Genomic DNA, 57537 nt, shown 5'->3' with positions numbered 1-57537 from the left:
GGAAGCGCAAAACGCTCCAGTCGAATTGTCTGTTTTGTCAATATCAAAAGACCATGAGTAGACCACTCCAACAGACAAAGGATGTTCGGCAAATTGTTCTAATTTTTTTTCTAAATTCTGTGGCAGCCAAATATCATCTGCATCAAGGGGAGCGATAAATTGGCCTTTGGCATTTTGAATTCCCAAGTTTCGAGCGGATGCTACTCCCTGGTTTGCTTGTCTTAGCAGACGAACGCGACAGTCTCGCTCTGCATAAAACTGAACAATTGAAGGCGTCTCATCCTCAGAACCATCGTCTATTACGAGCACCTCAATATGAGTGTGTGTCTGTTTCAATGCAGATTGAAGCGTTTTGTCAATGAAGGCAGCGGCATTATAGGCCGGAATTATCACCGAGACTAAAGGTGATGTCGTAGATGAGGAGATGGCGTGCTCCTTGTTCTTTTCGATCACAGTTTTAACCCTGGATTGTATTCATACAAAGCATTTAGAGATGCCCACTCTTGCATAGTTAAAGCTGGGCATTATTTAAGCGTTTCAAATGCTCATGAGACAAAAAATTCTCAGTATGGACTACTCATGGCGTTTTTGGTGCCATTGCCAAGCATGCTGCATCATCGTGATCAAATCAGCGTACTGAGGCTGCCATCCTAGAATCTTCCTGGCCCGATCGCTGCTGCCCACTAGAGCTGGCGGATCTCCTGGGCGGCGATCGATCTCAACCACATTGAAAGTTTGACCAGTCACTTTTTCTGCGGCATCGATTACCTGCCGTACCGAAAAACCATCGCCATTGCCCAGGTTAAAGATATCGCTGTTACCACCCTTGAGTAGATATTCCAGACCTAGCACGTGGGCGCTGGCCAGGTCGGCTACGTGAATGTAGTCTCGAACGCAGGTACCGTCGGGTGTTGGGTAGTCAGTGCCGAAGATAGATAATGATTCTCGCTGACCCAGCGCTGTCAGTAGGGCTAGGGGAATAAGGTGGGTCTCGGGGTTGTGGTCTTCGCCCAGGCGACCTTCGGGGTCAGCACCCGCCGCATTGAAGTAGCGGAAGCAGACTGATCTAAAGTCGTAAGCTTTATCAAAGTCGCGCAACATGTGCTCGACCATCAGCTTGCTCTGACCGTAAGGGTTGATGGGAGCCTGGGGGTGGGTTTCGGGAATGGGTACCTGCTGGGGTACTCCGTAGGTGGCGCAGGTCGAGGAAAAGACTAGGCGTTTAACCGAGGCAGCTACCATCGCTTCTAACAGCGTCAGGGTGCCCATCACATTATTGCGGTAGTACTTGGCTGGGTTTTGGACCGACTCTCCAACGTAGGCGTAGGCAGCGAAGTGAATAACGGCGGCAATGGGGTAGGTTTGAAAGATCTGGTCGAGGAGGGTGCGATCGCAAATATCCCCTACTATCAGCTTCGCTTCCAAAGCGGACTCCACTACATCCTGGTGTCCATAGACCAAGTTATCTAGAACAATCACCCGGTAGCCAGCCTGCTCCAGGCAAAGAACTGTGTGGGAGCCAATGTAGCCCGCTCCCCCGGTTACTAGAATAATTGGCTGGCTAGAATTACTCACAACTTTCAGCTCCTAACAACTCAATAGCTTGAAGAAAGCCAATCAACGGATGACTTCGCTAAATCTTTTGAAGAGCTCGCAGAAGTTTAACTTCTACAAAAATTGCGCTCCCTAAATGTAAGATTGCGGTTCTCCTGTAGTAAGTTCCCTGTGGAAAGTTAATGTGAAATTCACATAAAGCTTCAGTACCGACGAAGCCTCTTACCAAGGAATTTACAAAACTTGTATTTGTTTAAAGTTTTTGCAAAGAATGTGGATTCCTTGGGCTGAATTTAAGATTGCCTGCTATCTGCTACATGATTAAGTGAGAATGGGATAGCCCAGAGCAACGCTTTCCTGCAGGAAAAGCATGGTGGGCACTAGGCTGGAGCAAAGCTAGTTCCTCAATCTCAAAATGCCTCTGATTACTGTCCGTTCGGAAGGGCTCTACTGCGAGGCCGGAAACTTTTTTATTGATCCCTGGCAGCCTGTAGAGACAGCCCTAATCACTCACGCCCACTCAGACCACGCCCGTTCTGGTTCAGAACGATATGTGGCTACCAGCATTTCTAAAGGAATCTTAAAGAAGCGGCTGGGGGAAAATCTAGCGCTGCAGGGCGTAACCTACGGCGAAAAGCTGAAGCTGGGCAACACCTGGGTCTCTTTTCATTCAGCGGGGCATGTGCTGGGGTCGGCTCAGATTCGGGTAGAGTTGGGCGACGAAGTTTGGGTTGTGTCGGGTGATTACAAGCGCTGCGCCGATCCGTCCTGCACGCCGTTTGAGGTAGTTCCCTGCAGCACCTTTATTACCGAGGCGACCTTTGGTCTACCCCTTTACCGCTGGGAATCCGGAACCGAAACAGCCCGACAAATCTATGAGTGGTGGCAGGGGGACCCTAGTCGGCCCTCTATCTTGTTTTGCTATGCCTTTGGCAAAGCTCAACGCGTTTTAAGCGAGTTAACCCAGTTCACTGACCGCCCCGTGTACGTTCACGGCGCGATTCAGACTCTGACCGAGGTTTACCGACAGGCCGGAGTCCGGATGCTGCCTACCATTCCAACTTCAGAAATGCCGCGCTCCCACAGTTACCAGGGAGACTTAGTGCTGTCGCCGCCTTCAGGCCACCGCTCTACTTGGATGAAGCGGTTTGAGCGGCCTCAGACAGCTTTTGCCTCTGGGTGGATGGCCGTGCGGGGAGCCCGTCGCCGCCGAGGCTACGAACGAGGCTTTGTGCTTTCTGACCATGCCGACTGGCCTAGCCTGATTCAGACCGTGAAGCAGACTGGAGCTAAGACTGTCTACGTGACCCACGGTCAAACTGAAATTCTCTCTCGCTACCTGCAGGAAGTTTGCCAGATCAATGCGCTACCGCTGGAAACGCTGTTTGAGGGAGAGGGGGATATTTAGCCTCTACTCCTCACCCTACTTCCCCAAAGCGATCTACAGGCCAAAACCGGAAGGTGGCCCGGCCAATAATGTTGTCTTGGGGTAAAACGCCCCAAACATGGGAGTCGTTACTATCGTTGCGGTTGTCTCCCATGACGAAGACATAGCCTTCCGGTACGGTAACAGGCAGCATTTCGTACTGGGGCGCTTCTAGCGTGTAGCTTTCGTCAAGGGCCTGACCATTGACTATGACTTGCCCTTGGCTCACCCTAATTGTCTGGCCTGGAGATCCGATCACTCGCTTGATGAAAGCTTGCCGGAAATCATATCCGAGAGCCGTTAGCTGAGGAGGTGGATTAAAAACCACGATATCGCCCCGCTGCGGTGAGTGCAGCCGATAAGACACTTTTTCCACAATCAGGCGATCACCAATGTGCAGCGTTGGCTCCATTGAGTTAGACGGGATAAAACGAGGTTCTGCAACAAAAACCCTCACCAGCAGCGCAATCACCAGCGCGATGACTAAAATTCGAAGATTTTCCTGTTGGCTGTCCCATAGCTGTCGCCAGCGAGACTTTTGAGGGGATGGGTCTACAGGGAGTACCGGAGAGGACGCAGGCCCATCGGATTTAGTCTTGGGAGACTGGGGATCAGAAACCATAACCACCTGAAAATCTGCCGTATCGCTTTTAAGCCAGCCTTTGAGGTCATCTAAAAGCGCGATTCATACTCTAACAGTAACCCAGAGTTTTCCCGGAAGTTTTCGTAGCTGGTGGTTCCCCGCAATAGGAACTGGTCGTTGATGCGGTAGCGCACATTAAACTGAGCCGGGGTAACGTTGGTAAAAACCTTCTGAACCGAGAGTGAAATGGTGGGAGAAAGAGCAAAGCCAACTTCTCCCCCAAAGTCCAGCGCCGTGCCGGTGCCTTGTCCCCCAGGCGGTGTGGTTGAAAATAGCCGTAGCTCTGTCAGGTTCAGAGCTGTACCCAAGAGGTCCTGAACGTTGTTGAGCAGCGCCGTTCCAGCCAGTGCGATAAGGCCCTGGAAGCCGTCTCCGGTGCCGCCCACACTGCCTAAAGTCGATTCCAGTGCGGTCAAGAAACCGCCACTGATGAGAGTGACGATCTCTCCCTCGGAACGGGTCGGTGTGCTGGTCAGCGTCACACCCCGGAGCTGGGCTACCTGACTGGCTGGACCGTCTACCTGGGCCCGAATCCGCACGGTTTCAATGCCACCCTGGTTCAACCCCAAGCGGTTGCCCTGAAAGTCTGGGACTTCGTTGCGAGGGAAGGGAGATGACTGCACCAAAGTAGTGCTACCCGAACTCGCAGGCACTGCTGTTTGTAGCGTCGCTCGTAGGTAGGGGTCTAGCCCTAGATTTGGCCGGAACTCGGCGTAGTTGTCGTCACCTGTCAGCCGAAAACTAGTGGTAACCAGGCTGATTCGGCCTGAGGGTAGACGAATTCGACCTTCAGGCCGAACGGCTGGGAAAATACCATTAATGGTCACTCCACCCTCAGCGGCCACGTCAACCACACCGCCAACTGCAATCCGAACGTTCTCAGCCAACAGCAGTTCTAGGTCGTCAAAGGCTGGTGGCGGCAGCTGGAAATTTCCCTGGGTCGTTCGGGTGGCTGTTGTTTGAGCTATCGTCGTTGCATCGGCCACAGTTGGGTCAGGCAGCGATAGCTGGCCCTCAGACAGCACTACAGGACCATTGATCAGTGTGCCAAATAGGAAGACGCTGCCGCCTACCTGAATGCGGCCATCTACCCGCCCATCGTAAATACCCTTGAAGTTCAGCCGAACATTTTGAGCATCTACGGTCAAAGGGACATCAGAAACGTCGACAGCCGTCGGAAACTCTACAGGCGTTAACTCGGCTCCCTCGATTGGGGCAGGGAAATTGCTGACGATTGGATTGAGTAGAGGGAGTGCTCCTCGGGCTATAACTTCACCCTGGCTAAACTGTCCGGCGAGCTGGTCAACAATGATTCGGTCCCCCTCGAAGCGCACTTGTCCGTTGAGGTTGGTCAGGGGTTCGGGCAAGATTTGAGCGCGTACTGTAGCCTCCTCAAAGGTGGCAAATCCAGCCAACGTCTGGATCTCGGGGACGGCTTGGCCGTCTCCCCATCTGCCCCGTACGGTTAGGTTGACGGTGCCTTGACCTGATTCCCAGGCGACCTCTCGATTAAACAAGTTCAGCAGCCCAATGCCCTCGTCCCGCACATTGATGTCGATGGCTAGGTCGGGAGAAAGCGCCTGCTGCTGGGCAAAGGGCAGACGGTAGGGCACACTGGCGACCAGAGTGAGGGGATCTTCGGGGTTGTCTACCACCAAGGCGCTCTCTAAGTTGAGGCGGGCATCTTGGTAGATAAACCGGGCCTGGGCAGACTGAACCGGGTTGTTGTTAATCGTGGCATCGGCGAGGGAAAGAACACCCCGCAGCTGAGGATTGGCCAGCGAACCGGTGAGGGCAGTATCTGCATTCAGCCGCCCTTCGATGCTGGGGGGTAGGCGTAAGGGCTGGCGAAGGCTGCTCAAGGGTACATTTTGAGCAATGGCGCTGAGAGTGCGAGGGGTTTGGTCTTGGGCGTTGAGGCCAATCTCGCCGCTTAGGGTGAGGGATGCTGGTGTGAGTTCCCCTTCGTTAGTAGCCACGTTAGACGCAAACCGTGCCGGGTCGAGTCTCAAAACGCCATCGGCATAGCGCCCTGTAGCGAGTATCTGATCTACTTGGTAGGTGTTTCCCCAAGTCCAGTTTTGTCCGGCTAGATCAAATCCAACCGTAAAGTCTGCAGGTAGAGAGCCTGAGATTGACAGGTTGCCTGAGAACTTACCCGCCAGTTCTTCCAGAGGCGGCAGGGGAGACGCTTCTTCTTGTGTGGCAATGATGTCCTCTAATTCCAGCAGCTCAGACAAGCGCCGCAGCTGCTCCCACAGAGGGGCGGTGGTATCGCCGGTGGGGCTGGTGGGCAGAGCGGTGGCAATTTCTTCAGGGGTATAGGCACGGAACCAGTCGGGCGATCGCAAGCCGCGCTCAAAGTCTGCTAGCTCGAAGAACTGCAGGGTTGTCAGGATGTCCTGAATTTCAGCATTTTGAGCCGTTACCTCGGCCACCAGCTGAGGTTCGCCTCTCTGGCTAAAGCGACCCGTTACTAGATACTCGCCCTCTTCAACTTGGAATCTGCCGCCAGTTAGCGCCAGAGTTTCGTCGGCATAGGCCAACTGACCTCGGAAACGATCCAGGCTGATGTAGCCCAGGCTCAGATTGCTGATGTCAACGTTGCCAGACAGGCTAGCTTGATCGAGATTACCTGTAACGGTGGCGGTTTGAACGGTGCCCCGCACGGTACCGAGCCCAGCTATACCGCCTGGCGGCAGGTTGAGAATATCCAAGGGAAACTGCTGTACGTCAGCCCGCAAGATGCTGTTTTCGACGCCGCCAAAGGCTACTGATTCTCCGGCTCGAATGTTAAAGGACAGATTGCGGTTGTCTGCGTAGGTCACCTGCAGGGTATCTTGTGTGCCCTGTAGGTTAATGTCGCCTCCCTGGGCTGTTGACCAGGCTACTGGGCCCGCCAGCAGCGGCTCAAATCTTAGGTTGCTAACCGCCAGATCTGCCAGACGGGCATCGCCTACCAGGTTTAAGTTAGCTAAGCTGCCGCTCAAGCGTCCGTCAAAGCTGGCTAGCCCGCTAACTGGCACCTGATTGGGCACAGGTAGAGCCGCTAGGTTAAACTCGCGCGCCTGTAGAGCTAGGTCTATGCTGCCGAGGGTGGGGGTGCCGGGACCCGTAAGCTGTGGTGTAACTGTCCCGCTAATCAGCAGACCAGCGCTGCGAGCTTCCTGAATCTGCAGCTGGCTGCCGCTCCAGGCGACTGTGCCGATGAGAGGTTCTTGCACTGCAGCGAGCTGGGGAAATCGGGGTGCTACGGTAGCTAAACCGTCGGATAGCTGCAGGTCGCCCTGACCGCGAATGCCTGCTAGCGTGAGGTTATTGAGGTCGCCAGAGAGGGCAAACTGCCCGCCAGCTGTTCCCTGGAGCGTTGGGGAGAACTGACCGAGCTGCACGTTGCTTCCCTGGACTGTGGCGTTCCAGGCACCGTTGCTGAGCTGGCCTTGACCGGTGACGCTGCCGCCTGCTAGAGCAAAGACTGCATCGCCCTCGCCGCGAATGCCTTCGGGGCTGAGATCGGCTAAGCTGCCCGCCAGCTGGAAGTCACCGCTGGCGGTGCCGGTGGCCTCTGGCAGAAACTGGTTGAGCTGCACGTCTCTAGCCTGGAAAGCCGTATTCCAGTTGCCGCCGCTCAGCGCTGCGGTGCCGATCAGAGTGCCACCTGTCAGGGCGACCACTGCATCACCTTGCCCCTGGATATTCTCTAAGCCGGGGGTACGCAGGTCGCCAGCCAGATCAAAGCTGCCAGAGACAACCCCATCTAGCCGGGGGGTGAAGCGACCTACCTGAATGCCCCTAGCCTGAAGTGAAGCGTTCCAAACTCTGTTGGCCAAGACGCCGTCGCCGCTGATGGTGCCGCCGCCTACCTGGACAAAGGTATCTGTGAAGCGTAGGGTGTTGCCTGCGATCGCAATATCGCCCCGAGCTGGATAGTCACCTGCCGGAGCGCGCCAGCTGGCTGCCCCCTGCAGGCGATCAATGGGGCCAGAAATACCAGCCTCTAAAAAGACTGGCCCTAGGGTAATCGCCTCGGGCAAACCATAGGGCCGACCCAGGGCATCTCCTGGCAGATCGCGCCCCTGGGCTGTTAGGGTCAAAATGCCGGTTTCGCCACGGGTATAGCGACCGCTGCCCACCAGCTCGCCGCCCTCTAGCGGAACGGCCCGGAAGCTGTCGATCACCAGGGCCTCAGGGCTAAAGGAAATATCTGCTCCTAGCGCCGCCAGCTGCACCCGGTCAAGGGTAGTCACCCCTTGGGAAGCCAGGTTGGCAGACACGTTTGGGTTGCCCAAGGGGCCAGTCAGGTTAAAGGTAGCGGCAAAAGCCCCTTCAACCGGCACCGGCGTTGTGAACTCAAACAGCTCGCTAATCTGGGCCACTGTGAAGGGGTTGACCCGGCCTGTCAGCGCATAGCCATCGATAAAGTCAACAAGACCCTGGGCCGTTGCCGTCACCTCACCGAAGCTAAAACTGGTGGGATCGAGCGCTAGGGAACGACCCTGAAAGCGACCCAGTCCAGTAATACTTTCGATCGGTAACGGTAGTCCCTTGACGACGACCGCCCCATCAGCCACACGACCCGTCCCAGTCACTAAGGGCCGCTCGTTGGGCAGCACATCGATCACTACATTACCGCTGACGTCGCCCTTGGTAATGGTGATAGGGGGCTTGTCTTCAAACAGAGAAAAGACAATGGCGGCAATTTCAGGCGCTTGGGCATCCTGTGCCCGAATATTGAGCCGCACCCGCCGATCAACGGTTGGATCGTACTCATCTTCAGCATCATTCTGCTCTTCATCAGTATTCTGCTCTTCATCAGTATTCTGCGTCTGGGCTAGGGCTGAGGGTAGCGCCCAGGCACGCCCCACCTGATCAAAGCGCTCAATCCATGAAGAGATCTGAACCAGCGGGCGGGGTAGATCGGGCGGCAACAGGCTAGTCTCCCCATCCTCAGGGGCCGGGGGCAGCAGTATGGAGCCTGCGATCGCAAGGCTGCCCCGCACTGCTGAATCGGCAGTAGCATCAAAATCAATCTGCTGAGCCTGCACCTCAGGTGCGCCTCCCCCCGCCCGAACCTCTACCTCAGGTGCAATAAAGTCAACGTCGGCCTGAACGTTCTGCAGCCTCACCGTGACCCTCGGCAGATCCGGTTCGCTGTAAGGTGTCAGGGTAAGCCTACTGTCTCGTAGCCCAATGGTTCCCGGTTTGACTTCAATGATAGGCTCTCGGTCCCGCTCTGGCTGCAGCGTCTCAAAGTCAACGTCAATCCACTCCAGCTCAGCATTCTGCTCAAAGTAGCCCTCAGCGTTCTCCAGCACCACGTCCAGATTAAGCTCTCGCCGCAGTAAATCCAGCAGGTTAAAGCGCACCTCAACCGATTCCAGGGCCAGCGAATCTGTCTCAGTAGGAATCGGGGGAATGCTAGAAGGGCCAATGCGAATTCCCGAAAAGGTCAGCCCTTCGATCTCGCCAACATTGACCGGGCGCTTTAACGCCTTAGACAGCTCAGCCGAGGCCCAAGGAGAAAACCGCTCATTCAAAAATATCCAGCCCCACCAGACGGCTCCCGCACCAGTCAAGACCAGCACTGAGCCAAGGGTAAGGCCAACTTTAATCAAGCGCCGCCGTCTCCGCCTAGTAGGGCGCTCTGGCTCAGACTGTTGGGGGTTCGTCATGAGAAGCTCAAACCACAGACCAGATCAATGGTAGTGAAATTTCTGCCGAGTGGTGGATAACAATTCATTTCTCAACTGTAATTTGTTACCTCTAATAAAAAACAGACGAGCGGGTTAGTGAAAGGTTCGCTGTTGACCTCACCGAGGTGCTTGAGTTTTGGTGTAGCCTTGACGACAAAGAGACACCTTCATCGCTGCGCCCCCGGAGAGAGCCTAAACGAATGCTTGTGTACGTGCTGTTGTTCAATGCCCGCACTGAAAACGAGGGCATTCACACCCTCAAGGTCGAAGATCGCAACATTGTCCTCATGTTTGAGGATGAGGATGACGCTACCCGCTTTGGCCTGATGTTAGAGGCCCAAGATTTTCCGCCCGCAACCGTGGAAAGCTTTGAATTTGACGAAATTCAGGAGTTTTGCCAAGAGGCAGGATACGAATGCAAGCAGGTGCCTCAAGGGGCTCTGGCCACGCCACCAGAAAGTAATGTAGATCAGACCGACTGGGATCCTGACAATCCGCCTGACGATGCACCCAATCTCCCCTCTGGTTCCGCCTCCCCTAGCGACGACGAAGCCAACTTACCCCAAAGCGAACTCGACCGGATCCGCCAGCAGCTAGAAAAGCTGCTCTAGCCGTTATGACCCAGTCTGACCTGATTGTTCTGGCTCGCCGGGGCAACGCCGACGCCATTGCCCAGCTGATCAGCAACTCCCTAGCTGCGCGGGGTATCACTGCCCAGGCCGCATGGCAGGGCGATTACCTAGAAATTTGGTTGCAGGGCGAGAACCTACCCCCAGCTAGTGTTTTGGTGCCCAACCTGCGCCAGGGTTTCGAGCGGCTGATAGTAAACCGCAATATTGCAGCGATTCGCCTCTACGCCTGCCGCCCCCACCAAAACCAGCCAGACTGGGTCGAAATCTTCAGCCTTAATCCCATCCTCGACCCCCTCTCCCCGAGCGAGCCCCGCTCAGAACCCTTAATCGATCCTCCCTCCGAACCTCTCCCAGAATCTATAACCGAACTTCCTCCAGAACTCCCGCCAAAACCTCTCCCTGAACCTCTTCCCGAACCCGCTTCCGAACTCACAACACTTCCCCCCTCAGCCCTCTTAATCGAGTCTCCTTCAGACTCTATAACTGAACTCCCGCCAAAACCTCTCTCCGAACCTCTCTCCGAACTCGTAACTACCCCCTCCCCAGAACCCACCCCCCCTCCGACTAACCCCCCCTCTCCACGCCCCTCCCTCCACCCCTCCACCCCTCCACCCCTCTCCCCTGCTCCCCCTCCCCCAGAGCCCTCCTACCTCTCCGACACCGCCCTAGTCATCCTGGCCCACCTAGCGCCTCTGTTAAGCTACTTAAGCTGGCTAGGCATCACCTGGATTGGCCTGCCCTTTCTTTGGACCAGCAGTTTTTTGCTGCCCTGGCGAATTGTGGCCCCCCTGGCCCTGTTGCTGGTTAAGGGCAAAACTTCCCGCTACCTCCGTCACAACGCTCAGGAAGCCCTTAACTTCCAGATCTCCTGCACGCTCTATTGGCTGGCCACCTTTGCTTTGATGTTTCTGCTGGTGGGCTTTTTGCTGGTGGTGCCGCTGGCCTTTTTTGAAGCGGTTTGCATTATTGTTGCTGCTGTCAAAGCTTCTGACGGCAAACGTTTCCGCTATCCTCTCAGCATTCGATTTGTCCGCTAATCCCCTATGATTGGGAACGGAAAATACACGGGAGCCGTGCTGTGAACCCTTCCTCCTCTGCCGATCCGACTGACCGGGGCCATCTTTTGACGGAACAGGCTAATCCCCACAGTCAAGGGCTTGACCAAATGAGCGCCTTGGAACTGGTGGATTTGTTCAATCGGGAGGATCAGCGCACGCTGGATGCGATCGCAACTGCTCGCGCTCCCCTAGCCGCCGCCATTGAACGCACTGCCGCAGCCCTGCGCCAAGGAGGGCGACTTTTCTACATTGGGGCAGGCACTAGCGGTCGCCTAGGCGTTTTAGATGCCTCGGAATGCCCTCCCACTTTCTGCACCCCGCCGGAGCTAGTGCAGGGCATTATTGCCGGTGGAGCCGGGGCCCTGGTTCGCAGCTCCGAAGGCTTAGAAGACATCGCTGAAGATGGAGCCGCTGCTCTGGCCGAACGTCAGGTGAATGAGCTAGATGTCGTCGTTGGCATTACCGCTGGCGGCACTACCCCCTATGTGCAAGGCGCTTTGGCTGCTGCTCGCCAGCGCGGAGCTACCACCATTTTTATCGCCTGCGTTCCGGCTGAGCAGGTGCCCATAGCGGTTGATGTCGATATCCGGCTGCTGGTTGGCCCGGAAATCGTTGCCGGATCGACTCGTCTCAAGGCGGGCACTGTCACTAAGATGGCTCTCAACATTCTCTCCACCGGAGCCATGATCCAGCTTGGCAAGGTCTATGGCAACCGCATGGTGGATGTTTCGGTGACCAACGTTAAACTGCGCGATCGCGCTCTGCGAATTCTTTGCGACCTGACTGAGCTAGACCGGGCTGAAGCTGCTGACCTGCTCCAGCGCAGCGGTCAGCGAGTCAAGCTGGCCCTCATGATGCACTGGAGTGGGTTGGAGGCCGAGGCCGCTGAGGCTAAGCTGGCTGCTAGTAATGGGCAGCTGCGGGAGGCTTTGAAGGGGTAGGAAGACATGGGCGAGGAGGATAGGAGATGTGGGAGTGGGAGACATGGAGAAGGAAGACCTCCCCTATCCTCTTTCCCTACCCATCTCCCCGCACCAGCCGCAAAAACACCTGGGTCAAATCGGCCTGGTCTCGCTGCACTTCTAAAATGGGGCAGGGGCGCAGGGCATCGAACAGGCGGTACAGGTCGTCAGCAGAGCAGGCGATGTGAATTTGACTGCCTTCGAGGCTGCCGTTGAGCGCTGCGATCGCAACTCTCTGCCGCTCGTCTAGTTCTCCCTCAAATTTAATCCGATAGGCCGAGCCAGAGAACTCACGGATGAGTTCTTGAGTGGGCTTTTCGGCAATCAAACGGCCTTGCCGCATAATCGCAACCCGGTTTGACAGCTCTTCGGCCACATCGAGCTGGTGGGTGGTTAGCAAGATAGCGCAGCCATCGGCGGCAATGCTGCGCACCAAGTCTTTTACGGCTTCTCCTGCTTCTACGTCTAGGCCCAAGGTGGGTTCATCTAGCAGCAGTAGCTGGGGCTGATGGATTAGGGCAACTGCGATCGCAAGCTTTTGCTGCATCCCCCGAGAAAGCTGCTGCACCGGGGTATGCTGCTTTTCGCCTAAGTCAAACCGAGCTAGCAGTTCTCGCCCCCGCCGCCGCGCCTCTCGCCCAGACATGCCCTTGAGTACCCCAAAATATTCTAGGTTTTCCTGGGCCGTTAAGCGCCAGTAGGTGTTGCGGTTGCCCTCTAGCACTGCGCCTACCCGCTTCAGAGCCATTGGCGTGCGATGGGGGTCTTCTCCCAAAATTCTGACCTGGCCTTCATCAGGCCGCACTAAACCCGCGATCATCTTAATCGTGGTCGTTTTACCGGCTCCATTAGGCCCTAAAAACGCTAAAATTTCGCCTGCTCGCAGGGCCAAAGAAACCCCGCTGACGGCCTCAAAGACATACTTTTTCTGGCGATACCGCTTGCTCAGATTTCGGGCATCGAGCACGATTTCGGGCTCGACCGCGGCTGCCAAAGACTGCCGCTCAAAGGAAGAGGGTGACGCTTCTGTGACCATGAATACTTGCTGACTGACGTTGGTGATCTTAACGCGCCAGTCAGCTTGTTTTCGACCGTCTAAGGGCAGTCCAATTGCTCAGTTAGGGTTCTACAAACACATCTACGGCCTGATAGCAAGAGTCTACCGAACAGGAATACATGATTATGTCTACGGTGTAGGGGCCGCTGACCTCAGGTGTAAAGGTCACCATTGGCGTTGGATCAACAGCATCGTCGTAGGTCAGCAGATTTCCCTCGGCGTCATAAAGCTCCAGGTCCAGGTCGAGACAGTCTTCGTCACAAGTGGCCATGACCAGGTAGGAAATGCCGGCCTCCAGGTAGTAGGTCGTAGAGTCGTAGGTGTCTCGCCCTAACAGGCTGACATAGGGATCGGCTACCGGCTCATAACCCATCCGGCTGGCCAAGTTCATCAGGCGGCTTTGCACCTGGCGAACGTAGTAGCCATCTTGCGCGACTCCGGCCAGGGGAAACAGTAAAACAGTGCCGCTAACCAGAGCCGCACAGGCTAGAGCGCGAACAGATAATCTCCGTCCTATCGAAGCAAATTGCATAGGGTACTCCCAGGAAATCCTTTGATTTCCTAAGCATGGCGTCGCCATTTAACCGGTAGCCACAGTGAAACTACCGAGCGCATTTTCTGCCTAAGAAACAGCTATGCAACGTAGTCAAACAGAGCATCTAGATAAATCCGGTTGACCTGGCGATCGTTCTGGCCATTTTGCATCAGAAACAGCGATAGGGCTGCACAAAACACTCGATGCTGGCTCCAGGTCGAACAGGTATCTAAGTAAACTTGGAGGGCTTCGTTAAGCTCTTCAGGAATTTCTACCAGCAGACTAACTCGGGACGTCATAAAATCTCCTCGCAACACAATCCGCTAAATTGACACCAAAAACTGCGCCGTTCAGCTTCTGTAGGTGCCCTAGGCCCAATGATGTTAGGGGCGTGGGCAGAGTTGATCAGAATGGCCGAGGCGCTGCTTTAGGTAGTCGCATCATTGTGCCTAGGGCACCCAAACCTGTCAATCTTGCAAAAATCATCAGATTTGTTAGCGGCTGAAACAGGGAACGAGAGAATCAGGGTTCTAGCTGTAGCTGTATTGAACTAAGCCATTCTTAGGCCTCTAAAACCCTAGAATTTCAGTTAATTTCTGAAATCCACAGAAGTCGCTGGGATCGCCAAAGTTCGTTTTTCCTCTGGGGAAAACAGCCCAATCTCTGGGGAGAATCTGGGGATTGCCTGGGGAAAAAACAACCCAATTAAAAAGTTTTGTAAAAGGTTTTTGCTTAGGCACTTTGACAAGCAAAATACCTCGATCTGAGGCCTTCAGGAATCCATTTGCGGATCTAAAGAGGTTGCTAGGATTTCGGCTGCAGGGTTTAAAGAGGGTCTTTGTGGAGTTTTTGCCAGCAGAATACTAAACTTTGCCGCTCGTTATAGTATAAATGTACTATAAGCGGGGGTGACTTTGAGAGGGCCCGTAGAAGGCTTATTGAAAGGGTGTTGGCAGACTATGGCTTTACCTCGGTTAATTTATAGGCTGGCTTTAGGGCTAATAGTTTTGTTCAGCCAGGGGTGCTGGAACAGGCCAGCAGCAGAAGCGCCTCGCAAGCTTAATCTCTATCAGAATTGGGCAGTGCGGCCAGGCGATGACGTGGTCGGCTACTCCGTGCGGGGCGGCCTCGGCGATATTGCGGTAGATGTGCGGGGCAAAGCCATCTATATGCCTTTTAATGGCCGAGTGCAGCCAGAAGAGGGCTTCGACTCCCAGTGCGTGATTTTGTCTAGCCCTGAAGTGCCTGCCTACCTGTTTCGGATCTGCGGCTTGAGAAAGCCCCAACTTGGGGAGCAGCGCCAGGGTGACTCGATTGGCTCGGGGGAAGTGGTGGCTTTTGCCACCCTGCGAAAACAGACTGACGGCACCTGGGCGATGGTTGAACCGGCGAAGGATCTGCTGGTGCGATTTTTGAGTAAATCTTAGGGGCAGGGGCGGGGAGCCGCTTAGCCTGAATATTGAGAGAGGATTCAGGGGGATGCGATCGCAGGCAAGTAACTAGACATTACCCGTCCGGCTCCCTTGATCTGCTGGTGGTAGGTCAGGCTCACCGGGTCAGTGAGGTCGCTAATTGAGTCTAGACCAATGCCGTTGCGGCCCTGGTCTTTGCCGGAGCTGTGAATGTAGCGCCCTTGGCCGAGATATAGGGCAACGTGAGTGGTGCGCTCGGCGGTGCCGAAGAAGATTAGATCGCCGGGCTGCAGGTTTGTCAGGGCAATTGGCTGAGTAAAGGCTTCCTGCTGGTAGGCATCTCGCGGCAGGCGAATGCCTGCTGCGGCAAAGGCAGTCTGCATCAGCCCTGAGCAGTCGTAATTAGGACCAATGGTGCCACCCCAAAGATATTGGTTGGGCTGGGCCATGGCTGCCTGGGTAAAGTCAATGACGGCTGGAAGCCTGGCTTGGATGGCTGCGCGAGTTAGGGGGGTAGGTTGGTAAGGGGTTGGAGCAGGCTGGAGGTGGGGGAGATCTGCGATCGCAAGCCAGCCCGGATAGTCGTCCTCACACAGACACACCTCAATCGCCGCCAACATTTCCTCAGGCTCCTGTGGAATGGCGATGGGCCGCAAATGCCGCCCTGCCGCTGCCTGCGTCACCAGACTTTCCTGCTGTGGCGATTTGTAGAGGTTAAGTGCTGTTTGACAGATAAACTCAGCAGGCGTTTCTAAAGAGGAGGCCAAAGCCTGTCGCAGGTCTGCCAGAGTCACCATAATGGCTGATCACCGCTGATAGGGATCGGCATTTTGGCCCTCCTTGCCGCCTGTGGCGCGCACGTTCACTACCCGTTTCAGCAAGTCAAACCAGAAGGTGGCTCCCATTGAAATCGCCAGAGCGCTGATCAGCCAGCCAAACAGCCGCCGGGGAATAAAGGGGATCGGCCAGTTTGCCTCGCCCAGCCGCTGCTGTTCTCGCACCACTGGCCCGTAGCCAATAGGAAAAGGTAGCTGGTTAAGACTTCCGTTAACGGCAATCTGTAAGCTTTCCAGTTCCTCCTTTAAATTCCCGGTGGCGGTGTTGTCAGTCGTCATTGCTGCCTGGGTGGCTGCCTGAGTAATGGTATTGCGGATGGCCGGATCGGTCGCTAGGCGAGTTGCAATATTAAAAGTGTCGGCATTCAAAGAGATTGCAATAGACAGGCCAATCAGCAGCCCTACAGCCTTAGCATTACGCTTATAGACCCCGGTAGCCCGCTCCATGCCTCGGTCAAACCACTTTTCCAGCTCTCGCCCAAACTCATCTACCCGATTTTCGGCTGCATCCGCTGTCGTCTCCACCTTGTTAGCAATGGTGATCATGGCCGACCGCAACGCTGGGGTAATCACCTGTCCTTTGACCTGATTGAGCAAGGCTCTGGCACGAGGGTTGCCTCGGCTAGCCAGAGCAGCAAATTCTTTGTAGCAAACGCTGCCGTCCTCAAAAATTCCGATCAGCTCTGCCATCGTGGGCTGCAGCTTTTTCAGCAAGACCAGCTTCTCTGTGGGGTTGTTGGCAACGCTGCGGTGAATATAGTCCAACCGGCGCAAAAAGGTTTCTGATAGGTGATGGTTTTCCGGCAACACCTGCCGGGCCACCTCAGAAAAGTCTTCTAGCTGAATCACTAGGCGGTCTATAGTTTCCGACAGCTGCACTCGCTTCTCATAAAAATCCGTCAGAATCTGATTGACCGTTTGCTCAAACTGCCTGAGGTCACTGTTGAGTAGAAATTCATTGGCGGTGCTAGCCCGCAGATCCTCTAAGACGTGGTTAACCGGCAGCAGCACCCGCTCCTCCACAAACTGCTTCAGCCGGGTTTCAATTAGAACCTGCCCTGCTGCCCCTAGCTGCAGCCGATCCATAATGCTATTGGCAAAAGCTTCAGACGGAATGTAGGAGGGGCCGCTGGTGCGATCGCCAAAAACATTGCGGGTGCCCGTCAGCGTCCGGTAGATGCGGCCAATTAGGTGGCAGATGCCCCGAAAACTGCGGGCAATCTTGCCTCTAGCCTCTTGGTTAAGCCCTTTGATCCAGGGGCTTTCATAGAGCGCATCGGCAAAATCGCGAGCTGCCGCCTCACTCTGCTCATCATTGCCCGCTAGCAGCACCTCGATGGAGCGCTTTAGGTGCTCGGCCCGCCACTGCAGCAGTGCCCCAATGATTTCCTGAATTTCACTAGCCAGCAGGCTGAGTATTAGATAGGTAAAAACTAGACCAAGGGCGAGATCGAGGATGAAAGGGAAATTCATAGTGAACCGGCATCTGTCCCTGACTTACGGAAAAAGCCTTACGAGCATCGAAAATATAGGCGATTCTATCGGATTAATCCATCACGCCCTTAAATAAACTTAATTGCCTGATGTCTCTTTATAATGAGAGCTTGTGAATTCTGACAGCACCCATCCGAACATGGCTTCTGACGCGAACCGTCCCTCTGATAGCAGCGGCTCTTCCCGCGACGAAATCCGCGCCATTCGTCTTCAGAAAGTAGAAGACCTGAAGCAGCTCGGCCTCAATCCCTACGCCTACCGCTGGGAGATCACCCACCACGCAGCAGAGCTGCAGGAGAAATACACTGATATTGTAGCTGGCCAAGAAGTCGAGACGGAGGTGTCTCTTGCCGGACGGATTTTGGCCCGGCGAGTGTTTGGCAAGCTGGCCTTTTTTACCCTGCAGGATGAAACGGGCCTCATTCAGCTGTATTTAGACAAGAAAGAGATCGCCTCCGGCATGGCTGAGACCGATGCGGATGCCTTTGAACACCTCAAATCCCTTACTGACGTCGGTGACATTATTGGCGTTAAGGGCATTATCAAGCGCACAGAAAAGGGCGAACTTTCAGTCAAGGTGCGGGAGTATGCGCTGCTGACCAAGTCGCTGCTGCCTTTGCCCGACAAGTGGCACGGCCTAACTGATGTGGCCAAGCGCTATCGTCAGCGCTACGTCGATCTGATCGTGAATCCGGAGGTGCGCGACACCTTTCGCAAGCGGGCGCTGATTACCGCCTCGATCCGCCGCTATCTCGATCAGCAGGGCTTTATCGAAATTGAGACCCCGGTTTTGCAGACCGAGGCAGGCGGCGCGGATGCCCGGCCCTTCATCACCTATCACAACACGCTAGATATGCAGCTCTACTTGCGGATCGCCACGGAGCTGCACCTGAAGCGGCTGATCGTGGGCGGGTTTGAGAAGGTTTTTGAAATGGGCCGAATCTTTCGCAATGAGGGCATTTCTACCAAGCACAACCCAGAATTTACCTCGATTGAGGTCTACCAGGCTTACGCTGACTATAGCGACATGATGGATCTAACTGAGACCATCATTGCCACTGCTGCTAAAGACGTGCTGGGCACGCTGCAAATTACTTACCAGGGCGAAACCATCGATCTGACACCACCCTGGCGGCGCATCACTATGCATGAGGCGGTGCAGGAGAAAACAGGGGTAGACTTCAGCCAGTTCACTGTTTTAGAAGAGGCTAAGGCTGCGGCCAAAGCTGCTGGGTTAACTGGGGTCGATGACTGCGACAGCATCGGCAGGCTGCTGAACGAGGGCTTTGAGCAGGCGGTGGAGGAAACGCTAATTCAGCCCACCTTTATCATTGACTACCCAGTGGAGATTTCGCCTCTGGCGAAACCCCATCGCAGTAAGCCCGGCCTGGTAGAGCGCTTTGAGATGTTTATTGTGGGTCGAGAGACGGCCAACAGCTTCTCGGAGTTGACCGATCCGATTGACCAGCGGCAGCGGTTGGAGCTGCAGGCAGCCAAAAAAGCGGCTGGAGATCTGGAGGCACACAGCGTGGATGAGGACTTTCTCACCGCCCTGGAATACGGCATGCCGCCGACTGGAGGACTGGGGATTGGCATCGACCGGCTGGTGATGCTGCTAACCGATTGCGCCAGTATTCGAGATGCGATCGCATTTCCCCTACTCAAACCTGAAAAAATGGATACTGCAGCGGATCAGGCTGCCCCTTAAGCTAGGTGGGGGGTGATATTTAGAAAAAACTATAGCTCGGCCCCTTTTCCGACCTGACAAATCGGTTAAGGGGTTAGAGTAGTAGGTATTTAGTCCTTTTGGGAGTAGGGTTAACCACCCGCCATCTATCTAACTGAAGACTTAGGTGCAGACCACCCTACCCGGATTTGGGTAGGTTATGACAGTAAGGATGAGAGTGGAAAGCCGCTCCGCCTGCTTACCTCGATCCCACCCACGCCATTCCTGAGCAGGGACATACATGGCCACCCAGACCCCTAGAAACATGCTTGCCGCTCTGTCCCAAGTTAATCAGCAGAGCACGCTTACCAACCGCGTTCGAGACTTACCCACCCCTCAATTCATCGACCTGCTCGACCAAATTACGCGGGAGTTTGAGCATTTCCTCCGGGCCATCGACATGATCAACAATGAGTCTCTAGAGACCATGTTGGAGCAGATCCTGGAAGCTTTTACCCTCAAGATTGGTCAGATCCTGCAGGCTGAACGCACCACTATTTTTATGGTGGATACTGAAAAGCAGGAGCTTTGGTCCAAAATTGCTCAAGGGGATGGGGAGCGCTTCTTAGAACTGCGGGTGCCCATGGGCAAAGGCATCGCTGGACATGTCGCTACAACCGGAGAATGCCTTAACATTGCCGATGCCTATGCCGATGAGCGCTTCGACCCCAGCCACGATCAAAAAACCGGCTACCACACCCGCAACATCCTTTGCATGCCGGTTTCAAACAAAGCTGGCAACACCGTTGCCGTTGTCCAACTACTCAACAAACAGAGCGATCTCCCCTTCGATACCCAAGACGAACACAGCTTCCGCGAGTTTGCCGCCTCCATTGGGGTCATTTTAGAGAGCTGCAATTCCTTTTACATTGCAGCCCGTAACCAGAAGGGCGTCTCCTCTCTGCTCAAAGCCATTTCCTCCCTAGAGCAGAGCTTGGACCTCGAGAAAACCCTACAGTCCGTTATGGAAGAGGCCCGCCTGCTAATGCAGGCCGACCGCAGCACCCTCTGGCTAATCGACGAAAACAGCAATGAACTCTGGTCTAAAGTGAAATCGGGCGACGGCAAATCTTTAGTAGAGCTGCGCAGCCCCTCTGATTCAGGCATTGTGGGCTACGTCGCCACCACCGGAGAAACCCTCAACATTCCAGATGCCTACCAAGACCCGCGCTTCAACCCCGATGCCGACAAGCTTACGGGTTACGCTACCCGCACCATTCTCTGTATGCCGGTCTACGATTCTTCCAGCAAGCTGATTGCAGTTACCCAGCTGATCAACAAGCAGCAGGGCAGCTTCACCAGCTCCGACGAAGAATTTATGCGAGCTTTCAACATCCAAGCGGGCATCGCCCTGGAAAATGCCAAGCTGTTTGAGAAGGTGCTGGTCGAAAAGCAGTATCAAAAAGACATTCTTCAGAGCCTTTCTGATGCCGTCATCTCCACCGATCTAGAGGGTCGCATTGTCACTATCAACGACGCCGCTATCGAACTGCTGGGCTGTCCCCTCAAGGATGAGATCAACCGCGACCTCAAGGAACGCTGGGAAGCTAGGCTGCTCAACCGCTACGTTTGGGATGTCATCCCCCTAGAGAAGTTACAGTTTCGACTAGAAGATAGCCTCACCACCGGAGCCCGACACTATGTACCGGAGCAAACCCTGCGAGTCGGCATCCTAGCCGCTAATCCAAACAACGGCAGCGTCTATGAATGCACCCTGATGATGCCCGATCGCAATCAAGCCGGCCGCTTTTGGCCCTGGGGTGAAGTCTCTTCCACCTTGCCGCCCCACTCCCTCGACCAAGTGCAGCTGTTAGAGCGCAGCATCAATCTCACGGTCAATCCTCTAACTAACCCAGAGGGCGGCGTGCGAGGCGGACTGCTAGTAATAGAAGACATTAGCCAGGAAAAGCGGATGAAGACAACTCTTTACCGCTACATGACTCCCGGCGTTGCTGAGCGTGTCATGGCCCTAGGCGACGATTTGCTGATGAAGGGAGAACGGCGAGAGGTGACCGTTTTGTTCTCCGATATTCGAGGCTACACCACCCTCACTGAAAATTTGGAAGCCGACAAAGTAGTGGAGATGCTCAACGCCTACTTCGAGACGATGGTCGAAGCGGTGTTCAACTTTGAAGGCACGCTGGACAAGTTCATCGGTGACGCCCTGATGGCAGTCTTTGGAGCCCCGCTGCCGCTGAAAAATCATGCCTGGGCGGCAGTTCAGGCTGCCCTCGATATGCGACAACGGCTGGTGCGCTTCAACACCGAACGGGTGCTGCAAAATCAGCCCGAAATTCGTATTGGTATCGGCATTAGCTCCGGTGAAGTGGTCTCTGGCAACATTGGTTCCCAGCGCAAGATGGAGTACACCGTGATTGGCGATGGCGTCAACCTGAGTTCTCGCCTAGAAGGAGCGACTAAGGAATACGGCTGCGACATTGTGCTCAGCGAGCATACCTACGAGCTGTGCCAAAACCTGATCTGGGTGCGCGAGCTAGACCGCATCCGGGTTAAGGGCAAAATGCAGCCCGTGAATCTCTATGAACTGGTCGACCACAAAGACAACCCGCTCGATCCTCAAACCAAAGAGTTTATGGAACTCTACAGCGCTGCCCGCTCAGCCTACACCGGCATGCGATTTGAGCCAGCTATTAAACTGTTTCGGGAAGCCGAAAAGCTGCATCCCGGCGATCGGGCCGTAGCGGTTCACATCAACCGAGCTCAGGAATATTTAATTAGCCCACCGCCTGAGAATTGGGATGGGGTGCATATTATGACGACTAAATAAGACGCGGAGAGGTGCCCTCCGGTAGCCACTTCCCTAGACTGGTCTGTTCCCTCGCTATGCCTGTGGCAATCCGGCTTAAGATGATTAGGCTGCTTTCAGGGAGGGCAACCTTTCCATGACCGATCGCCCCAAGCTATACGAGGGGAAGGCTAAGATTATTTATCCGACGGATGACCCGGATGTTCTGCTGACGTATTTTAAGGATGATGCGACAGCTTTTAATGCCCAGAAGCGCGGGCAGATTGGTAACAAGGGTCGGATTAATTGTGCTATTTCAACCCACCTATTTCAGCTGCTAGAAGCCAGAGGGGTGCCTACCCACTGGATCGATACGCCGAGCGAGCGGGAGATGCGGGTGCGGGCTGTTAAGATTATTCCCCTTGAGGTGGTGGTGCGTAATCTGGCTGCCGGAAGTTTGTGCAAGCAAACTGGGCTGCCGCTCGGACTGGCGCTTAACCCTCCTCTGGTGGAGTTTTACTACAAGAATGATGGGCTTGGGGATCCACTGCTGACCGATGAGCGGCTACGGCTCCTAGACCTGGCAACGCCGGAACAGGTTATCGAACTCAAACGTCTTGCTTTAGAAGTGGATCGTTATTTGACTGATTTCTTTGCAGACTGCGGCATTACTCTGGTGGATTTCAAGCTGGAGTTTGGCGTAGATGCCCAGGGCTTGTTGCTGCTAGCCGACGAAATCAGCCCCGATACTTGCCGTCTTTGGGATCAGGCAGCTGAGGATGAAACCCAGCGAGTTTTGGACAAAGATCGCTTCCGGCAAGATTTGGGCCAGGTAGAAGAAGCTTATCAAAGGGTGTTGGATCGGGTTCTGGCGCACGCTGCCAGTTTTTGAATCCGGTGATGCGGTAGAATTTGTCCGATTCGTGGGAAGCGTGGGGTTCCTCATCTTGTGGCATGCTTAGCTGCAGGGGATAGGGCCTTTTGTGGTGTGAATGTCTTGATACAGGTGTGAGCTAATGCGCCTTTCTCCAACTTTGATTGCGGTTGTCGCGGTTTCTGGAATATTAGGGTTGACTCCCCAGGCTAAGGGGGAACTGCTGCCGGAAGGCTCTCCTTTGGAAGGGAATGCAGATACGCAGGTTGCTGATGCCGTAGAGGCTGTACCGGCGTGGCTGACTCCCAATAATTTACCTGCGGCCGTAGGGGTTGCACCTGTCGCTCAACCGGCAGCGACAGATTTACAAATGCCTACCCCAGCTGAGCAGCTGTCTTCAGGGGCAGCTCAACTGCCAATAGATGTCTTTGCTCAGGGGCCTGCAAACCCTACAGACATCGTTCCTAGTAGCCCTGACGATCCAGCTACGCCTGCTCCACCTACGGTGCCGGTTGCTCCCGAGGTGGAGCCAGCTGAGCCGACTGAGCCGATTGATCCAGCGGTGCCGACGCCGACGCCTGACCCAGCTACCCCACCGACCACTCCGCCAGCAGGAACAACCCAGCAGGCCCCTGAAGAACCTCGCGTGTTGGTGGCTGAACTTGAGGTGGTGACTCCTCCTGGGCAAGAGCTGACCCCAGAACTGGAGAGAGCGGTTTATAACGCGATCTCAACTAGCCCTGGTCGCACCACCACCCGAACCCAGCTGCAGCAAGACATCAACAGTATTTTTGCCACCGGCTTTTTCTCGAACGTGCGGGCGCTACCTGAAGATACGCCACTGGGAGTGAGGGTGACCTTTTTGGTGCAGCCAAACCCAGTGTTGCAGTCTGTGCAGGTGACAGGTAACAACGCTTTGCCCCAAGAGGTTGTCGATGAGATTTTCTCGCCCCAATACGGCAGCATCATCAACCTGATTGATTTTCAGGACGGCATTCTGGCCCTGAATGAGTGGTATCAAAACAACGGCTTTGTTTTGGCTCAGGTTGTCGCTGCGCCCCAGGTATCGGATGACGGCACCGTTACCCTGGAAGTGGCCGAGGGTGTAGTCGAAAATATCCGGGTGCGGTTCCTTACTGCCGAGGGGGAACTGGTCAACGAGGAAGGCGAACCCGTCACCGGCAGAACCCGCGACTTTATTATTACCCGTGAGTTTGCCACCCAGCCTGGACAAGTCTTTAACCAGCAGCAGGTCGAGCGCGATCTGCAGCGAGTCTTTGGTCTGGGTATTTTCGATGATGTCCGTCTCTCACTGGAACCGGGGCAGACCGACCCCCGCCAGGTAGATATGGTCGTCAACGTAATTGAACGCAACACCGGCTCCGTTGGAGCGGGCCTGGGCTTTAACTTTACCGGGGATTTGTTTGGTACAGTCAGCTACCGGCAGGACAACTTCGGCGGCAACAATCAGAAGCTGTCTGCCGAAGCCCAACTCAGCAGCCGGGATTTGCTGTTTGATGTCTCCTTTACCGACCCCTGGATTGGTGGCGATCCGTTCCGAACCTCTTATACGGTGGACGCCTTTGCCCGCCGCTCGATCAACCTAAACTTTGACGGTGGCCCCAACCCAATTCTTCTGGCTAACGGTGACGAGATCCGAGTGCGTCGGATTGGCACCGGCATCTCCTTCAGTCGGCCCCTGGCCAATGGCTGGTCTGCCTCCCTGGGCACCCAGTATCAAAATGTCTCTGCTCGCGAATTAGGCGGTACCCTCGCCAACGTTGATGCAGCTGGTAACCCCCTAACCCAGTCTGCTGTAGAAGGCGGTGGCGGTTCTGACGATCTTTGGACGGTGAACTTCAGTACGTCCAGAGATCTCCGTAATGATGCCCTTAACCCCACAAGCGGCAGTCTACTGCGTTTCTCTACCGAACAATCGGTGCCTTTGGGCGGTGGCAGCATCTTCTTGAACCGGCTGCGGTTGGGATACAGTCAGTACATCCCGGTAAGCTTTATCAACTTTAATGAGGGACCACAGGCACTGGCGTTTAACATTCAGGTCGGTACTATTGTGGGTGAGCTGCCACCCTATGAAGCGTTTGCCCTGGGCGGTACTAACTCTTTGCGCGGCTATGACGAGGGCGGGGTGGGCAGTGGCCGCAGCTATGCTCAGGCCACCGTGGAGTACCGCTTCCCGCTGTTCTCCTTCCTAGGTGGTGCGCTCTTTGTCGATGCCGGGACTGACCTGGGCAGTGGGTTTGGCGTGCCGGGGGCACCGGGTCCCTCACGAGGTAAGCCTGGCAGCGGCCTGGGTTATGGCGCAGGCTTGCGGATTCAAACGCCGCTGGGCCCCCTACGGATTGACTATGGTCTCAGGATTGACGGGGGTGGGCGACTGCACTTTGGTATCGGGGAGCGTTTCTAATGGCTCAAGCAATCACTCGTCCAGCCACACTACCTGCCCTAACAGCGATAGATCTAGAGCAGCCGCAGCAGACGCTGGCTCAAGCGGTTGAACGACAGGGGGTGGGGCTGCACTCTGGTCAAGCTGTCCAGGTGCGGCTGGAACCGGCGGCGGCAGATAGTGGCCGTTGCTTTGTTAGAACTGATCTGCCAGGAAGACCGACCGTTGCAGCTCGTCCAGAGGCTGTTCAGCAGACTCTGCTGTCTACTGAACTGGTCAGCGGTGAGGCGGCAGTGCGGACTGTAGAGCACCTGCTGGCAGCTCTGACCGGGATGGGGATAGACAATGTCTGCATCACCATTGACGGGCCGGAAGTGCCTTTGCTAGATGGATCTGCCAGCGGTTGGGTAGAGGCGATTGAGGCCGCTGGACTGGCGGTACAGGATGCGCCTAAGCGGGCTTTTCAAGTTAGCAGCCCGGTCTGGATTTATGATGGCGATGCTTTTGTGGCGGCGCTGCCGTCGCCCACACCCCGCTATACCTATGGCATTGACTTTGAAGTGACGGCCATTGGCAACCAGTGGCACAGCTGGTCTGCCGACCCGGCTGCAGCAGAGCTGTTTGCTGAGGTAGTGGCCCCGGCCCGCACCTTTGGCTTGGCACACCAGATTGACTACTTGCGATCGCAAGGCCTGATCAAAGGCGGCAGCCTCGACAATGCGCTGGTTTGTGGGGAGGAGGGCTGGCTCAACCCCCCCCTGCGGTTTCCCAACGAACCGGCCCGCCACAAGTTGCTAGATTTAATTGGCGACATGAGCCTGCTGGGGCGGGTGCCCCTGGCCCATATTTTGGCCTATAAAGCCAGCCACCGACTGCATGTAGAGTTGGCAAAAACCCTGCAAAAGGCCCTATCGCCAACTTAAGGACCATCATAGGATGACCATCTAGTGGGAGAATCATTTAAACGCAGTGAGGGCCTTTCTCCCTAAGCTGCGCCTTCAATGCAAGTGGGAATTGAGACCGTGGTAAACGTGAACTCTTCAAACTCAACTGTCCAGGCCGTCGGCCCTGCTGTTGTCGCACCAGAACCCGATCTGCTCGACTCAAGCGAGGCAGAGACCGTGAAGCAGACCTTTTCAGCCGAGGAGATCCAGGCACTGCTGCCTCACCGCTACCCATTTGCGCTGGTTGATCGCATTATTGACTACGTTCCTGGCCAGCGAGCGGTTGGGATTAAAAACGTTACGTTCAACGAGCCGCAGTTTCAGGGGCATTTCCCCGGCCGGCCCATCATGCCTGGGGTGCTGATTGTAGAAGCGATGGCCCAGGTGGGGGGCATTGTGCTGACACAAATTCCGGGCGTGAACGGTCTCTGTGTGTTCGCCGGGATTGACAAGGTGCGGTTTCGCCGCCCAGTTGTCCCGGGGGACCAGCTAATCATGACCGTAGAATTGCTGGCGATCAAGCGCCTAAAATTTGGCAAAATGCAGGGTCGAGCTGAGGTAGATGGTCAGCTTGTTTGCGAAGGGGAGTTGATGTTTTCGGTGGTGGATTAATGTCCTTGCAGCTCCTACCAGAACCTCTGTATTTTCCTGCATTCCAGCTATTGCGTTGGTTTCCGGAGGCATGACTTTGACTACGCTTATTCATCCAACGGCGGTGATTCATTCTGGTGCCAGGCTGCATCCCAGCGTTAAGGTTGGCCCCTATGCCGTCATCGGCGAGAAAGTGACCATTGGCCCTGACAGCGAAATTGGGGCTCACGTGGTAATTGATGGTGATACTGAAATTGGGGCTCAGAACCGGATTTTTCCGGGAGCCACGATCGGCATGGAAAGCCAAGATCGCAAATACGATGGCTCGATGAGCCAGGTCAAAATTGGCGACAACAACCTGATCCGCGAATACGTCACCATCAACCGGGCTACGGGAGCAGGCGAAGCGACTCTCGTGGGCGACAACAATTTGCTGATGGCCTATGTCCACGTAGCGCACAACTGCGTCGTAGGCAGCAATATTGTGATTGCCAATGCGGTTGCTCTGGCCGGTCATGTTGAGGTCGAGTCAAATGCAGTGATTGGGGGCGTGTTGGGCGTCCATCAGTTTGTCCACATTGGCTGTTACGCGATGGTCGGCGGCATGAGCCGCATTGATCGCGACGTACCGCCCTACACCATTGTTGAAGGCAACCCTGGCCGAGTGCGGGGGCTAAACCTGGTAGGTTTGCGCCGAGCCGGGTTGACTCATAGTGATGGAGGCCGACTTTTTCAGGAGTTGAAACAGGCTTTTCGCCTGCTATACCGCTCTGATCTGCCCTTCGAAATGGCCCTTGAGCAGATCGAGCAGATCGGGGGAAACGAGCATGTGTCTCATCTGCGGCAGTTTCTCAAAGCTTCCCATGCTGGCGGAAAGCGCCGGGGCAGCCTTCCCGGCAGAGTTGGCGGCAAAAAGGCCTCAGATCGTGAGGACTAGCCGGTGAGTTTGAACGTGCAGGGTAAGACGCGATCCGTTCGGCTGTTTATCAGCACTGGGGAAGTCTCAGGGGATTTGCAGGGGGCGTTGCTGGTAGCAGCGCTGCAGCGGCAGGCAGCCCGACGACAGCTTGAGGTCGAAATTGTGGCGTTGGGGGGAGAGCGCATGGCTGCTGCCGGAGCCACTTTGATCGCCGACACCACAGCCATTGGCTCAGTGGGCCTTTTTGAGGCGCTGCCCTACCTGCTGCCGACTCTGCGAATTCAGCGTAGTGCCCGAGAGGTGCTGGAACGTCAGCCGCCCGATTTGGCGATTCTGATTGACTATATGAATCCCAACCTGGTGATCGGCAAGTTTTTGCGTCAGAGGCAGCCTGCGCTGCCTGTGGTTTACTACATCGCACCGCAGCAGTGGGTTTGGGCTTTTAGCCAAAAGGACTCGCAGACTCTGGTCGCTAATTCTGATCGGATGCTGGCTATTTTTCCGGCAGAGGCCAGCTACTTTGAAAAATTGGGAGCTAGGGTCAGTTGGGTAGGGCATCCTTTAGTCGATCGCTTCCCAACCCCACCCGACCAAGCAGCAGCTCGGCAATCGTTGGGACTAGACCCGACGGCTCGGGTTGTCACCCTGTTGCCCGCCTCTCGTAGCCAGGAGGTGAAGTACATGCTGCCGACTATTTGTCAGGCGGCTCAGCTCCTGCAGGCCCAGCTGCCAGAGGTGCAGTTTTTGATGCCGGTGTCGTCACCCCGATTTCGCCCAATTTTTGAGCAGGCTTGCCAGCAGTATGGGCTGCAGGCTCAGGTTGTTGATGGTCTTACCCAAGATGCGATCGCAGCTGCGGATTTGGCCATTACTAAGTCTGGCACCGCCAACCTAGAGATCGCCCTGATGAATGTACCCCAGGTTGTCTTCTACAAGCTCAACCCCGTGTCAGCTTGGGTAGCACGGCACCTGCTAAAGCTCGATCTGCCTTTTGCCTCGCCCGTCAACCTGGTAGAGATGCAGCCGGTTGTGCCAGAACTGCTGCAGTGGCAGGCCACCCCAGAGGCAATTGTGGCACAGGCGCTGGAGTTGCTAACCGAGGCAGCCCCCCGGCAGACTATGCTGGCAGGTTACGCCAGGATGCGGCAGGCCCTGGGGGAACCGGGGGTGTGCGATCGCGCCGCCGAGGAAATTTTCAACTTGCTACAGGAGCGGCAGGCCCAACAGAGCGCGTCTATTTCCAGTGTTTAGAAAAGTTCTAAAAAAGCCGAATGGGCCTATCAATCGAGCGTTTTGATAAAATGGCTGCTCGTGATGCGATAGATCTCAAACTTTCTAGATCCCAAACTTTCTAGAATTGTTATGCTCATGCTGGCTGATGCTAAGTGAATGCAGCGAATTATGTTAGTGCAGCGGATGTGGCGTTAGGAGGTTTGCCTTGAATATTCCTGAACTCTTTGCTCGTGGCGGCATTGCCATGTGGCCCCTTCTCTTTTTGTCGATTCTGGCTTTGGGAACTATTATCGAGCGCATCTGGTTCTGGTCCAGGATTTTGACGCGGGAGCGAGAAGTAGCAGGTCGGGTTTTAGAGGCGGCTCGACGTGACTGGAACGCCGCTACCGAAATTTCCCAGCGCTCCAGTGGGCTGCCGATGGGGCGTTTTCTCTACTCTGGGCTGAAGCTGCAAGAGCCTGATCCCGAGGTCTTTCGCTTGGCTCTGGAAACCTCGGCCAACGAAGAGCTTTCCACCATGCGTAAAGGTGAGAAAATCCTCGAAGCCGTGATTGCGCTATCGCCCTTGCTGGGCCTGTTTGGTACTGTCGTCGGTCTAATTAATTCTCTAGGCTCAATTGGCTTTAGCGACCTGGGTCGAGGCAATGCCACAGCTGGTGCCTCTCTGGGCATTGCCGAAGCCCTGATCAGCACGGCGATGGGCCTTGTGATTGCTATTACGAGCCTGGCTTTTTATCGACTGTTTTCGGGTTTTGTGTTTGGTCAGGCAAAGGTGTTTCGCCAGTCGGGCAGTGAGCTAGAGCTGCTCTACCGCCAAGACTGGTCTAAGCGCCCCGCGATTACCCCTGTGGCCGTGCCGCCCTCGGAGGCTAGACCCCTATGAAGCTCGATTTACTAGAAACCTCCACAGAGGACGTGCGGCTTGAACTGGTGCCTTTGATTGACGTTATCTTCTGTATTCTCACCTTTTTCATTTTGGCGGCGGTGGGCCTGACCCAGCAGCAGGCAATTGACCTAGATCTGCCTGCGGCCCAGACCGGACAACCCGTTCCAGGAACCGGCCAAGCCATTCCCGATCGGCTCTATGTCAGCATTGACGCCATTGGTCAGGTCTATCTCGATCAGCAGCCGGTGACGCTGGACCTGCTCTACGATGTGCTGCTGCAGCACCAGCAGGCAGCCCCCAATGGCCTGATCGTGCTCTATGCCTCTCGCGATGCTCGCTATGAAGATGTCGTGACAGTGCTTGACCTGCTGCGCTCGGTTGGCGGCGATCGTGTGGCCCTGGCAACCCTACCAAGGGATCGAGGTCAGCCAGACGGCACGCAGTCCGGTCAACCTATCCAACCCGGTCAACCGGGCCAGCAGGAAGGCGATTTGTTCCCCCTACAGCCAGCTCCAGGCAGCCCCCTAGCGCCTGTCGATCCTAATGCGCCGCTGTTGCCTTTTGGAGAGCAGCAGCAGCCCTTGAATCAGCCTCAGTTCCCTACAGGCGATCCCCTTTCCCCGAGCAATCCTGAAGCTCAGCCGTCAGCCCCTCTGGCCCCAGAAAATTAGTAGCGGGAGAGCAGACCTTTGTCGAGCTGTGGCTAGCCAGTAGAGACTTCAAACCCCAGGGCTCTGTTGGAACCCTGGGGTTTGCTGACTAGGTGTTGACCCTACATCGAGGCATTTTACTCTGCAAGACCTGCAGGACCTGCAAAATCCAAACTACAGCCAGACGCACTGTAGATCTTCACTGGGGATTCGCTCTTTCAACACAGAGCTAGCTCTTTCGTTAATATAGATTTCCACAACGGCTTCGGGTTTGGCCTCAATCAGAAGTCGCTGCCCCGGAAAGGCAACGCGCTCAAAATGCCAATCAGGTACATTGGCAACGCGGATCACCTGGACCTTGCTGGTGGCATTGACATAGACGTAGTGGCAAGTAAACGATTCGGGGCCTTCAATCATTTAGATCACCATCTATTGGCTGAACGGATTTGAGGGACAAAGGACGTAGCGCGAGCCGGTGTGTTAGGGATGTCCCAAAGGGATTATGGGAACACATTTCTAGGGTGACCGACGAATTAAATGAAAAGTTCCTTGCCTGCAAGGAGTAAATTTTGCTGCTGACCAGCCGAACGCATGCCCTGAAGGGAATCGGGGCAGCTTGTCGAATCTATGACTGCAACTGACTCTCCCTCAATAATGGCAATCTGTTCTCTGTAGATCCACGTTGTATCCCCAGATTCATAAAGTTGATACGAGTTTGAGGGCAGGGTAAACGGAAGAGAAGTAGAGGCCTCAATTGGGCAGGCTAACTGCAACGCCCCAGGTAGATGTTCGATTTAACCGATATCTGGCAATATATGGGCTTAGAGAACCGAGAACTATCTATGCGAACGCTCCGTTTACCCTCAGGACAGCTGATACCGGTGCTGGGGTTGGGAACCTGGAAAATGGGTGAGTCGGCTCGATTTCGCCAGGAGGAGGTTGCTGCTTTGCGTCACGGTCTGGATTTGGGGATGACCTTAATCGATACCGCTGAAATGTATGGTCAAGGCGAAGCTGAAACAGTCATTGCGGAAGCGATTGCCGGTCGTCGTTCCGACGTTTTCTTAGTTAGCAAGGTCTATCCTCACAACGCCACACACGAACGTGCGATCGCAGCCTGTGAGCGCTCTCTGCAAAGGCTCCAGACCGACTATTTAGACTTGTATCTGCTCCACTGGCGCGGCTCGGTGCCCCTCAGCGAAACCTTGGAAGCCTTCGAAACGCTGAAACAGGCAGGCAAGATTCGAGCTTTTGGGGTGAGTAACTTTGATGTGAAGGATCTGGAAAAGGCTACTGCCCTGCCAGGGGGCGACGCGATCGCAACCAACCAGGTGCTCTACAACCTGATGCGCCGGGGCATCGAGTGGGATTTATTGCCCTGGTGCCGCCAGCGACAGATCCCTGTCATGGCTTACTCTCCAGTAGAACAAGGACGACTGCTCAAGCACCGACCCCTGCAGGCGCTGGCGCAGCAAAAGGGCGTGAGTGCGGCTCAACTTGCGATCGCATGGCTACTGCACCAAGACAATGTGATTGTTATTCCTAAAGCGAGCAGCCTGGCTCACGTCGAGGAGAACCAGGCTGCCCTGAAAATACAGCTCAGCCCTGAGGATCTAGCGGCGCTAGATGAGGCTTTTCCCCCACCCGCTCAGCCCATCGCCCTGGAGATGCTGTAGGCGTTTAGTCGTTATCCCAGGTTTCGGGCAGGAGCAGATCGCCAATGCGATCTCGCAAAAGGTAGTCATTATCCTCCAATTCTTGCTGAAAATTAGGCCAGTCGCAGGCTGGGATGTAGCGGTAGAGGGTGTAGATTGGCTGGCGGCGATTAACCACGCCCCGCTGCACTAGCTCTCGAACTTCGTCTTGAATAAAACCAAGCGTGTAGCGCATAGTCAGATTTTACGAAGGGTGTTTTGGGCCTTGCCCCTCTCATGATGGCGCTGATAGCAGTAGCATCAAGCCATCAACAAACGCAGGAGCGAGTTTTGAGATCAAATTTGTAGCCGTGAGGCAGAATGTGCAGCTTGACGCCACAGAGGGCTAGCGGCTCATCTCTGAGCAGTTCATCCACGTTGTTGTGGGTCACGTTAGCCATGTCAACAATGGTGACTGCGCCTTCGCCGATGACCTCCAGCTCGCTGCCGTTGACTGCGATCGCAGTATTTTCATCAATGCCAAAGCCGATTACAACGGGCTGTTGAGCCGCAGCCGATAGCAACCGCCCCAACCGGCCTCGCTGGGCAAAGTGCTGGTCGATCACAACGCCAGGCAAGAAACCCATACCGCGGTCCATATTCACCACGTCTGGTCGCGGGCTGGTTTCTGCTTCTCCCTCAACAATCATCATGTCCGGCATCATTGCAGCCCCAGCACTGGTGCCAGCAATAACAATGCCCTCAGCAAACCGCCGATGCAGCATGGCATCGAGTTCGGTGTCTTTGATCAACTCCGTAATTCGGGCCTGATTACCTCCAGTAAAAAAGACTCCCGTGGCCTGCTGCACAGCCTCTAGAGCGCTTTGACTGCGGGCATCGTCGGGGTGGGCTGTATCAACCACCTCTACCCGTTCCACGCCCAGCCGCTCGAAAATGTTGATATACTGCTCACCCACCTCGCCGGGCAAGCCTGTCGCCACCGTCATAACAGCAATACGGGCCTGTACACCCCCTGCCCGCCGCACAAATTCCCGCAGAATTTTGCACTCCCCTTCTTTGTCCTCTGCCCCGCCAATAATTACCAGTTGGCCATGGGTTTCAGGCAGGGCAATATTCTCCGGTGCAGCTTCACTTTCAACCGTTTGGGTTTGCTCAGGAGCCATTGATTTTTAACCAATTGTGTTATCTGTTTTACTAAAACACAAGAAATTTGAAAACTGGAAGAATCCAACGGTAGATTTTGATACAAAATAGCACCTTAAGGTCAGGCACAAATCAGTTAAAAAACGCCTTACTTGAGAGGTATTTAAGGTCAGCTAACAGAGGTAGCTTGTGTTGAGTTACTTAACCTTCAAATTGGCTAGCACAAATTTCCTTTTGCTGGCTTTATCGCATTCCTAATCTGCTTCGGTACAGCTTGATCGATTTTTTTTGCACCTTTGACAAAGTTATGGTGTACTCCCAGTTCGACAGAAAAGCTGCTTCAGTGTGAGATTTCTCTAAAGTCCCTTCGGTAACTCCTGGTAGGAAAGACCCGCTCAGGAAGGGTCGGCTTCAAACAGCTCTCCAAATAGCTCTCTTACCTTGTCTTTAGCGTCTTCTAAGGCTGCTTGTCCGTTGGCAGTGGCCCGATAAAACTTACGCTTTTGTCTGCCAGAGCGCTCCTCGAACGAGTAGAGATAGCCTTTTCGCTCCAGGCTATGCAGGATGGGATAGAGAGTGCCGGGGCTGAGCTTATATCCGTGGCGGCCTAACTCTTCAATAATCCCCAGGCCAAAGATGGGTTCACGAACGGCATGGTGAAGAATATGCAGCCGGATCAGCCCCGAATAAAAATCCCTGTCGCCCATCCTGCCCCACTCAAATAGATATTCAGATAGCCAGTAACAGATACCAGACGCGGCTAGCAAACTCGCTCAACTCACACGTCTGCCCAGATTGCCCAATCATTCTATCTGGCATTCCATCTGACTTAGCTGCCCTCCGATGACGTGGGCTAATGAGTCCAGTAAATTAGGGGCTGCTTACTCCCTCGTCACGCTCTCTAGAGGGCCTTCGTGATGGCGGTCCTGCCATTCGGTATCAAAGCTTTGGGAACTTTTGAAATACAAAGACTGTTGAGGGATGCCGATGGCTAAACCTTCCTGCTCCAACACATGGGCTAGGCGGCGGCGAAACTCTCGGGCCACTTTCCACTGCTGTAGTGGCAGTGTCTTAATCCAGACTCGAATGAGAAGGCCTGTATGGTCTACTTCATCAATGCCAAGCACCTCTGGCGGCTCAGGCATTTTGGCCCGCCATGCTGGATCGGCGTAGATCTCCTGAGACAGGCTGCGAATTACAGCCAGGGCGTGATCCGGGTTAGTGCCGTAGGCTAAGTCAATTGACAAATCGACTCGGGACCAGTCTTTGGAGAGGTTGCGGACAATGGCAATGGCGCTGTTGGGCACCGTGATGAGCTGCCCTTCACTGTCTCGCAGCTGAGTGATGCGCAGGTTCATGTTCTCTACAAAGCCCGAGACTTCCCCCAAGTTAATCACATCGCCTACAGCATACTGATCCTCAAATAGAATCAGGGCTCCGTTGATCATGTCTTTGACCAAGCTTTGAGCGGCAAAGGAAATTGCCAAACCGATAATTCCGGCCCCGGCTAGCAGCGGCACGAGGTCAACCCCAACGACCGACAACGCTGCCAAAATACCAATCACCAACCAGATCACCCCAGCCCCACTTTTAAGCACTCTAGAAAAGGTAGAAATCCGGAGAGAAATGCGCTGATAAGCTTCTGGATCGATCTGGTTCCTACGGGCAAATGCTCCGGTAAAGCGGTCAATCAGAATATCGCTAAATCGAATTAGCAAATAAACTGCCATACCAATGAGGAGAATCTGCAGAGGCGCGGAAAATAGGAAGGGCTGAAGCCATCGGGTGTAGGGAAACAAGCCCAGCACAATAAATAGAGCAGCTGCAAACAGGCTGAATTGAGCAATCTGCAGCAGTCGGGTTCTCAAATCAATGAGGTTTTGGTAATGCCGTTTGAGGCCTCCTCTTCTTAGATCCATCGGATCAGAGAGAGGTTCCCGGACAATGTCTGCAGGCGTGCTTGTATCGGGAGGGTTTTCTATTTCTAGCTGTTTTTTCCTGGCCTGAAACAGGCCCTGCCAGTAGGCAATAATCCAGCCACAAATTAGCGTTACCAAGATAATTGCTGAGGCAATTAAGGCCTGACGAGTTAGAAACTCAGGCTGCCGTTCCTGGCGAGCTCTAATCAGGGACTGACGAATTATTCCAGTGAGCTGATTAGCCCATCGCTCAGGCTCTTGCACCTGTAGCTGGGCATCAAGGGTAGTCACGGTCATCAAGTACTGATCGTTAATAGTAATGACCGGAAGCCTACTGCTCTCGTCTATTTCTGATCGGACCTCAAGTTCGTCTGGATCGAACTCGCTGTTAGCAACTTGAACAAGCGTTCTTTCAATGCCTTGAATCCGCTCCTCAATCGGGGTTGTTGCACCAAGCTGACCCGCTTGACCGAGGGCTGGAGCTGCGATCGCAAACAAGCTGCGGCCATCTAAACGGACTTCACCTGTCAATATTGCCTGATCGTCGAAGGCAGCATCGGCTAGAAAGCCAGCAGACTGAGCTACATTTGGAGGCAGGCTGGGCACTTGTCCCCAACTGGGCAGAGTCAGCAATCCTGACAGCAATATTGAGCTAATGATCCCAAAAACTAGGCCAATTGCTCTGTAGCGGATTTTTCGAGGATTAATTTTAGATTGGGGAAACTTCATTGTTTCACCTCAGACAACACAACTGGCTTTATAGCTGCCGTTAATTGAGTGCAGCACTCTCGGTTTCATCCGTTTTGTCAAAACAGAACGGCTCAAGTCGATCAGAGCCAGGTGCTTTTCCTCAATGACAGCAGCTATAAATCCCTCCTAAACTGGCAAAAACAAGATAGATTCCCCTCTGTCGATAGGAATGAGCAGAGAAGACAAAGCTCATCCTAAGGGTCTATCCGTAGTTACCCGGAGGTTCTCCCAAAATTCACGTAGAGTCCCGTGGAACAACGGGTTTAACATTCTGGTGGGTCTTTCACAATGGGCATATCACTCATTGGGGCGGGGGCCACCCACCAGCGCATGAAGACCAAAGCACCCTACGATGCCAAAATGCTAGAGCTGCTGCTAACCTACCGCCAAACCCCCTCTACTAAGATCTGGGATCAGCTGGTAAGGCTCAATAGCGGGCTAGTTCGCAAGGTAGTCTGTCGCCTTTGCCAAGACTACAGCAATGCTTGGCAAGCGCTTGAGGAAGCCGGTTTCCAGGGACTCACGACGGCTCTCGAAGCCTTTGACCCAAAGCAAAAAACTGAGTTTAGCGTTTTTGCCATTCCCTATATCCAGGCTGCTGTGGTTGCCGGACTTAGTCAGCACTCACTAGATCCCAAGCGCTGCGCTAGCCTGGGCAAGTGGGGAATTCAGCGCTCAGCTTCACTGACTTAACCATTACCTTAGAAGGGGTGGTTTTGGTTAGATGCGATCGCACTCCTGACCGAAACCGCTGCCTCAAAAACGACTTTGCAAGATCTCAGCATAGGGTTTAAGATCTCCATTCAAATCTTGCCCGCTCCAAAATCTAGAACGACCCAAACTCCCATATTGGTAACCCTAAAACGCTAACTATGAAGCGTAGACTCTTTAATCAGATTGGCCTTTGTTCAATTGCAGCTGGTGTTGTCGGTGGCAGTGCTTTAACTGGGCGCATCAGTGCGGCCAAAGCCAACAGCCTTGCCTCCGCTCCAGATCAACCTCCACTAGACATCACGGTTTATCGCGACCCTACCTGCGGCTGCTGTCACCAGTGGATTGAGTACCTCGAAACCCAGGGCTTGCAAGTCACTGACCAGCTTCACGAAGACATGGCGACCCTCAAGCAGCAGTACGGGATTCCCGCTGATCTGACCTCCTGCCATACTGCTAAAGTGGAAGGGTATGTGATTGAGGGCCATGTCCCGGCAGACGATATTCGGCGGCTAGTTGCCGAACGACCAGAAGTAGTGGGGATTGCCGTACCCGGAATGCCCGTAGGATCCCCTGGAATGGAATCTGGCAACCGTCGTGATGCCTTTTCGGTCGTTTCCTTTAATCAGGCTGGGCAAACTGCTATCTTCAATCACTACACTTAAATCCCTTTAATCACATCGGTTTCACCACAGTCTTAAGCCCCGACAGCCTAAATTTTCTAGCTTCGCTCCTAGCTTTGCCAAGAAACAGGGCCTTTGGCGTTATGAGGTCCTGATTTGAAAACTCCGAGCAGACTAAAGTTTGGCGCAAAAACTCTAAACGAATGTGAAAAATAATAAAATAGTATAACGATGTTCAGTGTGACAGAGGTTCGATGGCGCTGGTTGCGTGGCTAGCGTCTTTAAACCTGTGAGTAACGCTTGAAGGTGGTCACCAACGGTTTGTCGAAATTCATCCAAAAGAGCAGATATGAAAGACCTCACTCGCTATCGCAATATTGGCATCTTCGCTCACGTAGACGCGGGCAAGACCACCACAACTGAGAGAATCCTGAAGCTAACCGGCAAGATCCACAAGATCGGTGAGGTTCACGAAGGTGCAGCCACAACCGACTTTATGGAGCAGGAGCAAGAGCGGGGTATTACAATTCAGTCCGCTGCTACTTCCTGTTTCTGGAACGACCACCAGCTGAACATCATCGATACCCCTGGTCACGTTGACTTCACGATTGAGGTCTACCGCTCCCTGAAGGTGCTCGATGGCGGCATCGGCGTGTTCTGCGGCTCAGGTGGTGTAGAGCCCCAATCTGAAACTAACTGGCGCTATGCCAACGACTCTAAAGTTGCCCGCGTTATCTATATCAACAAGCTAGACCGTACCGGGGCCGACTTCTATCGCGTGGTCAAGCAGGTTGAAACCGTACTAGCAGCTAAGCCGCTAGTGATGGTGCTGCCGATTGGGGTGGAAGAGCAGTTTTCTGGTGTTGTTGACCTACTGACCCGTAAGGCTTGGGTGTGGGACAACTCTGGCGACCCCATGAACTACGAGATCAAAGACGTGCCCGCCGACATGGTGGACGATGTCGAGTCTTACCGCGAGGCGCTGATTGAACTGGCGGTCGAGCAAGACGACACCATGATGGAGAAGTACCTGGAAGGGGAAGAGCTGACCATTGACGAGATCAAGGCCTGCATCCGCAAGGGCACCATTGATCTGGCCTTTTTCCCGACCTACTGCGGCTCCTCGTTTAAGAACAAGGGCGTGCAGCTTGTTCTCGATGCGGTTGTGGACTATCTGCCCAACCCCACCGAAGTCAAGCCTCAGCCTGAGGTAGACCTAGAGGGCCATGAGACCGGCACCTTTGCCTACGTTGATCCTGAAAAGCCTCTGCGGGCTTTGGCGTTCAAAATTATGGACGACCGCTTTGGGGCGCTCACCTTCACTCGCCTGTACTCTGGCAAGCTGTCTAAGGGTGACACCATCCTCAATACCGCTACTGGCAAGACTGAGCGGGTCAGCCGTCTGGTAGAGATGCACGCCAACTCTCGTGAAGAGATTGACTCGGCGCAGGCAGGCGACATCATCGCCATTGTCGGTATGAAGAACGTCCAGACGGGGCACACCCTCTGCGATCCCAAAAATCCGGCGACTCTAGAGCCGATGGTCTTCCCCGATCCGGTGATCTCCATTGCAGTCAAGCCCAAGACCAAGGGCGGAGACGAGAAGATGGGTATGGCCCTGAGCAAAATGGTTCAGGAAGATCCTTCCTTCCACGTCGAAACTGATGAGGAGAGCGGCGAAACCATCCTTAAGGGAATGGGTGAACTGCACCTGGATATTAAGGTGGACATCCTCAAGCGTACCCACGGGGTTGAGGTAGAAGTCGGCAAGCCTCAGGTGGCCTACCGCGAGTCGGTTACCAAGCGCCTCGAAGACAGCTACACCCACAAGAAGCAGTCGGGTGGTTCGGGCCAGTACGGCAAGATCGACTACATCATCGAGCCAGGCGAACCCGGCAGCGGCTTCCAGTTTGAAACGAAGGTGACGGGCGGTACCGTACCTCGTGAATTCTGGCCTGCTGTGCAGAAGGGCTTTGAGGCCAGCATCGACAAGGGTGTACTGGCTGGCTTCCCCTGTGTGGATCTGAAGATCACGCTGACGGATGGCGGTTACCACCCGGTTGACTCGTCTGCGATCGCATTCGAAATCGCGGCCAGAGCTGCCTACCGGCAAACGCTGCCCAAGGCGGGTCCGCAGCTGCTAGAGCCGATCATGAATGTGGACGTGTTCACGCCTGATGACTACATGGGAGATGTCATTGGCGACCTTAACCGTCGCCGGGGCATGATCAAGTCCCAGGAAACCGGCCCAATGGGCGCTCGCATCAAGGCAGATGTGCCTCTAAGTGAGATGTTTGGCTACATTGGCGATCTGCGAACCATGACCTCGGGTCGGGGCCAGTTCTCGATGTCCTTCTCTCATTACGCTCCCTGCCCCTCCAATGTGGCAGAAGAGGTGATCAAGGAGGCCAAGGAGCGCCAGGCGGCTGCGTAGCGTCGGGTAGGCCACTCACTGCAATTGCCGCAGATTTGTGCTGCGGCAATTGCGTTAGTCCGATTGATGCCCTAATCTTTGGTCTTCTGAGCAAAGCTACAAATAAGCTCTGCGGGAGTACCCTCACGGTTCCTGACCGGTCATACTGCGGTCAGGAACTTGTTTTTTAGGGCTACTGTACAGCCTTATTCATCCTCTAGCCATTGTCATGGAGTCGAATCAGCGCACAGAAATCATCCTCAACCAACCCAACGCTAGCTTGGGACACGTGTCTCTAGACTGGAGCCCTCAGCCGGGGGCTTACCTGGAGGTTGAAGGGCAGACCTATCTGGTGCTGGAACGGCGGCACCGCTATCATCTCAAGTCGGGCCGCTATGAGCTGCACCAAACAACGCTTTACGTTCAAAGGTCTGACGTGCCCGAAGAGAAAAGTTTACTAGACGGGCAGTGGGTGATTGGCGATATTACCTGCCTCTACAATGCTCGATCAGAGCTGCTGCGCTGTGCTGTGAATCCTCAGGGGCCTTGCGATCGCTGCTCTCACCATCGGCCTCTAAATAACTCTGATTAACCAAAGACCTCTGGGTTCTTCAAGAATCCAGGGGTCTTTAAACGCTGCCTCTAAACGATCCCCTCCGCCCAAATCACTGCCTGCTCAAGCTGCGCCTGTGAGGGCTGCCACCGATAGCGCCCCAGGTCAACTTTGCCCTCTGGGTTAAACTCAAGACCCTCGTCTTCTAACAGGGCCTGCTGCACGTAGTCTGACCCGTTGCGCAGGGGCGAGCGAGAAACCTCCCCCTTGGCGTTGATCACCCGATGCCAGGGAATGTCACCCATCTCCATATCAACCCGGTACAGGGCATAACCCACCAGCCGAGGCTTGCCAATTAACCCCGCTAGCTCTGCGACCTGCCCGTAGGTGGCGACTTGACCGTGGGGAATCTGGCGGACAACGGCGTAAATGCGCTCATAGATCAGCGACATGGCCCCTCAACGGACTAGGGCAGGCAGCGCAGCAACACCAGGGAATGGGCAGCGACCGGCACCCCCTGATCGGGCTGGTAAACTCTGCCGGGTTCAAAAAAGCCGGTAGTGTCTTTGGTATCTAAAATTTGCTGCCAGGCAGACTGAGCCAGCAGCGGAGAGATAATGAATTTTTCTAGCTCTGCCTGAGCGTTAAACAGCAGCAGGAAACTGTCGTCAACTACTCGCTCACCGCGAGGGTTTGGATCAGGGATCTCTTTGCCGTTGAGAAAAACTGCGATCGCTTTAGCTTCATCGTCGTGCCACTGCTGATCACTGATCTTGCTGCCGTCGGGGTTAAACCAGCCGATATCGCTCACCCCCGAACCGTGGATCTCGCGGCCCTGAAACCAGTGCCGACGGCAAAACACCGGATGCTGCTGCCGGAAGTGGATTAGTCTGCGGGTAAACTCCAGCAGCTCTGGCTGCCCCCCCTCCCAGTGAAACCACGACAGATCATTGTCCTGACAGTAAGTATTGTTGTTGCCTTTCTGAGTACGGCCCCTCTCATCGCCACCTAGCAGCATCGGCACGCCCTGGGAAAGCATTAGCGTAGTCAGAAAGTTGCGCTGCTGCTGCGATCGCAACCTGAGGATGTCAGGGTCGTCAGTTTCTCCTTCTGCGCCACAGTTCCAAGAGCGGTTGTGGCTGTCGCCATCCTGGTTATTCTCGCCGTTAGCCAGATTGTGCTTCTCGTTGTAGCTGACTAGATCGCGCAGAGTAAACCCATCGTGGCAAGTGACAAAGTTGACGCTAGCGTGGGGCCGCTTACCGTTGGCTTGGTAAAGGTCGGAGCTGCCGGTTAGGCGGTAGGCAAACTCGCCCAGAGAGCAGTTGTGGTCACGCCAAAAATCTCGGATGGAATCACGGTACTTGCCGTTCCACTCAGACCACAGCAGCGGAAAGTTGCCCACCTGATAGCCGCCCTCACCCAAGTCCCACGGCTCAGCAATGAGCTTGGTAGTTGAGAGTATCGGGTCTTGGTGGATGATGTCAAAAAAAGCTGCCAGGGTATCGACTTCGTATAGCTCGCGCGCTAATGCAGCAGCTAGATCAAAGCGGAACCCGTCTACATGCATTTCCTGGACCCAGTAGCGCAGGCTGTCCATGATCAGCTTGAGTACTTGGGGATGGCCGACGTTGAGCGAGTTGCCGCAGCCGGTAAAGTCCATGTAGTACCGGGGCGTCTCCTCCACCTGGCGGTAATAGGCCGTATTATCAATACCCCGGAACGATAGGGTAGGCCCCAGGTGGTTGCCCTCACCCGTATGGTTGTAGACCACATCTAAAATCACCTCCATACCCGCAGCATGGAGCGCCTTAACCATCTGCTTAAACTCCTGCACTTGCCCTCCCTGCTCCCCAGCAGCACTGTAGCCGGAGTAGGGAGCAAAATAAGCCAGGGAGTCATAACCCCAGTAATTCCGTAGCCCTGCTCCCGCTAGGTGCCCTGGAAATGCATTGAAGTGGTGCACCGGCAAAAGCTCAACCGCTGTAACGCCGAGCGACTTTAGATACTCAATCGCCGCCGGATGGCCTAGCCCAGCGTAGGTGCCCCGCAGCGCTTCTGGCACGCCGGGATGGCGCTGGGTAAAGCCTTTGACATGAGTTTCGTAAATGACGGTTTTGTGCCAGGGCGTATCGAGGGGCGCATCGCCTTCCCAGTCGAAGGCTGGGTCTACCACGACGCACTTCGGGATGGAGTCAGCATCGTCTTCGGCTGAGAATAGCAAGTCGGCATCAATGCTGGCTGGAGCATCGAGGGGGTAGCTAAAAATCGCCTTGTCGTGTCGGATGTCGCCTGCGATCGCATAGGCATAGGGGTCAATCATCAGCTTGTGGGGGTTAAACCGCTGACCCTCCTCAGGGGCAAAGGGGCCATGAACCCGGTAGCCGTACTGCTGACCGGGCTTAACCTGCGGCAGGTAGCCATGCCACACATAATTCTCCACCTCTGCTTCTGGCAGCGGGATGCGGGTCTCTCGCCCTGCTTCATCAAACAGACAAAGGTCCACCGCCGTGGCATTTTCAGAGAACAGCGCGAAGTTTGTACCGCTGCCGTCCCAGGTCGCTCCTAGGGGATAGGGTTTACCGGGCCAGACGGTTAGTTCCATCGGGAGTCTCCTCATCTATAAACGGCAGGGGCGTTCTTAATATTATGTAACGATGATTGAAGATTAACAGACTGACGTCGCTGTGAGCGACCCCCAAGTGACGCCGGATCCCCTTGTGACACTGTTTCCCGTCTATATGAGCGAACGGTGACACACGGCTATGAGGAGAATCTGGGTAAGGAGCCATGTCCAAGGTCGAGCTTGAAACTTATGCGACTACGGAATCTTTTTACAGCTTTTACGGTTGTAGGCAAAAGCTTTGTCAGAACTTGATACAGATCGCTCTTGAACAACCGAGAATATAAGCAGTTAAAAGCAGCAAGAAAGCCGATTCACCTGAACCCACCCTCTTGATAGCAAGCCACAAACAATTTAGTTTAATCAACAGTATCTCTAGGGCAAAATCCTAAGCAGAGAAAAATGTGATTTGGGTCACTATTAGAGCCCAGATCTATCACTAAAAAACGCTGGGGGCGTCACCAGGAAACACTTGCTTCACTTCCTAAGATAGTGACAGGCGAGACTTCCTGTTAAACGATGACGAAACCCTGCGATAAGCCTTTAAAGCAAAACCCGTTTGTCACCTACCGCGACCCTGAAACTGGGAGGTGGTGCGTGGTAAAGTCTCCGATCTAAGACCTCCGCAAACCGATTCGTCTGACACGCTTCCGTCAGAGGTCGTTGCAGGTTCCCTAGAAGGAACAGCGGTGGGCATTCCAGTGTGACAGCCTATGCCAATGGCTGCCACAATGACGGTAGTCTATGGATCTTTTGGATTTTCCAAGGCTGCTCCTTTAGGTGCCCCCAAGATATGCGATCGCTCTATCCCCCCATCAGCCCTTACCGCACTGGTTTTCTTCCCGTCTCCCGCCTCCACACCCTCTACTTCGAAGAATCTGGTAACCCCCAAGGCCAGCCGGTGGTGTTTCTCCACGGGGGGCCTGGGGGCGGCACTATTCCCCTCTATCGGCAGTTTTTTGACCCGCAGAGATGGCGGATTGTGCTATTTGATCAGCGGGGCTGCGGCCTTAGTCGCCCTCACGCTGAACTGGAAGAAAACACTACCTGGGACCTGGTGGAGGATATTGAAAAGCTGCGATCGCACCTCAATATCGAGCGCTGGACTGTTTTTGGCGGCAGCTGGGGCAGCACGCTGGCGCTGGCCTATAGCCAGACCTACCCCGATCGCTGTCAGGGGCTCATTCTGCGCGGCATCTTCACCCTGCGGCAAAAGGAAATTCAGTGGTTTTACCAAGAAGGGGCCAGCTACCTCTTTCCCGACGCCTGGGAACGCTACCTAGAGCCCATTCCCTCCGAGGAACGGCACGACCTGGTCAAAGCCTACTATCAGCGCCTTACCAGTCCTGATCGGGCAACCCGCCTTCAGGCTGCCCGCGCCTGGTCTGTCTGGGAGGCCAGCACCAGCAAACTTATTCCAGACACCGATCTAATCGAGCGCTTTGGCAGTGATGATTTTGCGGTGGCTTTTGCTCGAATCGAGTGCCACTACTTTATTCACCAAGGCTTTTTCGAGCCCGACTACCAGCTTCTCAAAAATGTAGAGCCGATTCGCCATATTCCTGGCGTTATCGTTCAGGGTCGCTACGATGTTGTCTGCCCCGCGATCACCGCTTGGGAGCTGCACCGTGCCTGGCCTGAAGCCGAGTTTATCCTGGTTCCCGATGCTGGTCACTCTGCCACTGAGCCTGGGATTGTTCATGAGCTAGTTGAGGCGACGGATCGGTTTGTGGGTCGGTTTAGGTGAAGAATGAAAGGCACTGTAGGTTGGCGTCAAGCGTAGCGCGACCCAACAAGGCAGAGGACAGAAGGTAAGGGGTGCTTTCGCAATTTTTAGAAGCGCAAGTAGTGTATCAAATGTGCCATCCAATCGGGCGGCACATGTAGCCGCTGCTGAAACTCGGCAGCGTTTTGAAAGGGGCCTCGCCAGTTGCGATCGTAGATAATGGCTCGGGCCGTCTGCGGATCTATTCGGGGAACCTGACAAAGATCGTCTACCGTGGCTTGATTCACCCTCACTGGCACCAGACCAGCTGCTTCGGCTGGGTCGTAGTAGCGAAAATCTAGCACCGGCAAAAGCGGTGTGAGCGCTGCTGGAGGCATCCCTAGTGCAGCGGCTACATCCTCTAAGCAGTGAAATGCAACTCCCGCGTGACTCAGGCTTACTAGCGATCGCGCCTGGTGAATCGACAGTCCTGGCAGCCGCAGCCAGTCGTCCACCGTGGCTCGGTTCACGTCTAGACAAAACCCTAGCTCGGCTGCCAGCTTCACCTCTTGGTAAGACTGCAGGCGGCAATAGGGGTCTGACTGCAGCCGCTGGCGCAGCGGATTAAGTTGCCCCCTGAGCTTGATGAAGGGGCTCTTGGGCTGGTCTAGCGACATTTATCTAACCTACTCTCTAGGCCACTTCTAACCTACCGCTAACCCACCTGATCTAGCAGGACGCGCCGCTTTTGCTCAAACTCATGCTCTGAGATCAGCCCTTCCTGGCGCAGCTGATCGAGTTCCCGCAGGGCGGTTGCGATCGCACTGACCTGTTCGGCCTTATCTGGTATTGCGATCGTCTCAGTACCGCCGAAGCGAGCTTTAAAGCCCGCTTCATTTTGGCTCAGGTACCAAAATCCCTCAATCGCACAGGCAATTCTGGGAATCTGGGTCCAACCCAGTAGAAGATAAGCAATACCCCAAAGGGGCTGCCCCATATAAAACTTATGCAGCCCAGATAGCGGCAGAGCTCCTGGCATCAACGCCCCGAGCAAGGCTAGAGAAGCTGCCACACGCCGATTTCGCAACCGACTTTCCATATCTATTTCAGCAACAACGCCTTAATCGGTCAGTATAAACCCCATGAACCAGAACAACACGGGAACCGGTGGAGCATAATTTTATTTAGGAAGTTCCTTAGGAAGTTCCTGCTGCTTTCCCAATTTTTAAGAAGACAGGATTATGGTGCTCAGACAGGAGATTTGCTAGAGTCTCCGTATAAACCCTGATGTCACTAATGTTTTTATACGCCTTTCTTGACCTCTGCCGAGCCTATGACTGAAACCGTCTTACCCCGACGCCCCTAAGTTAGTTCCCAAGTACCCTCATCTTTCCCTCTGGATGGCCCATCCCTCCTTTTCCCAAGACTGGCTCCGCTTTTCTGATCCCTACGCTGTTCTGGGGGTTTCCCTTGCGGCAGATGATCGCCGTATTCTCAAGCGCTACCGGCAAGTTGCTAAACTGCTGCACCCCGATGTTCAGGCTAGCCAAGAGACTGGGATCAATGAATTTGCCGGTCAAGTACTGGCTCGGTTGGTCAACCCTGCCTACCAGCGGCTCAAAAGCGACAAAGGCCGCAACGAGGTTTTGGCAACCCTCCGATTCAAGGTACGACGATTGGCCCGAGAGGACGCTTTAAAGGCTACCTGTGAGGCTGCCCAAAAGCTGCTGCAGCTTCCCGAACCTGAGATCGAAATCTACTACGAGCAGGCCCTATTAGACCTCAGCACCAACCAGTACGACAGTTCTGAAACATTTGAAACCCTTACCCGGCAGATCAGTGAGCTTAATCTCGTCTATCTGCGCCGCAAGATGGGTGAGCCGGTCATTCGGGAAAAACGGAGCGGACTGGTTGCTGCCTCTAGCGTAAATACCACGGCTGTTGCGCCTACTGCCCCAACCAACGACGGTGCGAGCCCTAACTACGCGGAACGCCATTCCAAGCGAGCCCAGGAGTACCTGAAAAACCGCAATTTCTCAGCGGCCATCCAAGAGCTTAAAGATGCAGTCAAAATCGATCCCCAAAACAGTTCGTATCACTGTCTTTTGGGACAAGCCTATCTGCTCAGCCAGCTTTCCGGCATGGCCAAAGTCCACTTCAAGCAGGCGCTCAAGCTCAATCCCAAGAATGAAGTTGCTCTAAAATACGCGCGTCAACTGCAGATTGACGACTCTCAGTTCAGCAGACCGGCCTCTGCTGCTCAGCCCCCCAAAAATGAGAAGCGGTGGAGACTGTTTGGCGGTCTTTTTTCCAAACGGTAACCCAAATTAAAAGTAGGGTTTTCTCTCCTTGGCCAAAGGCTCTGAAATCAATACGCTAGTAGATACAGAGCGACTAATTGAGTTAAAAACCTAAAAGAGAAATGGGATTTTTTGATTCTGAGCTAGTTCAAAGAGAAGCTATGCAGCTGTTTCAGGACTACCAGTCGCTGACGCAGCTAGGAAGCGGCTATGGCAAATTTGACCGAGAGGGAAAAAAGCTGTTTATTGAGCAGATGGAATCGGTTATGGACCGTTATCGCATCTTCATGAAGCGATTTGAACTGTCTGAAGATTTTTCGGCTCAAATGACTGTAGAACAGCTCAAAACTCAACTCGGCCAGTTTGGTATGACTCCGGACAAAATGTTTGAGCAAATGAATCAAACCCTAGAGCGCATGAAAGCCGAAATCGACTCCTAGGGTTTGATAAATCGCTAGGGTTTGATGACCTTTAGGGCCTGACGAAATCTGAGGGAGGGCGGAACCCTTCTACGGGCTCGTCGGCCAAGGCTTGCTGCATGAAATCACGCCACACGGGAGCTACGTAGCCACCGCCTGTAGCCCCTACTCCTAACGGGCTATAGTTATCATTGCCGACCCAAATTGCCGTTGCTAACTGCGGCACGTACCCAACAAACCAGATATCTCGCTGAGCATCGGTGGTACCAGTTTTACCAGCAGCAGGCCGGCCGATCTGAGCGGCCGTCCCAGTGCCTCGGGTAACGACACCCTGGAGAACATCATTGAGTGCTGCTGCTGCCCACGGATCGAGCACTAGCTGAGGTCGAGGGGTGTTGTCTAGAATGACGTTGCCGCTGCTGTCGGTGACTTGCACGATGAAGGTGGGTGGCGAGTGCCAACCATTGCTAGCAAACGTTGCATAGGCCCCAGCCATCTCCATAGGCGTTAGATCGACCGCGCCCAGCGGTAGAGAAATGACGGGCTCCATAGGGCTCTTGATGCCCAAAGTGCGGCAGAGTTCGATAATCTGATTGATACCAACGGCCTGCCCCAGCCGAATAGCCGGAACGTTGCGGGAGACTTCTAGGGCACGACGAATGGGGATATTCCCCATGAAGGTGCTGTCGTAGTTCTTGGGGCTGTAGTATTCGTAGCCATCGGGGTAGCTGACGGGGGTATCGGCAATGAGGCTGTCGGGCGTGTAACGGCCTGAGGCAAACCCGGCATAGTAGACAAAGGGCTTGAAGGCTGACCCCGGCTGCCGATGGGCTTGAATAGCGCGGTTGAACTGGCTGGTGGTGTGATCTACACCGCCGACCATAGCTTTGACAAAGTGGGTGCGCGGATCAACCGCCACTAGCGCCATTTGATCGGCATAGAGGCCCCGCTGGCGCAAAGCCGCATGGTTGCGACTGACCGTTTCTTCAGCGATACGCTGTAGGTTTAGGTCAACTGTCGTCTGCACCCGCATGCCGCCCTTGAGCACCGACTCATTGCCAAATTTCTCTTTTAGCTCCTGCACAGCTGCCTCAGTGACGTAGGGCGCGATGCTGGAGCGGAAGGACTTAATTTCACCAATCATCAAGGGCTGATTGCGGGCTGCGGTTTCTTCTTCAGCCGTAATCCAGCCCAGCTGCCGCATGCGGCTGAGTACAGTGGCCTGCCGCTGCTTTGTAAACTCGTAGTTAACAAAGGGGCTGTAGTTTTCGGGGGCCTGAATCAGACCGGCCATCACCGCTGATTCGGCTAGATTGAGATCTTTGGCGGATTTATTGAAGTAGGTTTGGGCTGCCGTTTCTACTCCGTAGTTGTTGTGGCCCCAATACACCTGGTTTAGATACATTTCCAGGATTTCGTCTTTGGCAAAAATTTGCTCTAGACGTAGGGCCAGTACTGCCTCAGCCACCTTACGGCTAATGGCTCGCTCTGGGGTTAGAAACAGGTTTTTTACCAGCTGCATGGTGACGGTGGAACCCCCTTCGACGGTGGAGCCAGCCTGGAAGTTGGCGAGCACGGCCCGCCCGACGCTGCTGGGGTTGATGCCGTTATGGGAGTAGAAGTAGCTATCTTCGATGCCCAGCACTGCTCGCTTTAGGTGGGGAGAGATTTCGTTGAGGTCCACCACCTCGCGGTTGGCCTCGTCGTGCAGGCTGTAGAGCAGGGTGCCTTTGATGTCGTAGATGTAGCTGGTTTCGCTAGGGACGTAGTTACGCAGCACCCGCACATCTGGCAAGTTGCGAAAGCTGATGGCCAGTCCGACCAGTCCCCCAGCCACCACAGAACTGGCAATCATGGTGGTGCCCAGCAGGGTTGCAGCTGTAATCTGGCCGACATCCTGAATATATTTTAGAAGTTTAGGGGAGCGCCGGATGGGCTGAGGCTGCGATCGCGTTCGCCGAATGGTTGTTGACACGGTGTCTATCTAACTGCGGGTACTAAAGGGATTTGGGCCTAGGGTCTGTCGCAAGTTTTGCAATTATACGCCATCGACAAAAAAGCAACCCCTAGTCGTGAAAGTCCCGGAACAGACTTAATTTCAGTGGCCAAATTATAAATTTCACCGCTTTAGTTAGGGCTCCGGAAAGCAGGGGTCCAATACATTTTGTGGCTATGGTAGGGCCAATCTAGCCCATATGGCTATAGCTATGTGACACTGATCTGCCAGCCTGCACTTTTTGAGGCTACCCGTTTAGCAGAGTGCGATCGCACTTAGCCCACTCCCGCCGCTCTCACTGGTGGACTAGCAGCCTCCTTGACTCTCCACTGCTCTGGAGGGTTTAGCATGCCAGTGTGGCATCGGGATGGAATTATGGAAAGCACAATCTTTAAACTGCGAGGCATGAGCTGCGCCTCCTGTGCTAGGAGCGTCGAAGAGGCCATTCGTGCGGTTCCGGGCGTCAGCGAGTGCAGCGTTAACTTTGGTGCAGAGCAAGCATTAGTTGAGTACGACGCTAAAAAAACAAACGCAGAAGACATTCAAAACGCGGTTGAAGAAGCGGGGTATTCGGCCTTTTTCCTCCAAGACCAAGAGATGGTGACGGGGGAAACAGATGCTGAACAATCGGCGCGCTCAGCTGAGTTAAACAAGCTCAAGCGACGGCTGATTTTGGGCGCTGTGGTCACCAGCATTTTAGTGATTGGCGGGCTGCCGATGATGACCGGGCTGCCTTTGCCCTGGATTCCGGGGTGGCTGCATAATCCTTGGCTGCAGCTGGTGCTGACAATTCCGATTCAGTTTTGGAGCGGTGAATCGTTTTATACCGGAGCCTGGAAAGCCTTCAAGCGCCGCAGCGCGACGATGGATACGCTGGTTGCGTTGGGAACCAGTGCCGCCTTTTTTTATTCCCTACTGCCTACTTTTCTTCCAGATTTTTTTCTAGCTCAGGGGTTAGAGCCTGCCGTCTATTACGAAATTTCTGCGGTGGTGATCACCTTAATTTTGCTGGGGCGACTGCTGGAGAACCGGGCCAAGGGGCAGACCTCTGACGCCATTCGTAAGCTGATTGGGCTACAGGCTCGCACGGCTCGCATTATTCGATCGGGTCAGGAGTTGGAGGTGCCGATTGAATCGGTTCAGCTCAATGACATTGTGGTTGTTCGTCCGGGTGAAAAAATCCCGGTGGATGGCAGCATTGTCGAAGGGGGATCGACCATTGATGAATCGATGGTGACTGGAGAAAGTGTGCCGGTCAAAAAACGCCCCGGTGATGAAGTGATCGGAGCCACGATTAATAAAACTGGCAGCTTTAAATTTCGAGCAACCCGCGTGGGTAAAGATACCTTTTTGGCCCAGATCGTCAAGCTGGTGCAGCAGGCTCAAGGGTCTAAAGCCCCAATTCAAAAGCTAGCTGACCGAGTGACTGGTTGGTTTGTGCCGGCAGTGATTGGCATTGCGATCGCAACCTTCGTGATCTGGTACAACATCATGGGCAACGTGACGATGGCCCTAGTAACGACGGTCGGGGTGCTGATTATTGCCTGTCCCTGTGCCTTGGGTCTAGCGACCCCGACCTCCATCATGGTTGGAACGGGCAAAGGTGCAGAAAACGGCATCTTAATCAAAGGCGCAGACAGCCTAGAACTGGCTCACAAGATCCAAACAATTGTGCTGGATAAGACCGGCACAATTACCCAGGGCAAGCCAGTTGTCACCGACTATGTAACCGTCAACGGCACCGCCAGCGAACTGAAGTGGCTACAGCTGGCAGGTTCAGTTGAACGCAACTCTGAGCATCCCCTGGCGGAAGCCGTGGTGCAATATGCCCAGTCTCAGGAAGTGAGCCTGATCGAGGCCCAAGACTTTGAAGCGATCGCAGGTAGCGGTGTGCAGGGCGATGTGTCGGGCCACCGCGTGCAGATTGGCACTCAGCGCTGGATGGGAGAACTGGGGATAAACACAAGCGCTCTACAGCAACCGTGGAACCGATTAGAAGACCTAGGCCGAACCGTTATTTGGATTGCCGTAGACGGTCAGATAGAAGCCATCATGGGCATTGCCGATGCGGTTAAGCCTTCTTCACTGCAGGCAATTCGCACGCTGCAGCGGATGCATTTAGAAGTGGTGATGCTGACCGGCGACAACCGCCGCACAGCAGAAGTAATTGCCCGCGAAGTGGGCATTGGCCGGGTGATTGCCGAAGTGCGGCCCGACCAAAAAGCTGCCCAGATCGAGCACCTGCAGGCTGAGGGCCGGGTGGTGGCTATGGTAGGCGATGGCATTAACGATGCTCCGGCGCTGGCCCAAGCTGATGTGGGCATGGCTATTGGCACCGGCACCGATGTTGCCATTGCCGCCAGCGACATTACTTTGATCTCTGGTGACTTGCAGGGCATTGTTACAGCCATTCAGCTCTCTCGCGCCACCATGCAAAATATTCGGCAAAACCTGTTTTTTGCTTTTATTTACAACGTTGCTGGCATTCCGATTGCAGCCGGGATTCTCTATCCCATCTTTGGCTGGCTGCTCAGTCCGATTATTGCTGGAGCGGCGATGGCCTTTAGCTCGGTTTCTGTGGTGACCAATGCGCTGAGGCTGCGAAACTTTCGGCCTCGGCTGCAGGGGTAATGGCTGCGTAGCTCATTGCTCTTGAAGTCGGTCTTGCCCCATAACTAGGAGATACTCTTACGAAACGCAAACTTTTTATCGTCAGTACCCTTGCCAGTTTAGGTCTGCTCCTAGGACTGGCAAGCGGCACCCCAGCCCAAATGCCCCATCACGAAACGCAGCCTACTCCGGTTGAAGTAGGTGGCTTTCGCCGAATTGAGCAACCACTCTGGGCAAAAACCGCTGTGACAGTCGGAGGATTGGGGCTAATTGGGCTGGAGGTTTGGTGGTTTTTGCTGAGTCGGCCCAAGTCTCGCAAGGCGACTCCTGAGGATGACTCCTGATTTTCTATCGAGGCCAGGAAAGGCCGTTAGTGCAAAGTCTGGGAGTGCCCACCTCACGACTCCCATAGATGAAAAGGCAAATCATTATTTGAATCTTCTGCAAACTGCGATTTAGCCCAGGCAGATGAGATGTAAGCCGCTGACAGGATTTCTCGAGTCCTCAAGTTAACCGGCTAGCGATGTCTTCCGTGATATCTCGGGTGTTTTCCGGGGAACGCTAACGGCGTCTGTCTTTGTAAGTAGTGATTCAAAAGCCTATCTTCATGAAACTATTGCCAATTGCGTTGGGCTCAGCTCTGTTAGCCGGAATCGCCAGTACACCGCCTGCTGCGGCCTACGACTCCTTGTGTTATATGGTCGATGCTCAGGGTGGTGTGGTTGACCTGAGGACGATCTGCGGAACTCAAACGCCTTCAGCACCCCAAACGTCGCAGCCCGGCACCCCCTCAAATGAGGCTGCTCCCTCAAATAGCACCCTTCCATCTACTGGGACTGGAAGCGGTGAGAGCGGCATAACCATAGCCTCAGGCTTTGCAGATGGGTATTGTGATGCGCGGCGTGGAGGAAGATCCCACAATGACGCCATCCAAGAGGCCAGTATTGCTGCCTATAATGCTGCTCCAACAATTGCTCCGGGCAATCCAGCCGCCGCCTTGGATCAGCTCAGCCCTAATAACGGGCTGCAGTCTATTCAGGAGATGTGCCCTAACCTTTACACGCCCTAGCCCTAAGTTAGCCCCAATCGGGTAAGGCTAAGATTTGCGGCTTTAAAGGCCTTTTGCCTCCAAAACGTTGAAGGGTAAAGGGGGTGCGATCGCAATTCTACCGTGTTCCCTGAAAAGCAAAACTCTACTGAGTTTTATACATCAGCAAAAAATTCAGTTTGAATTTGCAGAAGATGACCAGCGTGTGACGCTCTAATAAAAATCAAAACCTTGTGGTCGTGTTTGGTCGGTTAGGCCGTACTCTGAGAAATTGCACTAAATAAAAGGATATTGGTGGCTAAACCTGCAATATCCTCATACACGTTTGCTCAGAAAGGATAAAATGCAAATTTTCTTCATTGATGACCCAGAAGGTCTTGTTAATTTAGTTCGAGTTCTCTCTGACGGTACTCGTGAGAACCGGGTAGAGATTATCAAGTCTCTCCCGTGCTTAGCCATTCAATTACCCTCAGTCAAATGGCTACAGCTTGATACCGACAGCCCAGTTAGTCTCGACTGGATTCGAGGAGCCTTCCCAGTAACTATTGAGGTAGTTGCAGAGGCAGAGGCGGAGGCAGAGGCAGAGTAGCCCAGTCTTGCCATTGCCACGAAGCGTTGTGGCAATGGTGTCAGAAAGCTCAGATTAGGGGCTCGGCAAGCTAACTCTGACTTACAGCTATTTTCGCTTATATTCACTACTCATCCACTCATACATGGATAACTCCGCCTCAGACGAGCAAGCCAAGGAAGATTACATTCAAGGAATGCTTGATGAGCACCGTAGGCTCAAAACCGAAAGCAACCTCCTGTCTAGCAAGGAGAGGCTCATCACCCAAAAGATTCAGAACTCCATGCCTGATCTGACGCCTAAAGAGGCCCAAGAGCAGGCGCGGCGGCTGCTTTGGATAATGTGTATCAATGACTGGGATGAGATTGCTCTTTAGCAGATTCGGATGGTCGGTTGATGTACACACTTAAAATCCCCCCTGCCAGCCTATCTAGGACAGCAGGGGGGATTAAAGCATCAGTGGAAGTGTTTAGCTCCCTACCTTCTCTTTAAACAGTTTTCCGGCGCTGAAGACAGGGACGGTGCTAGCTGGGATCTTCATCGCTTCGCCTGTTTTGGGGTTGCGGCCTTCGCGCTCTGCCCGAGCCCGAGGCTCAAACGTGCCGAAGCCCACCAGAGTTACCTTTTGCCCTTCGGCAACGGCTTCCACAACGGATTCGGTAAAGGCCGAGATTAGGGCATCAGCCTCCTTTTTAGTAACGTTGGCTTTCTCAGCAACTTTGTCGATCAATTCTGCTTTGTTCATGGTGACGAAAAAATGAGGGTTTCAGCCGTTTTAACACGAGAGAATCAGGGTTTCAAGAGCTTTGAAACAAATCAGTAGCGAAATTAGGTCGGTAATTTGAAAATGGATCCGAAATTGCGGGATTAGGCGAGCGCTACAGTGAAAATTAATGGGTCAATTTTAGTTCAGCTTGGGCGCTGCTAGAGACATAATCCTTTCTATCGCTAGAGCCGCATGGCTCACTAGGCGGAGGTGCCCCAGGGTTGGCTCTCACTAGAATGCAGTATCAGCGCTCTGTTATTTTTATGCCTCGCAAACCTTGGACAGAGGAGCAATGGCTATTTTTGGCTATTCCTATCTCAGCGGTTTCGATAGCAGCTTCTGTTGCGCCGAGAACGGTGCTAGCCGCCCTTGGGCCGATTGAACGAGCCATGTTGCTACTCGTCTTAGCCGTTATGGCCGGAACGAGCATCATCTGGGCGATGACGGATGAGCTGCCGGGGGAATGACTGTCTCAGATTCTGTGTTGGGCGCAGGGATCTGCGCCCCTAGTAGAGATTGTTATGGCCTGATTTGAGGAGGTTGGGATTAGGGCGTGCGGTAGCGCTGTAGATAGCGGAGTTTGTCGTTGGGATCGGGCCGGATTAGCAGACCATTTTCGGGGATGTCGATTACTCTGCTCCACTCGATGCGCTCGGCATAGCCTAGGATATGCAGGCTATCAATCGCACTTTGGGTATCGGCCTCTGAGCCTACTAGGTACAGGCGCAACCGTCTGCGCCTCGGCTGGGCTGTAGGGGTTACAGGCACAGGGGGCTGTGCCGCCTCCACAAAGGAAGACGGCAGGAAGTATTGAATTTGCAGCATTTGAAGGGGATTCCTTAACGCAAGTGGTAAGAAATCCCCGAAAAGCGGGTCGCCCCAGACATAAGAGCGAGCGGCAAGGCAGCCTAAAATAAGGCAGCCCGTGCAACAGCTGTAATCTGTTGTCGGGTTAGCTGTCGGTAGGTGTTGGAAGCGCCTGCCGATAGCGTTGACCAGGTTTTCGGGGAAAGACAAGCTGCATCCGGGCTAGTGACCAAACGCAGCTATGAGAGACGATATTAGTTCATCTGATCCTTGAAGGCAAGTAAGAATTAATACACTTCAAAAAATGAGTAGAGGTGCGATCGTATCCACCCGATTCTTAAACTGAGGCCGCAGATTGCTAATGTAATACAGGAAATCTTCAATCCTACTCTATCTATGCGGCGAGCGATGTCTACCCTGCTTAGCCATGTTGCGGTCGCGTTGCCTGGTAGCCATAATGGTACGCATACTATCTCAAGACTGTGATATGTGAGCATGGACACAACTGTTGTTGTAGTTGCAGGGATTATTGCACTCGTTGCGCTTATTGTTGTTTTTGTTTTCCGTGATCGCCTTTTGGAGCTTTCCGTCAATGGACGTGAAGGATCGATTCAAGCGAGGATGGAAGCCAAAGGGAAGGCAATAGAAGACATTCAGGATGAAAAACCTGTAAATGTTGTCTTTAAGGGAAATAAGTTGCGGGGTGAAGGCGAGTACCGAATGCAGCGTACTGATTTTTCAGAGAATGACATAGACGGCAAACAAAAACTGGAATTGGGTTACGATGAGCCGTCAAATAACGCCCTAGATGAGGAAGATCAGTAAAGCCGTTCCATGCCAAAACTGCGTAATTTAGCAAATAGAACGAAAGAACTCAATATCTTCTTGAAGATGGCAGAGGGTAATTACGACTGCCGCATCATGCTTATTGAGGGTGAATCAGGAATGGGAAAAACATCTCTGCTCAACCGATTTAGACAGGAGTGTCCTTCCGAAGTCAAATATGTACCCTTTGATTGTAAGGGCGTAAACAGCATAGCCGCTTTTCTGTCAGAAGTTGTAACTGACTTAGGGCATGATAAATTCCCAGCTTTTGGAAATAAGGTCAGATTGTTTGTGCAAGGAGGCGTTGACTTTTCTGAGAATGATATTGCCGCAGAAAAGAGTATTTCAATAGCAATTAACTCAGGAGTTGATCCTCAAACTCAAGAATACCGACTTGAGGAATTGGAAAAAGCGTTTTTTTATGACTTGGCAAAACTTGAGCATCGAACTGTAATTACACTTGATACATATCAATCAGCCAGCGAGCTGCTGCGGAATTGGATTGAAAGCAAGTGGTTACGAGCTGTCGGGAGATTAAGAAATGTAGTAACAGTAATTGCCGGACAACTTGTCCCTGCTTCAAATCACTCAGTTTGGGGTGATGATTGTGAACACTTTGTACTGAAACCCATCTCTGAAATAGAAGCGTGGTGCAAGTTCTGTTCAGAGCTGTTAGAGGAGGCAGTGTTATCAGAGGATGCAATTAAAGCAATTGCTCTAGGATGCAAAGGCCATCCAGCAAACATTCATCAAATGTTGTCAATTGCAGCGGAACAGTGGTAAGCATAGAAGATCTACTAAAGCGGGTACAGCAAGCTGAGACAGAAGTAGATCGGCAGTGGATCTTGCTGGAACTCCAAATGGGTCAGATGTCTGATGACTTAGTTTCTATGCTTTGGGCAGCGGCAATCCCACATTTTTTCGATAGCCGGATTCTGGCTGCGTTACGGCCAGAACTGGCAGATCAAGCAGAAAAACTTAATGCTGCGCTGAAAACGCTGACATTTGTAGAAGATTTTCCAGAACACGGGTATAACATTCATGAATTAACTCGAACAGTTTTGCTACGTCAGCTTTGGGGACAGAATCAAGAAGAGTTTTTAATCCTATCTGAACGAGCAGCTAATTATTTCTTTAATTTGAAGACATCGCCCGAAGAAGATGTTGAGTTCTTTTACCACGAGGTACTTAATGAAGAAGGACATCAAACGGGACGTCTCCTAGATAGAGCAATTGATTGGTGGACATACTATCAAATAGACCGCTTTCAAGCTGCAATTCAGAGCCTTTTAGAGCATAAGAAGGCTGAGAGGCTAGATACGTTTGGGCGTGCTTTTTTACTTCATTTAAACGGGTTAATTCAGTATAAGCACGCGAATTATAAAGAAGCTGAAATCTTCTTTGAAGACGCTCAAGCAAATTATAAAAGCATAAGACTAAAAAATTCGCGTTACATCACTACATTATTACGCGATCTTAGCAGTAGCAAAAGGAAACAGGGCCTCTACAAAAATGCAATAAATATCTGTGAAAGCTCCCTCTCGATCTGTGAGGAGCAACTAGGAGCAAACCACCCTGATACTGCTACCAGTCTGAATAACTTGGCAGGCCTTTATCAAGGTACAGGACGATATAGAGAGGCAGAACCTCTTTATGTCCGTGCTTTGCAAATTGTAGAAGAGCAACTAGGAGAAAATCATCCTGATACTGCTACCAGTCTGAACAACTTGGCAAGCCTCTACAAAAATACAGGACGATATGGAGAGGCAGAACCTCTTTATGTCCGTGCTTTGCAAATTGTAGAAGAGCAACTAGGAGAAAATCATCC

General features: G+C 53.9%; 53 protein-coding genes (1 of these 53 only partly in view). 32 read left to right on the top strand and 21 right to left on the bottom strand.

Translation table 11 applies throughout. From position 1 onward, the window contains the following. Both H6G13_RS02010 and galE read right to left on the bottom strand, forming a co-directional pair. Nucleotides 1–453, bottom strand: partial view of a glycosyltransferase family A protein gene (locus H6G13_RS02010; protein ID WP_199305684.1) — the start only. It extends 666 nt beyond the left edge of the window; only the first 453 of its 1119 coding nucleotides appear in the window; the start codon lies at nt 451–453; its stop codon lies beyond the left edge, outside the window. Between the two features lie 120 nt (nt 454–573). Then, nucleotides 574–1575, bottom strand: a complete 1002-nt coding sequence (gene galE / locus H6G13_RS02005; protein WP_347277420.1) for a UDP-glucose 4-epimerase GalE — start codon at nt 1573–1575, stop codon at nt 574–576. Between the two features lie 394 nt (nt 1576–1969). On the opposite strand from galE, the gene H6G13_RS02000 reads away from it, so the two are divergent. Beyond that, nucleotides 1970–2962, top strand: coding sequence for a ligase-associated DNA damage response exonuclease (locus tag H6G13_RS02000; RefSeq protein ID WP_190481502.1), 993 nt, complete (start codon nt 1970–1972; stop codon nt 2960–2962). Nucleotides 2963–2972: 10 nt separating this feature from the next. On the opposite strand, the gene lepB is transcribed toward H6G13_RS02000, so the two are convergent. Continuing rightward, nucleotides 2973–3602, bottom strand: coding sequence for a signal peptidase I (lepB, locus tag H6G13_RS01995; protein ID WP_190481501.1), 630 nt, complete (start codon nt 3600–3602; stop codon nt 2973–2975). Between the two features lie 50 nt (nt 3603–3652). Continuing rightward, entirely contained in the window at nt 3653–9295 is a 5643-nt protein-coding gene (locus H6G13_RS01990) for a translocation/assembly module TamB domain-containing protein (protein WP_190481500.1), read from the bottom strand. A gap of 221 nt (nt 9296–9516) precedes the next feature. On the opposite strand from H6G13_RS01990, the gene H6G13_RS01985 reads away from it, so the two are divergent. From H6G13_RS01985 to murQ, 3 genes are read left to right on the top strand one after another with little or no spacing between them, the layout of a single operon-like run. Next, nucleotides 9517–9927, top strand: coding sequence for a DUF3110 domain-containing protein (locus H6G13_RS01985; RefSeq protein WP_190481499.1), 411 nt, complete (start codon nt 9517–9519; stop codon nt 9925–9927). A gap of 5 nt (nt 9928–9932) precedes the next feature. Then, the gene (locus H6G13_RS01980; protein WP_190481498.1) at nt 9933–10985 is read left to right on the top strand and encodes a DUF4870 domain-containing protein; all 1053 of its coding nucleotides are present in this window, start codon (nt 9933–9935) and stop codon (nt 10983–10985) included. A 41-nt stretch (nt 10986–11026) separates the two neighbouring features. Further along, nucleotides 11027–11947 (top strand): N-acetylmuramic acid 6-phosphate etherase, encoded by a 921-nt coding sequence (gene murQ, locus H6G13_RS01975; protein WP_190481497.1) that lies wholly within the window; start codon nt 11027–11029, stop codon nt 11945–11947. A 76-nt stretch (nt 11948–12023) separates the two neighbouring features. Here the strand turns inward: murQ and H6G13_RS01970 are convergent, their stop codons facing one another. The 3 genes from H6G13_RS01970 to H6G13_RS01960 all read right to left on the bottom strand — a co-directional run bounded on the left by H6G13_RS01970 (nt 12024) and on the right by H6G13_RS01960 (nt 13859). Then, complete coding sequence (locus tag H6G13_RS01970) at nt 12024–13004, bottom strand: ABC transporter ATP-binding protein (RefSeq protein ID WP_190481496.1); 981 nt, start codon at nt 13002–13004, stop codon at nt 12024–12026. 82 nt (nt 13005–13086) lie between these two features. Further along, on the bottom strand, nt 13087–13557 hold the full coding sequence (locus H6G13_RS01965; protein WP_190481495.1) for a hypothetical protein: 471 nt from the start codon (nt 13555–13557) through the stop codon (nt 13087–13089). A 101-nt stretch (nt 13558–13658) separates the two neighbouring features. Further along, complete coding sequence (locus tag H6G13_RS01960) at nt 13659–13859, bottom strand: DUF2811 domain-containing protein (protein ID WP_190481494.1); 201 nt, start codon at nt 13857–13859, stop codon at nt 13659–13661. Between the two features lie 783 nt (nt 13860–14642). On the opposite strand from H6G13_RS01960, the gene H6G13_RS01955 reads away from it, so the two are divergent. Beyond that, nucleotides 14643–14987, top strand: coding sequence for a hypothetical protein (locus H6G13_RS01955; RefSeq protein WP_206756502.1), 345 nt, complete (start codon nt 14643–14645; stop codon nt 14985–14987). Nucleotides 14988–15031: 44 nt separating this feature from the next. On the opposite strand, the gene H6G13_RS01950 is transcribed toward H6G13_RS01955, so the two are convergent. Together H6G13_RS01950 and H6G13_RS01945 are read right to left on the bottom strand one after the other, a co-directional pair. Further along, a complete protein-coding gene (locus H6G13_RS01950) occupies nt 15032–15769 on the bottom strand; it encodes a C40 family peptidase (protein WP_190481492.1) in 738 nt (245 codons plus the stop codon). A 9-nt stretch (nt 15770–15778) separates the two neighbouring features. Next, nucleotides 15779–17281: a hypothetical protein gene (locus H6G13_RS01945; RefSeq protein ID WP_190481491.1), complete on the bottom strand. Its 1503-nt coding sequence runs from the start codon at nt 17279–17281 to the stop codon at nt 15779–15781. Nucleotides 17282–17441: 160 nt separating this feature from the next. On the opposite strand from H6G13_RS01945, the gene lysS reads away from it, so the two are divergent. The 10 genes from lysS (at nt 17442) to H6G13_RS01895 (ending at nt 30296) form a co-directional block, all read left to right on the top strand. Then, nucleotides 17442–19010 carry a lysine--tRNA ligase gene (gene lysS, locus H6G13_RS01940; RefSeq protein WP_190481490.1) on the top strand — a complete coding sequence of 523 codons (1569 nt, stop codon included), beginning with the start codon at nt 17442–17444 and terminating at the stop codon, nt 19008–19010. Between the two features lie 259 nt (nt 19011–19269). Beyond that, nucleotides 19270–21816, top strand: a complete 2547-nt coding sequence (locus tag H6G13_RS01935; RefSeq protein WP_190481489.1) for an adenylate/guanylate cyclase domain-containing protein — start codon at nt 19270–19272, stop codon at nt 21814–21816. 115 nt (nt 21817–21931) lie between these two features. Beyond that, a complete protein-coding gene (gene purC / locus H6G13_RS01930; RefSeq protein WP_190481488.1) occupies nt 21932–22666 on the top strand; it encodes a phosphoribosylaminoimidazolesuccinocarboxamide synthase in 735 nt (244 codons plus the stop codon). A 124-nt stretch (nt 22667–22790) separates the two neighbouring features. Next, nucleotides 22791–25073 carry a BamA/TamA family outer membrane protein gene (locus H6G13_RS01925; RefSeq protein ID WP_190481487.1) on the top strand — a complete coding sequence of 761 codons (2283 nt, stop codon included), beginning with the start codon at nt 22791–22793 and terminating at the stop codon, nt 25071–25073. Then, nucleotides 25073–25975, top strand: coding sequence for a UDP-3-O-acyl-N-acetylglucosamine deacetylase (gene lpxC, locus H6G13_RS01920; protein ID WP_190481486.1), 903 nt, complete (start codon nt 25073–25075; stop codon nt 25973–25975). The genes H6G13_RS01925 and lpxC overlap by 1 nt, the downstream gene beginning before the upstream one ends. Nucleotides 25976–26146: 171 nt before the next feature. Beyond that, nucleotides 26147–26608 (top strand): 3-hydroxyacyl-ACP dehydratase FabZ, encoded by a 462-nt coding sequence (gene fabZ, locus H6G13_RS01915; protein ID WP_242028093.1) that lies wholly within the window; start codon nt 26147–26149, stop codon nt 26606–26608. 76 nt (nt 26609–26684) lie between these two features. Then, a complete protein-coding gene (lpxA, locus tag H6G13_RS01910; RefSeq protein ID WP_190481484.1) occupies nt 26685–27524 on the top strand; it encodes an acyl-ACP--UDP-N-acetylglucosamine O-acyltransferase in 840 nt (279 codons plus the stop codon). Between the two features lie 3 nt (nt 27525–27527). After that, nucleotides 27528–28757, top strand: a complete 1230-nt coding sequence (lpxB, locus tag H6G13_RS01905; protein WP_347277419.1) for a lipid-A-disaccharide synthase — start codon at nt 27528–27530, stop codon at nt 28755–28757. A gap of 187 nt (nt 28758–28944) precedes the next feature. Next, nucleotides 28945–29622 (top strand): MotA/TolQ/ExbB proton channel family protein, encoded by a 678-nt coding sequence (locus tag H6G13_RS01900; protein WP_190481483.1) that lies wholly within the window; start codon nt 28945–28947, stop codon nt 29620–29622. Next, nucleotides 29619–30296: a biopolymer transporter ExbD gene (locus tag H6G13_RS01895; RefSeq protein ID WP_190481482.1), complete on the top strand. Its 678-nt coding sequence runs from the start codon at nt 29619–29621 to the stop codon at nt 30294–30296. The genes H6G13_RS01900 and H6G13_RS01895 overlap by 4 nt, the downstream gene beginning before the upstream one ends. A 153-nt stretch (nt 30297–30449) precedes the next feature. Here the strand turns inward: H6G13_RS01895 and H6G13_RS01890 are convergent, their stop codons facing one another. After that, nucleotides 30450–30692, bottom strand: a complete 243-nt coding sequence (locus tag H6G13_RS01890; protein ID WP_190481481.1) for a DUF1830 domain-containing protein — start codon at nt 30690–30692, stop codon at nt 30450–30452. A gap of 425 nt (nt 30693–31117) precedes the next feature. Here H6G13_RS01890 and H6G13_RS01885 point away from each other — a divergent pair, with 425 nt between their 5' ends. Continuing rightward, the gene (locus H6G13_RS01885) at nt 31118–31951 is read left to right on the top strand and encodes an aldo/keto reductase (protein WP_190481480.1); all 834 of its coding nucleotides are present in this window, start codon (nt 31118–31120) and stop codon (nt 31949–31951) included. A 4-nt stretch (nt 31952–31955) separates the two neighbouring features. On the opposite strand, the gene H6G13_RS01880 is transcribed toward H6G13_RS01885, so the two are convergent. The 4 genes from H6G13_RS01880 to H6G13_RS01865 all read right to left on the bottom strand — a co-directional run bounded on the left by H6G13_RS01880 (nt 31956) and on the right by H6G13_RS01865 (nt 35721). Further along, nucleotides 31956–32165 carry a DUF4327 family protein gene (locus tag H6G13_RS01880; RefSeq protein WP_190481479.1) on the bottom strand — a complete coding sequence of 70 codons (210 nt, stop codon included), beginning with the start codon at nt 32163–32165 and terminating at the stop codon, nt 31956–31958. 73 nt (nt 32166–32238) lie between these two features. Further along, nucleotides 32239–33093: a cyanophycinase gene (locus H6G13_RS01875; protein ID WP_190481478.1), complete on the bottom strand. Its 855-nt coding sequence runs from the start codon at nt 33091–33093 to the stop codon at nt 32239–32241. Nucleotides 33094–33468: 375 nt separating this feature from the next. Continuing rightward, nucleotides 33469–33780, bottom strand: coding sequence for a PadR family transcriptional regulator (locus H6G13_RS01870; protein ID WP_190481477.1), 312 nt, complete (start codon nt 33778–33780; stop codon nt 33469–33471). 174 nt (nt 33781–33954) lie between these two features. Then, nucleotides 33955–35721 (bottom strand): mechanosensitive ion channel family protein, encoded by a 1767-nt coding sequence (locus tag H6G13_RS01865; RefSeq protein WP_190481476.1) that lies wholly within the window; start codon nt 35719–35721, stop codon nt 33955–33957. 309 nt (nt 35722–36030) lie between these two features. Here H6G13_RS01865 and H6G13_RS01860 point away from each other — a divergent pair, with 309 nt between their 5' ends. The 4 genes from H6G13_RS01860 (at nt 36031) to H6G13_RS01845 (ending at nt 40081) form a co-directional block, all read left to right on the top strand. After that, nucleotides 36031–36435, top strand: a complete 405-nt coding sequence (locus tag H6G13_RS01860) for a hypothetical protein (RefSeq protein ID WP_190481475.1) — start codon at nt 36031–36033, stop codon at nt 36433–36435. Nucleotides 36436–36614: 179 nt separating this feature from the next. Beyond that, nucleotides 36615–37118 (top strand): DUF411 domain-containing protein, encoded by a 504-nt coding sequence (locus H6G13_RS01855; RefSeq protein ID WP_190481474.1) that lies wholly within the window; start codon nt 36615–36617, stop codon nt 37116–37118. Between the two features lie 307 nt (nt 37119–37425). Beyond that, nucleotides 37426–39510: an elongation factor G gene (fusA, locus tag H6G13_RS01850; RefSeq protein WP_190481473.1), complete on the top strand. Its 2085-nt coding sequence runs from the start codon at nt 37426–37428 to the stop codon at nt 39508–39510. 208 nt (nt 39511–39718) lie between these two features. Continuing rightward, nucleotides 39719–40081, top strand: a complete 363-nt coding sequence (locus H6G13_RS01845) for a DUF6464 family protein (RefSeq protein ID WP_190481472.1) — start codon at nt 39719–39721, stop codon at nt 40079–40081. Nucleotides 40082–40131: 50 nt separating this feature from the next. Here H6G13_RS01845 and H6G13_RS01840 read toward each other — a convergent pair whose 3' ends face one another. Both H6G13_RS01840 and glgX read right to left on the bottom strand, forming a co-directional pair. Then, nucleotides 40132–40494 carry an MGMT family protein gene (locus H6G13_RS01840; protein WP_190481471.1) on the bottom strand — a complete coding sequence of 121 codons (363 nt, stop codon included), beginning with the start codon at nt 40492–40494 and terminating at the stop codon, nt 40132–40134. 14 nt (nt 40495–40508) lie between these two features. Then, the gene (gene glgX, locus H6G13_RS01835; protein ID WP_190481470.1) at nt 40509–42647 is read right to left on the bottom strand and encodes a glycogen debranching protein GlgX; all 2139 of its coding nucleotides are present in this window, start codon (nt 42645–42647) and stop codon (nt 40509–40511) included. An 811-nt stretch (nt 42648–43458) separates the two neighbouring features. Between glgX and pip the strand changes: the two genes are divergently transcribed. Then, on the top strand, nt 43459–44412 hold the full coding sequence (pip, locus tag H6G13_RS01830; RefSeq protein WP_190481672.1) for a prolyl aminopeptidase: 954 nt from the start codon (nt 43459–43461) through the stop codon (nt 44410–44412). A gap of 86 nt (nt 44413–44498) precedes the next feature. On the opposite strand, the gene H6G13_RS01825 is transcribed toward pip, so the two are convergent. After that, a complete protein-coding gene (locus H6G13_RS01825; RefSeq protein WP_190481469.1) occupies nt 44499–45047 on the bottom strand; it encodes a ComEA family DNA-binding protein in 549 nt (182 codons plus the stop codon). Nucleotides 45048–45085: 38 nt separating this feature from the next. Beyond that, the gene (locus H6G13_RS01820) at nt 45086–45469 is read right to left on the bottom strand and encodes an SHOCT domain-containing protein (protein WP_190481468.1); all 384 of its coding nucleotides are present in this window, start codon (nt 45467–45469) and stop codon (nt 45086–45088) included. 301 nt (nt 45470–45770) lie between these two features. Between H6G13_RS01820 and H6G13_RS01815 the strand changes: the two genes are divergently transcribed. Beyond that, nucleotides 45771–46691: a J domain-containing protein gene (locus H6G13_RS01815; RefSeq protein WP_190481467.1), complete on the top strand. Its 921-nt coding sequence runs from the start codon at nt 45771–45773 to the stop codon at nt 46689–46691. Between the two features lie 101 nt (nt 46692–46792). Then, entirely contained in the window at nt 46793–47110 is a 318-nt protein-coding gene (locus H6G13_RS01810) for a DUF1825 family protein (protein WP_190481466.1), read from the top strand. 31 nt (nt 47111–47141) lie between these two features. On the opposite strand, the gene H6G13_RS01805 is transcribed toward H6G13_RS01810, so the two are convergent. Then, the gene (locus H6G13_RS01805) at nt 47142–49022 is read right to left on the bottom strand and encodes a penicillin-binding protein 1A (protein WP_347277426.1); all 1881 of its coding nucleotides are present in this window, start codon (nt 49020–49022) and stop codon (nt 47142–47144) included. 438 nt (nt 49023–49460) lie between these two features. On the opposite strand from H6G13_RS01805, the gene H6G13_RS01800 reads away from it, so the two are divergent. From H6G13_RS01800 to H6G13_RS01780, 5 genes are all read left to right on the top strand, one after another. Further along, nucleotides 49461–51716 carry a heavy metal translocating P-type ATPase gene (locus H6G13_RS01800; protein WP_190481670.1) on the top strand — a complete coding sequence of 752 codons (2256 nt, stop codon included), beginning with the start codon at nt 49461–49463 and terminating at the stop codon, nt 51714–51716. Nucleotides 51717–51856: 140 nt separating this feature from the next. After that, entirely contained in the window at nt 51857–52039 is a 183-nt protein-coding gene (locus H6G13_RS01795; RefSeq protein WP_242028071.1) for a hypothetical protein, read from the top strand. Between the two features lie 263 nt (nt 52040–52302). Continuing rightward, complete coding sequence (locus H6G13_RS01790; protein WP_190481465.1) at nt 52303–52764, top strand: hypothetical protein; 462 nt, start codon at nt 52303–52305, stop codon at nt 52762–52764. A gap of 322 nt (nt 52765–53086) precedes the next feature. Then, nucleotides 53087–53332, top strand: coding sequence for a hypothetical protein (locus H6G13_RS01785; RefSeq protein WP_190481464.1), 246 nt, complete (start codon nt 53087–53089; stop codon nt 53330–53332). Between the two features lie 124 nt (nt 53333–53456). Beyond that, complete coding sequence (locus H6G13_RS01780; RefSeq protein WP_190481463.1) at nt 53457–53687, top strand: hypothetical protein; 231 nt, start codon at nt 53457–53459, stop codon at nt 53685–53687. Nucleotides 53688–53780: 93 nt separating this feature from the next. On the opposite strand, the gene H6G13_RS01775 is transcribed toward H6G13_RS01780, so the two are convergent. Beyond that, nucleotides 53781–54056 carry an HU family DNA-binding protein gene (locus H6G13_RS01775; RefSeq protein WP_190481462.1) on the bottom strand — a complete coding sequence of 92 codons (276 nt, stop codon included), beginning with the start codon at nt 54054–54056 and terminating at the stop codon, nt 53781–53783. Between the two features lie 284 nt (nt 54057–54340). On the opposite strand from H6G13_RS01775, the gene H6G13_RS01770 reads away from it, so the two are divergent. Next, the gene (locus H6G13_RS01770; RefSeq protein WP_190481461.1) at nt 54341–54544 is read left to right on the top strand and encodes a hypothetical protein; all 204 of its coding nucleotides are present in this window, start codon (nt 54341–54343) and stop codon (nt 54542–54544) included. Between the two features lie 79 nt (nt 54545–54623). Here the strand turns inward: H6G13_RS01770 and H6G13_RS01765 are convergent, their stop codons facing one another. Beyond that, a complete protein-coding gene (locus H6G13_RS01765; protein ID WP_190481460.1) occupies nt 54624–54902 on the bottom strand; it encodes a hypothetical protein in 279 nt (92 codons plus the stop codon). 477 nt (nt 54903–55379) lie between these two features. Here H6G13_RS01765 and H6G13_RS01760 point away from each other — a divergent pair, with 477 nt between their 5' ends. From H6G13_RS01760 to H6G13_RS01750, 3 genes are all read left to right on the top strand, one after another. Beyond that, nucleotides 55380–55709, top strand: coding sequence for a hypothetical protein (locus H6G13_RS01760; RefSeq protein WP_190481459.1), 330 nt, complete (start codon nt 55380–55382; stop codon nt 55707–55709). 9 nt (nt 55710–55718) lie between these two features. Further along, complete coding sequence (locus tag H6G13_RS01755; protein WP_190481458.1) at nt 55719–56492, top strand: AAA family ATPase; 774 nt, start codon at nt 55719–55721, stop codon at nt 56490–56492. A gap of 77 nt (nt 56493–56569) precedes the next feature. Beyond that, nucleotides 56570–57537, top strand: a 968-nt coding sequence (locus tag H6G13_RS01750) for a tetratricopeptide repeat protein (RefSeq protein WP_242028070.1), incomplete at its 3' end; no start/stop codon positions are given.

Origin of the sequence: Pseudanabaena sp. FACHB-2040 (genome assembly GCF_014696715.1) — a bacterium.
Lineage (GTDB): Bacteria > Cyanobacteriota > Cyanobacteriia > Phormidesmidales > Phormidesmidaceae > JACVSF01.
This window is presented reverse-complemented; position numbering and strand designations above follow the sequence as displayed.

Bases quoted from the DNA above. Each gene is read 5' to 3' on its own strand.
- H6G13_RS01970 (WP_190481496.1), bottom strand. From the start codon at position 13,004: ATGGTCACAGAAGCGTCACCCTCTTCCTTTGAGCGGCAGTCTTTGGCA.
- purC (WP_190481488.1), top strand. From the start codon at position 21,932: ATGACCGATCGCCCCAAGCTATACGAGGGGAAGGCTAAGATTATTTAT.
- H6G13_RS01770 (WP_190481461.1), top strand. From the start codon at position 54,341: ATGCCTCGCAAACCTTGGACAGAGGAGCAATGGCTATTTTTGGCTATT.
- H6G13_RS01815 (WP_190481467.1), top strand. From the start codon at position 45,771: ATGGCCCATCCCTCCTTTTCCCAAGACTGGCTCCGCTTTTCTGATCCC.
- H6G13_RS01755 (WP_190481458.1), top strand. From the start codon at position 55,719: ATGCCAAAACTGCGTAATTTAGCAAATAGAACGAAAGAACTCAATATC.
- H6G13_RS01785 (WP_190481464.1), top strand. From the start codon at position 53,087: ATGCAAATTTTCTTCATTGATGACCCAGAAGGTCTTGTTAATTTAGTT.
- H6G13_RS01985 (WP_190481499.1), top strand. From the start codon at position 9,517: ATGCTTGTGTACGTGCTGTTGTTCAATGCCCGCACTGAAAACGAGGGC.
- H6G13_RS01965 (WP_190481495.1), bottom strand. From the start codon at position 13,557: ATGCAATTTGCTTCGATAGGACGGAGATTATCTGTTCGCGCTCTAGCC.
- H6G13_RS01840 (WP_190481471.1), bottom strand. From the start codon at position 40,494: ATGTCGCTGATCTATGAGCGCATTTACGCCGTTGTCCGCCAGATTCCC.
- H6G13_RS01845 (WP_190481472.1), top strand. From the start codon at position 39,719: ATGGAGTCGAATCAGCGCACAGAAATCATCCTCAACCAACCCAACGCT.
- H6G13_RS01765 (WP_190481460.1), bottom strand. From the start codon at position 54,902: ATGCTGCAAATTCAATACTTCCTGCCGTCTTCCTTTGTGGAGGCGGCA.
- H6G13_RS01945 (WP_190481491.1), bottom strand. From the start codon at position 17,281: ATGAATTTCCCTTTCATCCTCGATCTCGCCCTTGGTCTAGTTTTTACC.
- H6G13_RS01895 (WP_190481482.1), top strand. From the start codon at position 29,619: ATGAAGCTCGATTTACTAGAAACCTCCACAGAGGACGTGCGGCTTGAA.
- lepB (WP_190481501.1), bottom strand. From the start codon at position 3,602: ATGGTTTCTGATCCCCAGTCTCCCAAGACTAAATCCGATGGGCCTGCG.
- H6G13_RS01790 (WP_190481465.1), top strand. From the start codon at position 52,303: ATGAAACTATTGCCAATTGCGTTGGGCTCAGCTCTGTTAGCCGGAATC.
- lpxC (WP_190481486.1), top strand. From the start codon at position 25,073: ATGGCTCAAGCAATCACTCGTCCAGCCACACTACCTGCCCTAACAGCG.
- H6G13_RS01875 (WP_190481478.1), bottom strand. From the start codon at position 33,093: ATGGCTCCTGAGCAAACCCAAACGGTTGAAAGTGAAGCTGCACCGGAG.
- H6G13_RS01950 (WP_190481492.1), bottom strand. From the start codon at position 15,769: ATGGTGACTCTGGCAGACCTGCGACAGGCTTTGGCCTCCTCTTTAGAA.
- H6G13_RS01820 (WP_190481468.1), bottom strand. From the start codon at position 45,469: ATGGAAAGTCGGTTGCGAAATCGGCGTGTGGCAGCTTCTCTAGCCTTG.
- fusA (WP_190481473.1), top strand. From the start codon at position 37,426: ATGAAAGACCTCACTCGCTATCGCAATATTGGCATCTTCGCTCACGTA.
- H6G13_RS01925 (WP_190481487.1), top strand. From the start codon at position 22,791: ATGCGCCTTTCTCCAACTTTGATTGCGGTTGTCGCGGTTTCTGGAATA.
- H6G13_RS01860 (WP_190481475.1), top strand. From the start codon at position 36,031: ATGGGCATATCACTCATTGGGGCGGGGGCCACCCACCAGCGCATGAAG.
- H6G13_RS01825 (WP_190481469.1), bottom strand. From the start codon at position 45,047: ATGTCGCTAGACCAGCCCAAGAGCCCCTTCATCAAGCTCAGGGGGCAA.
- H6G13_RS01885 (WP_190481480.1), top strand. From the start codon at position 31,118: ATGCGAACGCTCCGTTTACCCTCAGGACAGCTGATACCGGTGCTGGGG.
- H6G13_RS01855 (WP_190481474.1), top strand. From the start codon at position 36,615: ATGAAGCGTAGACTCTTTAATCAGATTGGCCTTTGTTCAATTGCAGCT.
- H6G13_RS01780 (WP_190481463.1), top strand. From the start codon at position 53,457: ATGGATAACTCCGCCTCAGACGAGCAAGCCAAGGAAGATTACATTCAA.
- H6G13_RS02000 (WP_190481502.1), top strand. From the start codon at position 1,970: ATGCCTCTGATTACTGTCCGTTCGGAAGGGCTCTACTGCGAGGCCGGA.
- H6G13_RS01880 (WP_190481479.1), bottom strand. From the start codon at position 32,165: ATGCGCTACACGCTTGGTTTTATTCAAGACGAAGTTCGAGAGCTAGTG.
- H6G13_RS01990 (WP_190481500.1), bottom strand. From the start codon at position 9,295: ATGACGAACCCCCAACAGTCTGAGCCAGAGCGCCCTACTAGGCGGAGA.
- H6G13_RS01960 (WP_190481494.1), bottom strand. From the start codon at position 13,859: ATGACGTCCCGAGTTAGTCTGCTGGTAGAAATTCCTGAAGAGCTTAAC.
- H6G13_RS01870 (WP_190481477.1), bottom strand. From the start codon at position 33,780: ATGGGCGACAGGGATTTTTATTCGGGGCTGATCCGGCTGCATATTCTT.
- H6G13_RS01760 (WP_190481459.1), top strand. From the start codon at position 55,380: ATGGACACAACTGTTGTTGTAGTTGCAGGGATTATTGCACTCGTTGCG.
- H6G13_RS01890 (WP_190481481.1), bottom strand. From the start codon at position 30,692: ATGATTGAAGGCCCCGAATCGTTTACTTGCCACTACGTCTATGTCAAT.
- H6G13_RS01795 (WP_242028071.1), top strand. From the start codon at position 51,857: ATGCCCCATCACGAAACGCAGCCTACTCCGGTTGAAGTAGGTGGCTTT.
- lysS (WP_190481490.1), top strand. From the start codon at position 17,442: ATGGCTTCTGACGCGAACCGTCCCTCTGATAGCAGCGGCTCTTCCCGC.
- H6G13_RS01775 (WP_190481462.1), bottom strand. From the start codon at position 54,056: ATGAACAAAGCAGAATTGATCGACAAAGTTGCTGAGAAAGCCAACGTT.
- pip (WP_190481672.1), top strand. From the start codon at position 43,459: ATGCGATCGCTCTATCCCCCCATCAGCCCTTACCGCACTGGTTTTCTT.
- H6G13_RS01935 (WP_190481489.1), top strand. From the start codon at position 19,270: ATGGCCACCCAGACCCCTAGAAACATGCTTGCCGCTCTGTCCCAAGTT.
- glgX (WP_190481470.1), bottom strand. From the start codon at position 42,647: ATGGAACTAACCGTCTGGCCCGGTAAACCCTATCCCCTAGGAGCGACC.
- H6G13_RS01800 (WP_190481670.1), top strand. From the start codon at position 49,461: ATGGAAAGCACAATCTTTAAACTGCGAGGCATGAGCTGCGCCTCCTGT.
- H6G13_RS01810 (WP_190481466.1), top strand. From the start codon at position 46,793: ATGGGATTTTTTGATTCTGAGCTAGTTCAAAGAGAAGCTATGCAGCTG.
- H6G13_RS01865 (WP_190481476.1), bottom strand. From the start codon at position 35,721: ATGAAGTTTCCCCAATCTAAAATTAATCCTCGAAAAATCCGCTACAGA.
- H6G13_RS01980 (WP_190481498.1), top strand. From the start codon at position 9,933: ATGACCCAGTCTGACCTGATTGTTCTGGCTCGCCGGGGCAACGCCGAC.